Origin of the sequence: Thalassobaculum sp. (assembly GCF_040219615.1) — a bacterium.
Taxonomy (GTDB): domain Bacteria; phylum Pseudomonadota; class Alphaproteobacteria; order Thalassobaculales; family Thalassobaculaceae; genus Thalassobaculum_A.
Window position 1 is genome coordinate 1 of sequence record NZ_JAVJSE010000026.1, and the last position, 55,538, is coordinate 55,538.

General features: G+C 71.1%; 53 protein-coding genes (1 of these 53 running past the window's edge). 14 read left to right on the plus strand and 39 right to left on the minus strand.

What is annotated here, in order from left to right:
• Positions 1–414: 414 nt before the first annotated feature.
• The 11 genes from RIC31_RS14205 to RIC31_RS14255 form a co-directional block, all read right to left on the minus strand.
• The gene (locus RIC31_RS14205; protein ID WP_350108613.1) at positions 415–1,533 is read right to left on the minus strand and encodes an NAD(P)/FAD-dependent oxidoreductase; all 1,119 of its coding nucleotides are present in this window, start codon (positions 1,531–1,533) and stop codon (positions 415–417) included.
• On the minus strand, positions 1,530–1,886 hold the full coding sequence (locus RIC31_RS14210) for a Spx/MgsR family RNA polymerase-binding regulatory protein (protein ID WP_350108617.1): 357 nt from the start codon (positions 1,884–1,886) through the stop codon (positions 1,530–1,532). The genes RIC31_RS14205 and RIC31_RS14210 overlap by 4 nt, the downstream gene beginning before the upstream one ends.
• Positions 1,883–3,013 carry a M14 family metallopeptidase gene (locus RIC31_RS14215; protein WP_350108622.1) on the minus strand — a complete coding sequence of 377 codons (1,131 nt, stop codon included), beginning with the start codon at positions 3,011–3,013 and terminating at the stop codon, positions 1,883–1,885. Before RIC31_RS14215 ends, RIC31_RS14210 begins: the two co-directional genes overlap by 4 nt.
• Before the next feature lie 216 nt (positions 3,014–3,229).
• Entirely contained in the window at positions 3,230–4,636 is a 1,407-nt protein-coding gene (locus RIC31_RS14220) for a metallophosphoesterase family protein (RefSeq protein ID WP_350108625.1), read from the minus strand.
• Entirely contained in the window at positions 4,633–5,022 is a 390-nt protein-coding gene (locus RIC31_RS14225) for a hypothetical protein (protein WP_350108628.1), read from the minus strand. Before RIC31_RS14225 ends, RIC31_RS14220 begins: the two co-directional genes overlap by 4 nt.
• Positions 5,023–5,075: 53 nt before the next feature.
• Positions 5,076–5,984 (minus strand): DMT family transporter, encoded by a 909-nt coding sequence (locus RIC31_RS14230; RefSeq protein WP_350108631.1) that lies wholly within the window; start codon positions 5,982–5,984, stop codon positions 5,076–5,078.
• A gap of 196 nt (positions 5,985–6,180) precedes the next feature.
• Positions 6,181–7,692, minus strand: a complete 1,512-nt coding sequence (locus RIC31_RS14235; protein WP_350108634.1) for a 3-hydroxyacyl-CoA dehydrogenase — start codon at positions 7,690–7,692, stop codon at positions 6,181–6,183.
• A gap of 172 nt (positions 7,693–7,864) precedes the next feature.
• Positions 7,865–9,073 (minus strand): 3-oxoadipyl-CoA thiolase, encoded by a 1,209-nt coding sequence (gene pcaF / locus RIC31_RS14240; protein ID WP_350108637.1) that lies wholly within the window; start codon positions 9,071–9,073, stop codon positions 7,865–7,867.
• A 161-nt stretch (positions 9,074–9,234) separates the two neighbouring features.
• Positions 9,235–10,236 carry a zinc-dependent alcohol dehydrogenase family protein gene (locus RIC31_RS14245; protein ID WP_350108640.1) on the minus strand — a complete coding sequence of 334 codons (1,002 nt, stop codon included), beginning with the start codon at positions 10,234–10,236 and terminating at the stop codon, positions 9,235–9,237.
• On the minus strand, positions 10,233–11,081 hold the full coding sequence (locus RIC31_RS14250) for a DMT family transporter (RefSeq protein WP_350108643.1): 849 nt from the start codon (positions 11,079–11,081) through the stop codon (positions 10,233–10,235). Before RIC31_RS14250 ends, RIC31_RS14245 begins: the two co-directional genes overlap by 4 nt.
• A 295-nt stretch (positions 11,082–11,376) precedes the next feature.
• Positions 11,377–12,258, minus strand: coding sequence for a beta-keto acid cleavage family enzyme (locus RIC31_RS14255; RefSeq protein ID WP_350108646.1), 882 nt, complete (start codon positions 12,256–12,258; stop codon positions 11,377–11,379).
• 221 nt (positions 12,259–12,479) lie between these two features.
• Here RIC31_RS14255 and RIC31_RS14260 point away from each other — a divergent pair, with 221 nt between their 5' ends.
• Both RIC31_RS14260 and RIC31_RS14265 read left to right on the plus strand, forming a co-directional pair.
• Positions 12,480–13,646: a TAXI family TRAP transporter solute-binding subunit gene (locus tag RIC31_RS14260; protein ID WP_350108649.1), complete on the plus strand. Its 1,167-nt coding sequence runs from the start codon at positions 12,480–12,482 to the stop codon at positions 13,644–13,646.
• A gap of 28 nt (positions 13,647–13,674) precedes the next feature.
• Complete coding sequence (locus RIC31_RS14265; protein ID WP_350108652.1) at positions 13,675–15,666, plus strand: TRAP transporter permease; 1,992 nt, start codon at positions 13,675–13,677, stop codon at positions 15,664–15,666.
• Positions 15,667–15,690: 24 nt separating this feature from the next.
• Here RIC31_RS14265 and RIC31_RS14270 read toward each other — a convergent pair whose 3' ends face one another.
• Positions 15,691–16,044: a nuclear transport factor 2 family protein gene (locus RIC31_RS14270; protein WP_350108655.1), complete on the minus strand. Its 354-nt coding sequence runs from the start codon at positions 16,042–16,044 to the stop codon at positions 15,691–15,693.
• Positions 16,045–16,453: 409 nt separating this feature from the next.
• Between RIC31_RS14270 and ggt the strand changes: the two genes are divergently transcribed.
• Complete coding sequence (ggt, locus tag RIC31_RS14275; protein ID WP_350108658.1) at positions 16,454–18,037, plus strand: gamma-glutamyltransferase; 1,584 nt, start codon at positions 16,454–16,456, stop codon at positions 18,035–18,037.
• 11 nt (positions 18,038–18,048) lie between these two features.
• A complete protein-coding gene (locus RIC31_RS14280) occupies positions 18,049–19,011 on the plus strand; it encodes a Gfo/Idh/MocA family protein (protein ID WP_350108661.1) in 963 nt (320 codons plus the stop codon).
• Positions 19,012–19,182: 171 nt separating this feature from the next.
• On the opposite strand, the gene RIC31_RS14285 is transcribed toward RIC31_RS14280, so the two are convergent.
• From RIC31_RS14285 to RIC31_RS14315, 7 genes are all read right to left on the minus strand, one after another.
• Complete coding sequence (locus RIC31_RS14285) at positions 19,183–19,578, minus strand: hypothetical protein (RefSeq protein ID WP_350108664.1); 396 nt, start codon at positions 19,576–19,578, stop codon at positions 19,183–19,185.
• The gene (locus tag RIC31_RS14290; RefSeq protein WP_350108666.1) at positions 19,568–19,825 is read right to left on the minus strand and encodes a hypothetical protein; all 258 of its coding nucleotides are present in this window, start codon (positions 19,823–19,825) and stop codon (positions 19,568–19,570) included. Before RIC31_RS14290 ends, RIC31_RS14285 begins: the two co-directional genes overlap by 11 nt.
• Positions 19,826–20,105: 280 nt before the next feature.
• A complete protein-coding gene (locus tag RIC31_RS14295; protein WP_350108669.1) occupies positions 20,106–20,690 on the minus strand; it encodes a histidine phosphatase family protein in 585 nt (194 codons plus the stop codon).
• Positions 20,690–21,385, minus strand: coding sequence for a CBS domain-containing protein (locus RIC31_RS14300; protein ID WP_350108672.1), 696 nt, complete (start codon positions 21,383–21,385; stop codon positions 20,690–20,692). Before RIC31_RS14300 ends, RIC31_RS14295 begins: the two co-directional genes overlap by 1 nt.
• 88 nt (positions 21,386–21,473) lie before the next feature.
• A complete protein-coding gene (locus tag RIC31_RS14305; RefSeq protein WP_350108675.1) occupies positions 21,474–23,606 on the minus strand; it encodes an acetate--CoA ligase family protein in 2,133 nt (710 codons plus the stop codon).
• A 2-nt stretch (positions 23,607–23,608) separates the two neighbouring features.
• Positions 23,609–24,658, minus strand: coding sequence for a cyclase family protein (locus RIC31_RS14310; RefSeq protein WP_350108678.1), 1,050 nt, complete (start codon positions 24,656–24,658; stop codon positions 23,609–23,611).
• Positions 24,659–24,759: 101 nt separating this feature from the next.
• On the minus strand, positions 24,760–25,302 hold the full coding sequence (locus RIC31_RS14315) for a PAS domain-containing protein (RefSeq protein ID WP_350108681.1): 543 nt from the start codon (positions 25,300–25,302) through the stop codon (positions 24,760–24,762).
• Positions 25,303–25,539: 237 nt separating this feature from the next.
• Between RIC31_RS14315 and RIC31_RS14320 the strand changes: the two genes are divergently transcribed.
• From RIC31_RS14320 to RIC31_RS14330, 3 genes are all read left to right on the plus strand, one after another.
• The gene (locus tag RIC31_RS14320; protein ID WP_350108684.1) at positions 25,540–26,427 is read left to right on the plus strand and encodes a DMT family transporter; all 888 of its coding nucleotides are present in this window, start codon (positions 25,540–25,542) and stop codon (positions 26,425–26,427) included.
• The gene (locus RIC31_RS14325) at positions 26,424–27,311 is read left to right on the plus strand and encodes a DMT family transporter (RefSeq protein ID WP_350108687.1); all 888 of its coding nucleotides are present in this window, start codon (positions 26,424–26,426) and stop codon (positions 27,309–27,311) included. Before RIC31_RS14320 ends, RIC31_RS14325 begins: the two co-directional genes overlap by 4 nt.
• Positions 27,312–27,426: 115 nt before the next feature.
• On the plus strand, positions 27,427–28,485 hold the full coding sequence (locus RIC31_RS14330; RefSeq protein ID WP_350108690.1) for an alcohol dehydrogenase: 1,059 nt from the start codon (positions 27,427–27,429) through the stop codon (positions 28,483–28,485).
• Positions 28,486–28,533: 48 nt separating this feature from the next.
• Here RIC31_RS14330 and RIC31_RS14335 read toward each other — a convergent pair whose 3' ends face one another.
• From RIC31_RS14335 to RIC31_RS14360, 6 genes are all read right to left on the minus strand, one after another.
• Positions 28,534–29,208, minus strand: a complete 675-nt coding sequence (locus tag RIC31_RS14335; RefSeq protein ID WP_350108693.1) for an OmpW/AlkL family protein — start codon at positions 29,206–29,208, stop codon at positions 28,534–28,536.
• Positions 29,209–29,346: 138 nt separating this feature from the next.
• Positions 29,347–30,933: an AMP-binding protein gene (locus RIC31_RS14340; RefSeq protein ID WP_350108696.1), complete on the minus strand. Its 1,587-nt coding sequence runs from the start codon at positions 30,931–30,933 to the stop codon at positions 29,347–29,349.
• Positions 30,930–31,706, minus strand: a complete 777-nt coding sequence (locus RIC31_RS14345) for a MaoC family dehydratase (protein WP_350108699.1) — start codon at positions 31,704–31,706, stop codon at positions 30,930–30,932. The genes RIC31_RS14340 and RIC31_RS14345 overlap by 4 nt, the downstream gene beginning before the upstream one ends.
• 14 nt (positions 31,707–31,720) lie before the next feature.
• Complete coding sequence (locus RIC31_RS14350; protein WP_350108702.1) at positions 31,721–32,512, minus strand: SDR family NAD(P)-dependent oxidoreductase; 792 nt, start codon at positions 32,510–32,512, stop codon at positions 31,721–31,723.
• Between the two features lie 17 nt (positions 32,513–32,529).
• Positions 32,530–34,854, minus strand: coding sequence for a molybdopterin guanine dinucleotide-containing S/N-oxide reductase (locus RIC31_RS14355; protein WP_350108704.1), 2,325 nt, complete (start codon positions 34,852–34,854; stop codon positions 32,530–32,532).
• Positions 34,851–37,622, minus strand: coding sequence for a 2-oxoglutarate dehydrogenase E1 component (locus tag RIC31_RS14360; RefSeq protein WP_350108707.1), 2,772 nt, complete (start codon positions 37,620–37,622; stop codon positions 34,851–34,853). Before RIC31_RS14360 ends, RIC31_RS14355 begins: the two co-directional genes overlap by 4 nt.
• A gap of 134 nt (positions 37,623–37,756) precedes the next feature.
• On the opposite strand from RIC31_RS14360, the gene RIC31_RS14365 reads away from it, so the two are divergent.
• Entirely contained in the window at positions 37,757–38,296 is a 540-nt protein-coding gene (locus RIC31_RS14365) for a thiamine pyrophosphate-binding protein (protein ID WP_350108710.1), read from the plus strand.
• Positions 38,293–38,889 (plus strand): thiamine pyrophosphate-dependent enzyme, encoded by a 597-nt coding sequence (locus RIC31_RS14370; protein ID WP_350108713.1) that lies wholly within the window; start codon positions 38,293–38,295, stop codon positions 38,887–38,889. The genes RIC31_RS14365 and RIC31_RS14370 overlap by 4 nt, the downstream gene beginning before the upstream one ends.
• A 40-nt stretch (positions 38,890–38,929) precedes the next feature.
• On the opposite strand, the gene RIC31_RS14375 is transcribed toward RIC31_RS14370, so the two are convergent.
• The 5 genes from RIC31_RS14375 to RIC31_RS14395 form a co-directional block, all read right to left on the minus strand.
• Entirely contained in the window at positions 38,930–39,280 is a 351-nt protein-coding gene (locus tag RIC31_RS14375) for a DUF6481 family protein (protein WP_350108716.1), read from the minus strand.
• Between the two features lie 167 nt (positions 39,281–39,447).
• Entirely contained in the window at positions 39,448–40,806 is a 1,359-nt protein-coding gene (locus RIC31_RS14380) for an NAD(P)/FAD-dependent oxidoreductase (RefSeq protein WP_350108720.1), read from the minus strand.
• Positions 40,807–40,894: 88 nt separating this feature from the next.
• Entirely contained in the window at positions 40,895–41,266 is a 372-nt protein-coding gene (locus RIC31_RS14385; RefSeq protein WP_350108723.1) for a hypothetical protein, read from the minus strand.
• A 100-nt stretch (positions 41,267–41,366) separates the two neighbouring features.
• Complete coding sequence (locus RIC31_RS14390; protein WP_350108726.1) at positions 41,367–42,257, minus strand: DUF3179 domain-containing protein; 891 nt, start codon at positions 42,255–42,257, stop codon at positions 41,367–41,369.
• Between the two features lie 226 nt (positions 42,258–42,483).
• The gene (locus RIC31_RS14395; RefSeq protein WP_350108729.1) at positions 42,484–42,798 is read right to left on the minus strand and encodes a hypothetical protein; all 315 of its coding nucleotides are present in this window, start codon (positions 42,796–42,798) and stop codon (positions 42,484–42,486) included.
• A gap of 210 nt (positions 42,799–43,008) precedes the next feature.
• On the opposite strand from RIC31_RS14395, the gene RIC31_RS14400 reads away from it, so the two are divergent.
• Positions 43,009–43,437, plus strand: coding sequence for a hypothetical protein (locus tag RIC31_RS14400; protein ID WP_350108732.1), 429 nt, complete (start codon positions 43,009–43,011; stop codon positions 43,435–43,437).
• A 153-nt stretch (positions 43,438–43,590) separates the two neighbouring features.
• The gene (locus RIC31_RS14405) at positions 43,591–44,082 is read left to right on the plus strand and encodes a tetratricopeptide repeat protein (RefSeq protein WP_350108735.1); all 492 of its coding nucleotides are present in this window, start codon (positions 43,591–43,593) and stop codon (positions 44,080–44,082) included.
• Between the two features lie 7 nt (positions 44,083–44,089).
• Here RIC31_RS14405 and RIC31_RS14410 read toward each other — a convergent pair whose 3' ends face one another.
• The 4 genes from RIC31_RS14410 to RIC31_RS14425 form a co-directional block, all read right to left on the minus strand.
• Entirely contained in the window at positions 44,090–44,578 is a 489-nt protein-coding gene (locus RIC31_RS14410) for a thermonuclease family protein (RefSeq protein ID WP_350108738.1), read from the minus strand.
• A gap of 77 nt (positions 44,579–44,655) precedes the next feature.
• Positions 44,656–45,489, minus strand: a complete 834-nt coding sequence (locus RIC31_RS14415) for an aldo/keto reductase (RefSeq protein ID WP_350108741.1) — start codon at positions 45,487–45,489, stop codon at positions 44,656–44,658.
• Positions 45,486–46,235, minus strand: coding sequence for an enoyl-CoA hydratase/isomerase family protein (locus RIC31_RS14420; RefSeq protein WP_350108744.1), 750 nt, complete (start codon positions 46,233–46,235; stop codon positions 45,486–45,488). Before RIC31_RS14420 ends, RIC31_RS14415 begins: the two co-directional genes overlap by 4 nt.
• Complete coding sequence (locus RIC31_RS14425) at positions 46,232–47,299, minus strand: isocitrate/isopropylmalate dehydrogenase family protein (RefSeq protein ID WP_350108747.1); 1,068 nt, start codon at positions 47,297–47,299, stop codon at positions 46,232–46,234. Before RIC31_RS14425 ends, RIC31_RS14420 begins: the two co-directional genes overlap by 4 nt.
• Before the next feature lie 193 nt (positions 47,300–47,492).
• Here RIC31_RS14425 and RIC31_RS14430 point away from each other — a divergent pair, with 193 nt between their 5' ends.
• Positions 47,493–49,499, plus strand: a complete 2,007-nt coding sequence (locus tag RIC31_RS14430) for a PhoX family protein (protein ID WP_350108750.1) — start codon at positions 47,493–47,495, stop codon at positions 49,497–49,499.
• Positions 49,500–49,557: 58 nt separating this feature from the next.
• Here RIC31_RS14430 and RIC31_RS14435 read toward each other — a convergent pair whose 3' ends face one another.
• On the minus strand, positions 49,558–50,346 hold the full coding sequence (locus tag RIC31_RS14435; RefSeq protein ID WP_350108753.1) for a metal ABC transporter permease: 789 nt from the start codon (positions 50,344–50,346) through the stop codon (positions 49,558–49,560).
• A gap of 6 nt (positions 50,347–50,352) precedes the next feature.
• Positions 50,353–51,165 carry an ATP-binding cassette domain-containing protein gene (locus tag RIC31_RS14440; RefSeq protein ID WP_350108756.1) on the minus strand — a complete coding sequence of 271 codons (813 nt, stop codon included), beginning with the start codon at positions 51,163–51,165 and terminating at the stop codon, positions 50,353–50,355.
• A gap of 77 nt (positions 51,166–51,242) precedes the next feature.
• Between RIC31_RS14440 and RIC31_RS14445 the strand changes: the two genes are divergently transcribed.
• Positions 51,243–52,265 carry a zinc ABC transporter substrate-binding protein gene (locus tag RIC31_RS14445; RefSeq protein WP_350108759.1) on the plus strand — a complete coding sequence of 341 codons (1,023 nt, stop codon included), beginning with the start codon at positions 51,243–51,245 and terminating at the stop codon, positions 52,263–52,265.
• Here the strand turns inward: RIC31_RS14445 and RIC31_RS14450 are convergent, their stop codons facing one another.
• Complete coding sequence (locus tag RIC31_RS14450; RefSeq protein ID WP_350108762.1) at positions 52,266–53,114, minus strand: alpha/beta fold hydrolase; 849 nt, start codon at positions 53,112–53,114, stop codon at positions 52,266–52,268. It lies immediately after the preceding gene.
• A gap of 217 nt (positions 53,115–53,331) precedes the next feature.
• Here RIC31_RS14450 and RIC31_RS14455 point away from each other — a divergent pair, with 217 nt between their 5' ends.
• Positions 53,332–53,580: a DUF1127 domain-containing protein gene (locus tag RIC31_RS14455; protein WP_350108765.1), complete on the plus strand. Its 249-nt coding sequence runs from the start codon at positions 53,332–53,334 to the stop codon at positions 53,578–53,580.
• Here the strand turns inward: RIC31_RS14455 and RIC31_RS14460 are convergent.
• Together RIC31_RS14460 and RIC31_RS14465 are read right to left on the minus strand one after the other, a co-directional pair.
• Positions 53,528–54,826: an MFS transporter gene (locus tag RIC31_RS14460; RefSeq protein ID WP_350108768.1), complete on the minus strand. Its 1,299-nt coding sequence runs from the start codon at positions 54,824–54,826 to the stop codon at positions 53,528–53,530. The genes RIC31_RS14455 and RIC31_RS14460 overlap by 53 nt on opposite strands.
• A gap of 10 nt (positions 54,827–54,836) precedes the next feature.
• Positions 54,837–55,538: the 3' portion of an aspartate aminotransferase family protein gene (locus RIC31_RS14465; protein ID WP_350108772.1), read on the minus strand. The gene runs 687 nt beyond the window's last position; only the last 702 of its 1,389 coding nucleotides appear in the window; its start codon lies beyond the right edge, outside the window; its stop codon occupies positions 54,837–54,839.

Consider the following 55,538-nt stretch of genomic DNA (forward strand, 5'->3'; position numbering starts at 1 on the left):
GGTGGGTTCCGGAGCCGGACGCTCGCGCGTCCCCTCCGGAATGACGAAGTCGGGGAGGATTCGGCCGTCTTTCCTCCCGCCTCCAACCCCCATTTCGTCATCCCGGAGGGGCTGCGCGAGCAGCCGGCTCCGGGATCCACGACGTGATGGGCACCGCCAAATACCTCAAGCAGCTGAGGTTTTCGCGATGTGTGAACACCGTAGGTCGCTCGGTAGGTTCCGGATCGGTCCGCTCCGCTGGCGCGGATCGCCCCGTCCGGAATGACGACGGGGGAAGCGGTGCCGGCGAAGCTCCCCTTCTTCTCGTCATTCCGGACCGGACCGCCGGAGGCGGGACGGATCCCGGACCCACCCGCCGGATCGGTCCGGACCGCCGGAGGCGGGACGGATCCCGGACCCACCCGCCGCCTCGGCTCAGGCCGCCTCGGTCTCCCGGAACCGCTCCGGCGAGAACGCGGCAAAGCGGTCGTTGAAGCCCGCGCCCAGGATCTCCGGCGCCAGGTCGAGGGCGTGGGCGGCGGCCAGGGTCACGCCGCTGTGGCAGGTCACCACATAGGCGCCGGGGCAGCTCTCGGACTCGGCGTAGATCGGGAAGCCGTCGGGCGACATGATCCTGAGCGCCGCCCAGCTCCGCACGATGCGCGCCCGGCCGAGCGCCGGCAGCACCCGGCGCGCCCGGGCCGCCAGCCGCGCCACGGTGGCGAAATCAAGCGTCGTGTCGTATCCGGGCCTGTCCTTGCTGGCCCCGATCATGACCGTGCCCTCCTCGGTCTGGCGCAGCCGGGTCAGCGGGTGCGCCAGCAGCGGGCCCAGCCGCTCGGTCACCAGGATGTGGCCGCGGTCCGGCGCTGTCGGCACGTCGAGCCCGACCATCGGCCCGAGCCGGCCGTTGCCGAGTCCGGCGGCCAGCACCACCTTGCCGGCGCGGACGATGCCGCGGGCGGTGTGGACGGCATAGCCGTCGCCGTCGCGCTCGATCCGCTCGACCTTGTGGTCCAGGCGGTAGTCGACGCGATGGCGGGCCAGCCCGGCATGCAGTCCGCGCAGCAGGAACAGCGGGTTCACATGGCCGTCATGCGGGCAGAAGGTGGCGCCAACCACCTCCGGCCCGACGGCGGGCTCCAACTCGCGCACCTCGTCGCCGGTAATGATCCGGGCGTCGTTGGCACCCACGCCCGGCTGGTTGTGCATGCGCCTGATCTCGAGCTCGGCGGCATCGTGCTCGGCCTGGTCCAGGAACGGCTCGATACCGCCCGGCTGGCGCAGGCCGACGTCGACGCCCTCTTCCGATCCGACCGCCGCCGCAAGATCCGGCCAGCGGGTCGCGCTGTTGCGGGTCCAGGCGGCGTATTCCGGCATGCCGTCGCCCTTGCCCTGCACCCAGACCAGCCCGAAATTGCCGCGCGACGCCCGGATCGCGTCGTCGCCCTCGTCCAGCACCGCGACCCGCGCGCCGGCCCGGCCGAGCCCCCAGGCGACCGCCGAGCCGACCAGCCCGCCGCCGATCATCGCGACGTCGAACGGCCCGGTCATGCGAGTTCCTCCAGCCTGGCCTGCTCGGCCTTGCCGAAGCCGACCACCACGCTGCCGTCGCCGCCGACGAATACCGGCCGCTTAATGATCGCCGGGTTGGCGACCAGCAGGTCGACCGTGCCCGCCGGATCCTCGGCCTTGGCCTTCGCCGCGTCGTCCAGCCCGCGCCAGGTAGTGCCACGGCGGTTCACCAGGACGTCGGCGCCGACCGCGTCGAGCCAGGCCTTCACATCGCCGGCCGACACCCCATCGGCCCGCACGTCCCTGAAGGCATGGGCGACCGAACGGCTGTCGAGCCAGGCCCGCGCCTTCCTGCAGGTGTCGCAGTTCTTCAGACCCCAGACGGTGATCACAGCCCGGCCTCCCAGTCGTCGATCATCAGCAGCATCGCCTCCAGGCAGTGGCCGGCCAGCAGCTTGCTGCGCTCCGGCGACCAGCCGACCTCGGGCATCGGGTTGTTCGCGGTGTCCTTGAACGGCATCTCCAGGGTCATCGCCGCGCAGCGGAACCGGTCGGCGATGTGCCCGGTCGAGGTGGTGAGGTTGCCCTGCCCCGGCGCCGGCTTGGGATAGCCATGTGCGGTCTGGAAGTCCGGGGTCAGCCGCGCCAGCTCGTCCTTGTAGCGGACCAGCCGCGCCAGATGCGCCTCCGACGGGTTCGGGATGCCCTCGTAGCCGGCGATGAAGTTGTAGGGCAGCGCCTCGTCGCCGTGCACGTCCAGGCACATGGCGACGCCGGTCGCTTCCATGCGCCGGACCACGTGGAACACCTCGGGGCTGTTCGCCAGGCTCGGCTCGCGCCACTCGCGGTTCAGGTTGGCGCCGGCGGCGTTGGTCCGCAGGTGGCCGCGGTAGACCCCGTCCGGGTTCATGTTCGGCACCACGCGCAGGGTCGCCCTGGCCATGATCGCCCGCGCCACCGGGTCGTAGGGGTCGCACAGCCGGTCGACCAGGCCCTCCATGAACCAGCCGCACATCGACTCGCCGGGATGCTGGCGGGCGATGATCCACAGCGGCTTGTCGCCCGAGCCGAAGCTCAGCATGTCCAGGTCGCGGCCGTCGAGCGTAGCGCCCAGGCGCTCCAGCCGCGCCGTCCCGCCGGCCTGGGCGCGCGCCGCCAGGTCCTCGTGCCGCTCCAGCGAGTACGGGGCGAAATAGGCGAACCAGACGACGTCGGCGTCCGGGGTGTGGCGGATCGTCAGGACGCCGCCGTCATAGCCGGTGTCGACCCGCCGCCAGGTCTGCCGATCGGTCGAGGCGACGGCGCGGTAGCCCTCCCAGCCCTTGGGATAGCTGGAGGCGCCGGCGTTCTCGATCGCCAGGGTCAGCGGCACGTCGCGCACGCCCGACACCCGGAAATGGAACCACTGGAAGAAGTCGGCGGCCCCGTCCTTGACGATCCGCAGACGCACCGCGTCCGGGCTGTCGGCGGCGATAACCTCGATGTTGCCGGAATCGAACCGGCTGGAAACCTGGATCACGATCACTCCTGGGCAGGCGGAGCCGAGACGGTAACCGGGCCGGCGGCGGGAGAAAAGCAGGCAAGCGACCGTCGGTTGGTGGGTTCCGGCTCGCCCGCGCCTCCGGCGCGCGCGTCCGGAATGACGAAGGACGGGGACGGTCGCGTTTTTTCTGTCGTCATTCCGGACCGGACCGCCATCGGCGGTACGGAGCCGGAACCCACGAGGCGACGGGCGTTACACCGGCTCCTGCGGCGCCAGCACCGTCGTCACCCGCAGCCCCCGCCCGAGGAACCGCCGGTCGTCCGGTCCGCCGTCGCCATGGCCGACGGTCCAGCGCGGCAGCGCCGGCAGCATCTCCGGGCCGCTCGCCGAGGCGCCCTCCAGGGTCGACCACGGGCCGTCGTCGCCCTGTCGCCACAGCACCCCGCCCGGCCCCATGCCGCCATGCAGGGCCAGGGTCAGGTCGAAGGGTTGCCCGGGGGTCAGGGCCGGCCCGTGCCAGTAATGCGGGCTGCGGCCCGGGTTGGGGCTCAGGCTGATGCTGACCGTCAGCCGCTGGTCCGGCCCGCTGATCCCGATCCACAGCGGCGCGATCGCCGCGCCGTCGCCGCGGGCGCTCACCAGGGTCTGGCGGGCGGCCGCGTCCTGGGCTGCGATCCCGGTGAACCGCCAGGCCCGCAGGGCGGCCGGCACCGGGCCGGCGGCGGCCGGCTCGCCGTCCGGCGCCGGCTGCTCGCCGGCCGCCAGTTCCATCCAGCCGGCCGCCGGCGGCAGGGTGGGTGGCCAGGACAGCGCCTCGCGCACGGTGCCCTCGATGTCCAGCACCCGGTACCGCATGCCCTGCCCGTCGATCGCCGCGGTCAGGCAATGCAGATACTCGACCCCCTCGGGCATCCGGTGGGCGGTGCCGGCGCCGGCGGTGCAGACCTGCAGGATGCCGTCATGGACCTGCACGTCGAACGCCAGGATGTGGCTGCACAGATAGGCGAACACGCCGTGCCGCTTCAGCGCGTCCCAGAAAGGAGCGGCATGCGGCGGACCGATGTCGCGCTGGAAGGCGCCGGCAAAGCCGTTCACCGGGAACACCGGGTGATGGCCGATCACCAGCTTGACCCGGGCGTCGGCATGGGCCGCCAGGGTGGCGTCCAGCCACTCGGTCTCGACATGGCCCTCGCCGCCGAGCCCGTACCACAGGGTGTGCACGAACACCATCAGCAGGTCGCCGCGCCGCACCCAGTAGCTGAGGCCCTCCTGCCCGGGCGGGCCGTTGCGCGGCAGATGCGCCATGACCTCGGCGAACACCCGCTCGCTGATCGGATCGTAGGTGGTGTGGTTGGCGGTGGTGTGGAACAGCGGGATCCGCGACCGGTCGAGCCAGGCCATCTCGACCTCGAACCAGTGCCGCCACTGGTCGCGCAACGCCGCCTCGTCGCGGGTCAGGCCGGTGATCTCGTCGCCCGGGAAGACGATGAACTCGGGCTGCGGGTCGAGCCGGCGGACCACCGCGTTGACGGCGGCGAATGTGCCCTCGTGCAGGGCGCCCGGCAGGCCGGAGCAGGCGTCTCCATACAGCACGAAACGATGGCCCGGGCCGCGCGGCGTGACGGCCGGCAGCGACTTCGACGAGGTGCCGGCGGTCATCGCCTGTCGTCCGGGTCCGCTGCCTGATCCTGGTTCAGCCGGTCCTCGACCGTCCGGCGTGCCGCCTCGGCCGCCGCCGTATTGCGGTCGGCCACGCGCCGCTTGCCGCGGCGATGCCAGCGCCACAGCTCGACGATGTACATCACGAAGCCGAAGACCACGCCCGCCACGATGTTGGCGGCGATGGTCTCGTCGTCCAGCGACTGGGCCTCGCGGAAGATCCCGAACACCTGGATCACGCACAGCATCACGGCGAAGAACGCGCCGTTGGCGACGGCACGCACCACCGGCACCTGCCACAGGCTCGGCTTGTCGGGCTCGGCCGGCACCGGGTCGGCGGAGTCGGGGTCGCGATTCGGGTCGCGCGGGTCCTCGGGATCGCTCATGCCGGCAGTCTAGTGGCGTCTCGCCGACGCCGGAACCCCTCAGCGCTCCCGCTTTACCGGGCGAACAGCAGCAGCACGACGATGCCGCCTGCCACCAGCGACATGCCGACCAGTTCGCGCGCCGTCGAGCGCTCGCGGAACACCAGGGTCGAGACCAGGATCGCGAACACGAACTCGATCTGGCCCATCGCCTTCACGTATGAGGCGCGCTCGATGGTCATGGCGGTGAACCAGCCGCCGGAGCCGATGGCGCTGGTCAGGCCGACGAACACGCAGGCTTTCCAGGCCCGACCGATAGCGACCAGTTCCCCGGCCCGGGTCGCCAGCACATAGCCGCCGAGCAGCAGGATCTGCATCGAGACGACGGTGACCAGGGTCATCGAGGCGGTGGTCAGGAAGTCCGGGTCGCCGAACGACAGGCTGGCGCGCCGCAGGGTCAGCGAGGCCAGCGCGAAGAACAGCCCCGACAGCACGCCGATCCCGGCCGCCCGGTTCAGCCCGGATCGGATCAGCGCCATGCCCGACACGCCCTGCTTGGCCAGGCTGATCAGCACCACGCCGGCGACGCTGATCACGATGGCGATCCAGCCGGCGGCGTCGATCTGCTCGCCGAACAGGCTGGCGCCGACCAGCGCGGTCAGGAACGCCTCGGTGCGGGCGTAGGAGGTGCCGACCGCGAAGTTGCGCAGCGAGAACAGGTGGACCAGCAGCACCGTCGCGACGATCTGCGAGCCGGCGGTGCCCAGGCACCACAGGAAGAACTCGAGATCCGGCGTCGGCAGCGGGGCCGCCCGGCCGGAGGTGGCGACCAGCAGATAGCCGACCACGAAGGGCAGGCCGAACAGGAACCGCACCCAGGTCGCCGACCACGACGACATGGTGCCCGCCAGGTGCTTCTGCCCGGCGGTGCGCGCGGTCTGCGCCGCGGCCGCCATGATCGACAACCAGACCCACAAGGCCATCTGCATTCCTCCCGCCCCCCGTCAGGGCGCAGCGATCATGGCGGGCTGGGCCGCCCGGTCAAAGCGCGGAAATGCGGGAACGGGTTTGCGTCCTTCGAGGCGCGCCGCAATGCGGCACGCACCTCAGGATGATGACCGTGGGCGGGTCCTGCCCCTCCTCATGCTGAGGCGCCGCGCATCGCGCGGCCACGAAGCACTACCCCGGCGTGTGCACCGGCAGCCCCAGCAGCGCCCGGCGGCGCAGCCAGAGCGACGGGCGGTAGCGCGGGTCGCGGGTCGCCTCGTGGATCGCCGAGACGATCGCGTGGGTGTGGGTCACGCCCATCTCCTCGGCGATCTCCAGCGGACCCAGCGGGTAGTTCAGGCCGAGCTTCATGGCGGTGTCGATGTCGGCCGGAGTCGCCAGCCCGATCTGCGCCATTTCGCAGCCCAGGTTGGCGATCATCGCCCGCATGCGCTGCAGCACGAAGCCGGGCGAGTCGGCGATCACGGTCGGCGCCACCCCGGCCTTGGCGAACGCCGCCGCCACCGCGTCGCGGGCCGCCGGGCCGGCACCGGGCGCGGTCATCAGGGTGACCCGCCTGGAGGTGTCGCCGGTGGTGTCGATCGCCACCAGCCGGGTCGGGTCGGTCACCGTGCGGGCACAGAAGCCGGTGGCGTCCTCGCCGTACAGCGCCGCCACGATCGGGACCTGCCCGTCGTCGCCGCGCACCGCCAGGCCGACCCGGTCGAGCATCTCCAGCAGGTCGCGGTCGTCCGGGGTCGCCACATGGACCGCGGTCGCCGGGGCGGCATCAGACGCGTGGTCGGCGCTCGGCGGGTCGACCATGACGCCCTTGTCGTCGTAGCGGTAGTGGCCCTGCCCGGTCTTCCGCCCGAACCGGCCGGCGTCGTACAGCGCGCGGTGCTGCGGCGTGGTGCGCAGCCGGGGATCGTTCAGGAACTGCTCGAACACGATCATCGAGACCGGGTAGTTCACGTCGATCCCGGTCAGGTCCATCAGCTGGAACGGGCCCATGCGGAAATGCCCGCAGTCGCGCATCACCGCGTCGACCTGGGCCGGCGTCGCCACCCCCTCGTGCTGGATCGCGAGACCTTCGGTGGTGAAGGCGCGCCCGCCCATGTTGACCAGGAAGCCGGGCGAGTCCTTGACCACCACCGGGGTCCGCCCGAAACGGCTGCCGATCGTCACCAGCGCGTCGATCACCGCCGGGTCGGTGGCCGGGCCCTGGATGACCTCGACCAGCCGCATCAGCGGGACCGGGTTGAAGAAGTGCAGCCCGGCGACCCGCCCCGGATGGGCGCAGCCGCGGGCCAGCGAACCGATCGGCAGCGACGAGGTGTTCGACGCGATGATCGCGTCCGGCGCCAGCACCGCCTCCAGCTTCCCGAACAGTTCGCGCTTGACCTCGATGTCCTCGAACACCGCCTCGACCACCAGCCCGGCCGGCGCCAGGTCGGCGATGTCGCCGGCCACCGTCAGGGCCGCGCGCATGCCGGCGGCGGCGGCGGCCTCCAGCGTGCCCTTCTCGACCAGCCGGTCGAGCCGGGCCAGCACCGCGTCGCGGCCGGCCGCCGCCCCGCCCTCGCGGGCGTCGTAGGCGACCACGCGCAAGCCGCCCTGCAGGGCCACCTGGATGATGCCCTGCCCCATGGCGCCGCAGCCGACGACGCCGACCACGAGGTCGCTGGCATTCGGGTCGATCATGATGCGGTTTCTCCTATGCTCGGATGGCGGCGGGTGGGTTCCGGAGCCGTCCCGGATCAAGTCCGGGCCCCTCCGGAATGACGGAGCAAAAAGGTCGTCATCCCGGAGAGACCGCGACAGCGGGCGGCTCCGGGACCCACCGGCCGCCGCGTCGCCCGGGATCGAGCCAGGGTCACACCCGCTCGATCACCATCGCCATGCCCTGGCCGACGCCGATGCACATGGTGCACAGCGCGTAGCGGCCGCCGGTCTCGTGCAGGGTCTCGGCGGCGGTCAGCACCAGCCTCGCACCGCTGGCGCCGAGCGGGTGGCCGAGCGCGATGGCGCCGCCGTTCGGGTTGACCCGCGGGTCGTCGTCGGCGACCCCAAGCTCGCGCAGGCTGGCCAGCACCTGGCTGGCGAACGCCTCGTTCAGCTCGATCACGTCCATCTGGTCGATGGTCAGGCCGGCGATCGCCAGCGCCTTCTTCGACGCCGGGGCCGGGCCGATGCCCATGATCCGCGGGTCGACGCCGGCCGCCGCCGCGGCGATCACCCGGGCCCGCGGGGTCAGGCCGTGCCGCTTCGCCGCCGCCTCGCTGGCGACGATCAGGGCGGCCGCCCCGTCGTTCACGCCGCTGGCGTTGCCGGCGGTCACCGACCCGCCCTCCTTGCGGAACGGCGTGCCGAGCTTGGCCAGCGCCTCCAGGGTGGTTTCCGGGCGCGGATGCTCGTCCCGGTCGACCACGGTCACCTGGCCCTTGCGGCCGGGGATCTCGACCGCGACGATCTCGCGCGCCAGCCGGCCGCGCTCCATCGCCGCCTTGCACTTCTGCTGGCTGCGGAAGGCGAATTCGTCCTGGTCCTCGCGCCGGACCTGGAACTTCTCGGCGACGTTCTCGCCGGTCTCCGGCATAGAGTCGGTGCCGTAGCGCTTCTCCATCTCCGGGTTCACGAAGCGCCAGCCGATGGTGGTGTCGTAGACCTCGGCGGTGCGGGCGAAGGCGGTGCCGGCCTTGGCCATCACGAACGGCGCGCGGGTCATGTGCTCGACCCCGCCGGCGATCGCCAGGCTGCCCTCGCCGGTCTTGATCATGCGGGCGGCGTCGTTCACCGCCTCCAGCCCGGAGGCGCACAGCCGGTTGACCGTGCAGCCCGGAATGCTCGACGGCAGGCCGGCCAGCAGCAGCGCCATGCGGGCGACGTTGCGGTTGTCCTCGCCGGCCTGGTTGACGCAGCCGTAGTAGACCTCGTCCACGGCCTCCCAGTCGACGCCGCCGTTGCGCGCCATCAGCGCCTTCAGGGGATGGGCGGCGAGATCGTCGGCGCGCACCTGCGCCAGCGCGCCGCCGTAGCGCCCGATCGGCGTGCGGACCGCGTCGCACACGAAAGCCTCGGCCATGGCGTCCTCCGGATCTGGATGTCTGTCGCGGCGGCGGAAATGCGCGCCCCGTTGCGCCGGACGGTGCCACGCGGCCGGACGGGGGTCAATTCCGTGAAGCGGCACTTCATTCCGAAATCCGGGTTCACCGCCGACCGCCGGCGCCCGGCGGCGAGATCGCCCTACCCGGCGATCACGATCTTCCCGAAATGCCCGGCCGCCTCCATCGCCTTGTAGGCGGCCCTGGCGTCCGCGAACGGCACGCTGTGGTCGATCACCGGCCTGATCGCGTGCAGTTCCAGGGCCTTGTTCATCTCCCGGAACATCCGGCGCGAGCCGACATAGACGCCCTGCAGGGTGATCGACTTCCGCATGATCGCGGTCGGGTCGATGGTGCCGCCGGTCAGCACGCCGATCAGCGCGATCCGGCCGGCCACCCGGGTCGCCTCGACCGAGCGCGCCAGGGTGCCGGGACCGCCGACCTCGACCGTCACGTCGACGCCGCGGCCGCCGGTCAGGTCGAGCACCGCCTTCTGCCAGTCGGGGTTGGCCCGGTAGTTCACTGTCTCGGCGGCACCCATGGCCCGCGCCCGCTCGAGCTTCTCGTCGCTCGACGACGTCAGGATCACCTTCGCGCCCATCGCCGTGGCGAACTGCAGGGCAAAGATCGACACCCCGCCGGTGCCGAGCAGCAGCACGGTGTCGCCGGCCTTCAGCCGGCCGACCTCGACCAACGCGTTCCATGCGGTCAGCGCCGCGCAGGGCAGGGTCGCGGCCTCGGCCATGGACAGGTGGGCCGGCGCCGGCACCACGCCGTCCGCCTTCAGCACCACCTCCTCGGCCAGCACGCCGTCCAGCGCGCCGCCGAGCGCGCTCGCCATCGCCTCGGGCGAGCAGGCGCCGTCGGTCCAGTCCTGGAAGAAGCACGACGCCACCCGGTCGCCGACCGCGATGCCGGTCACGCCGGCCCCGACGGCGGTAGCCGTGCCGGCGCCGTCGGAGTTCGGGATGCGCGGCAGCGGGATGCCGCGGGCCGCCGCGTGCTTCACCGTCATCAGGTCGCGGTAGTTGATTGCGCTGGCCTCGATCCGCACCCGGACCTCGCCCGGCCCGGGATCGGCCACGTCGCGCTCGGCGAGGGTCAGGGCGTCGATGCCGTCGTTGACGATCTGCCAGGCCTTCATGATGGGGTCCTCCGGATTTCGCTCGGCTGTGCCGCCTGCCCGGTCGCCTCCAGGGCGCCGGCGGCCAGGATCAGAACGCAGCCCGTCGCCTCCCGCAAGCCGAACGGCTCGTCGGCCAGCAGGGCGGCCGAGGCGGCGGCCGCCACCACCTCCAGCAGCATCAGCAGGGCGAGCCGGCCCGGATCCAGCCGGGCGGCGCCCCAAAGCAGCGCCCAGGTCACCGGCGCCAGCCACAGCAGCGACACCGCCGCGATCACCGCGAGGCCGGGGACAGACGGCCAGGGCGACGGCTCGCCGCCGGCCAGCACCGCGGCGGCCGCGACCGGCACCGCCGCCAGGAAGGCCAGCGCGGTCAGCGCCCGGCCGTCGACCCGGCCGTAGCGCGCCGCGGTCGCCGAGCCGGCGAACACCAGCCCGGCGCTGAGCCCGAGCCAGTCGCCCAGCGCCCGCGGCACCGGCGGCCAGGCCTCGGCCAGCAGCACCAGCGCGCCCGCCAGCCCGAGGACGATCGCCAGGACCCGCCGGCGGCCGACCGGTTCCGCCAGCACCAGCCGCCCGAGCACGGTTCCCCAGATCGGTGCCAGATAGAACAGCAGCGTGACCCGGACCACCTCGCCGGTCTGCAGCGCGCCGTTCCAGGCGACGATCGCCAGGGCGAACAGCCCCGCCGCGACCGCCAGCGGAATTCCGCCCTCGCGCAACCGGCCACGCCGGACCCACAGCACCGGCAGCAGCACCGCCGCGGCGGCGCCGTACAGCCACAGGTTCAGGGCGGCCGGGCCGAGCCCGGTCGCGTCGAGCGCCCGCAGCGGCAGCCACCACAGTCCCCAGAACACGGCGGCCACGGCGACGACCGCCGCCGGAGAGGCTCCCCGGATCATCGCTGGGCCGAGAACCGGCCACGCCGGCCGGAAGCGTGCGACCCCCTGCCCGACCGGTCCGCCCCCTCCTCGTCGTCATCCCGGAACGGGCTGCCGCAGGCGGCACGCATCCGGGACCCACCGGCCGCCGCGATGCCTGCCACTGCCCATGCCCGTCGCTCCGTGGGTCCCGGCTCGGCCACGCCGATGGCGGCGCGTCCGTCCGGGATGACGACATGGGAAGGAGAGAAGTGCACCCGCAGATTGACCAAAGTCGGGCTCAGAGCCGGAAGATCTCGCGCGCCTCGGCCGGCGTCGCGACCTTCGAGCCGAGCGCCTCGACGATGGTCACCGCGCGTTCGACCAGCGCGGCGTTGGACGGCGCGAGCACGCCGCGGTCGAGATACAGGTTGTCCTCGAGCCCGACCCGGACATGGCCGCCGAGGATCACCGCCTGGGCGGCCATCGGGAACTGCATGCGGCTGATCCCGAAGCCCGACCACAGCGCGCCCGGCGGCAGCAGGCTGGACAGATAGGCCATGCTCTGACCGGTCGCCGGGGCTCCCCACGGGATGCCGAGGCAGAGCTGGAACAGCGGCGTTCCCTCGATCAGCCCGTCCTCCACCATCTTGGTCGCCAGCCTCGCATGCCCGGCATCGAACACCTCGAGTTCGGGCTTCACCCCGGCGTCGCGGATCCGGGTCGCCATCTCGCGCAGATGGGCCGGGGTGTTCATGAAGACATGCTCGCCGAAATTCATGGTGGCGATGTCGAGGGTGCAGACCTCGGTGCGCAACTCGTCGACATGCTGGACCCGGACCGCCGGCGTGGTCAGCGTCGATCCGGCCGCCGGCGACAGCGGCTCGTTGTCGCCGGGGATGTAGCGCCCCCCGGCGCCGGTCGTCAGGTTCAGCACCAGCTGCGAGCCGTCGTCGCGGATCCGCTGCACCACCTCGCGGTACAGGGCGGGGTCCATCGAGGCCCTGGTGGTCTGCGGATCGCGGACGTGGATGTGGGCGACCGCGGCGCCGGCCCGCTCGGCCTCCAGGGCCGAGGTCGCGATCTGCTCCGGGGTCACCGGGATCGCCGGATTCAGGTGGGCGTTGTCGAAGCCACCGGTCACGGCGCAGGTTATGACGGTCTTGTCGTTGATGCCGGCCATGACGCGCTCCCAGGGCGAAGGACGATGGCGGCGACTTTGGCACGCCGGTGACGGAAGCGTCGAGACGGGTGACGCATATTCCGGTAAGCGGAAAACGTGCCGCCTATTTTGGAATTTTTTGCGCCCGAGCGACTTGCCGCGCTGCCGGACGCCCCCCATACTCCCGCTTTCGACAAGCGGGGCGTAACCCGCGGACAAGCAGGCTTACGAGGAGGAACGTCATGGAGACGAGGATGGGCGCGCGCCTGACAGGTGCGCTGATGGGAGCGGCCACCCTGCTGCTCGCCGCCGGCACCCTCAGTGCCGCCGAAGTCAAGCTGCCGGCCACGATGGCCTGGACCGCCTACGATACCGGCTCGGCCGGGCACGCGCACGCGGTCGCCATGGGCAAGGCCTTCAAGGAGAAGTACGGGGTCAACCTGCGGGTCCTGCCCGGCAAGAACGACGTGTCGCGCCTGCGGCCGCTGCAGGCCGGCAAGGTCGAGGCCGTCGCGAACGGCGTCGGCACCTACTTCGCCCAGGAAGGCGTGTTCGGCTTCGACAAGCCCGACTGGGGGCCGCAGCCGATCCGCATCGTCATGTCGTCCACCGGCGGTGCCGGCCTGATGGTCGGCGTGGCCGGCGATATCGGCGTCAAGGAGTACAAGGACCTCAAGGGCAAGCGCGTCGCCTGGGTCAAGGCCGCCCCGGCCCTGAACCACAACGTCACCGCCTTCCTGGCGTTCGCCGGGCTGACCTGGGACGACGTTGTGAAGGTCGAGTTCGCCGGCTTCGGCGCGTCCTGGGAGGGCATGACCAACAACCAGGTCGATGCCGCCTTCGCGATCTCCAACTCCGGCGCGACCAAGGCGGTCGCCGCCAGCCCGCGCGGCCTGCTCTGGCCGCCGCTGCCGTTCTCCGATGCAGCCGGCTGGGCGCGCCTGAAGGACCTGGCGCCGTACATGAACCAGCACAAGGTCAGCGCCGGCACCAACGTCGACAAGGCCTCGCCGATCGAGGGCATGGCCTACCCGTACCCGATCCTGACGGTCCGGACCGACGCCGCCGACGACCTGATCTACAACATCACCAAGGCGGTGGTGGAAAGCTACGACGGCTACAAGGACGGCGCCCCGGGGGCCGCCGGCTGGGATCTGAAGAACCAGGCCTTCGAGTGGGCGGTTCCGTACCACGACGGCGCCGTCAAGTACTTCAAGGAGATCGGCGTCTGGACCGACGCCATGCAGAAGCACAATGACGGTCTGGTGAAGCGCCAGGGGATCCTGCAGGACGCCTGGGCCAGCTTCACCAAGGACGCCCCGTCCGACGAGGCGGCGTTCCTGGAAGGCTGGGGCAAGGCCCGGGTCGCCGCGCTCAAGGGCGCGGGCATGAAGCCCGTCATCGAATAGCCGTCGTCCAGGAACCGGAGATCGACGGATGAGCGTGCCCGACACGGGCTCGCGGATCGAGGTCGCGGTGGCGGAGACTCTCCGCCACCGCGTCTTGCCGCGTGGCTGGAATGCGATCGTGGTGACGATGGTCGTCGCGGCGGTCGCGCTGTCGATCTACCAGCTCTTCAACCTGGGGGCCTCGGTCGGCTTCGTCATCCTGGACCTGTCCTACCTGGACATGCTGGTGGCGCTGCTGCTGCCGATCGTGTTCCTGGTGTTCCCGATGCGGGCCGCCGACAAGGAGCTGGCATCGCCGCCGCTCTACGACGTCGCGCTGTTCGTGCTGAGCTTCGCGCTCGGCTGCTACTTCGCCTGGTTCGCGGTGCCGGCGGTCGAGGGCGGCTGGGAGTATCTCGCGCCCGACCACGCCCGCTGGGCCAGCTTCGTGCTCTGGATCCTGATGATCGAGGGTGCCCGGCGCGCCGCCGGCCTCGCGCTGACGATCATCGTCCTGCTGTTCTCGTTCTACCCGCCGATCGCCGACCTGATGCCGGGCCCGCTCAACGGCGCGCAGCAGCCGCTGTGGGAGATCGGGCAGTACTACGCGTTCTCGGCCGAAGCGGTGTTCGGCATTCCGATGCGCGCCTTCGGCAAGCTGGTGATCGGCTTCGTGATCTTCGGGATCGCGCTGCAGCACACCGGTGCCGGCCGGTTCTTCATCGATCTCGCCTTCGCCCTGCTCGGCCATGTGCGCGGCGGCGGCGCCAAGGTCGCGATCTTCTCGAGCGGCCTGCTCGGCTCGATGAGCGGCTCGGTCATCACCAACGTGCTGACCACCGGCACCCTGACGATCCCGGCCATGCGCCGCACCGGCTTCGACCGCCAGACCGCCGCCGCGGTCGAGGCCTGCGCGTCGACCGGCGGCGTGCTGATGCCGCCGGTGATGGGGGCCACCGCCTTCGTCATGGCTTCGTTCATCGAGGTTCCCTACGTCGACATCGCGATCGCCGCGGTGATCCCGTCGATCCTCTACTATCTCGGCCTGTTCCTGCAGATCGACGCCTATGCCGCCCGCAAGGGCCTGAAGGGCCTGCCGCGCGACGAGCTGCCGCGCCTCCTCAACGTGTTCAAGGAGGGCTGGCACTACATCTTCTCGCTCGCCCTGCTGGTCTGGATGCTGCTTTACCTGAAGCAGGAGGCGATGGCGCCGTTCTATGCCACCGCGGTGCTGCTGGCGACCAACCAGATCTTCGGCAAGCGGATGAACCTCAAGGGCGTCGTCCACTTCTTCTTCGAGACCGGCAAGGTGCTGGCCGAACTGGTCGCCATCCTCGGCGCGATCGGGCTGATCGTCGGTGCGCTGTCGGCCACCGGCCTGACCGGGTCGCTGGCGACCGACCTGATCCTGCTGGCGGGCGGCTCGGTGTTCGCGCTGCTGCTGATGGGGGCCGCCACCAGCTTCATCCTCGGCATGGGCATGACGGTCACCGCCGCCTACGTGTTCCTGGCGATCGTGCTGGCACCCTCGCTGGTCACCGCCGGGCTGGACCCGATGGCGGTGCACCTGTTCATTCTCTACTGGGGGATGCTGTCCTTCATCACCCCGCCGGTGGCGCTCGGCGCGTTCGCCGCCGCCACGATCTCCGGCTCCGACCCGATGCGCGCCGGCTTCACCGCCATGCGGATCGGGTCGATCATCTACTTCATCCCGTTCTTCTTCGTGATGGAGCCGGCGCTGATCCTGCGCGGCGAGACCGTCGACATCCTGATCGTGCTGGCCAGCGCCCTGGTCGGCGTCGCCCTGATCGCCGGGGCCACCCAATCCTATCTGATCGGATTCGGACGGCTCGGCAGCGGGCCCACCGGCTGGGCCGCCAAGACGATGATCTTTCTCGGCGGCCTGATGTTCGCGTTCCCCGGCAGCGAGGATCTCGGAATCGGCCACTGGGAAGGCGTGGCCGCCGGCGCGGTGGTCGCGGCTCTCGGCCTGGCCACCGCCCGGCTCGGCAGAGCCGCGGCCGGCGTCGCCGTCGACTGAACGGCGCGCCGGCGACCGGTCCGGTCAGCTCTTGCGCTGGACGGCGGCGGCGAAGCTGTGGGTGACGATCTTGCCGTCGCGGATGACCAGGGTCTCCGCCCCGAGATGGAACTTCATGCTCGCCGATTCAGCCTGCCACATCAGGAAGGCGGTCTCGCCGATCACATCCTGGCGCACCGCCACGAAGTTGGTGCCGGCCGGCATCGTCTCGGTCGTCAGGGTCACGAAGAATCGCCGGATGGCCTCCTTGCCCTGCAGCGGGCCGTCCGGCGAGAACAGGACCGATCCGTCGGAATAGTCCTCCATGATCCCGTCCACGTCGCTGCGCGAGACGCAGGTCATGTGGTGGCTCAGGACGTCCAGGATTGCATGGTTCATGTGGTTCCCTCTGGTACTGCCACTCGCTGATGCGCCCTGTCTTGCCCCAACCGGAAGGGCCGGTCGAGCCGGAATCGCCCGACGGCGCCGTTACCGTCCTGCAACGCCGGACATCGGCCGGTGGGCGGGGTTTCGGCGCCCTGAACGCAACCGCTGGTGCGTCAACCCCGTGCGAACCGCAGATATGCGATTCCCAACGCCCGGACGGTGGATGCACGATGTTGCCCGAATACACCGACCGGGTCGCCGGCGTTGCGCGAACGCAACACCGCTCATGCCGCCCCGGTCCGCGGCGTCCGCCGTGGCAGGCTCCGATCCGCCGTGGAACGAGTGCCTTGGCGCCACCCGGCTTGCGGCAACCCGCGGGGCTCGCTATCACGCTCCATCATCCTTGGGAGGACAGGACTCCATGCGCGATCTGCATCGCCCCGGCCGCTCGCCGGTCTACGCGCCGAACGCCGCCATCGCCACCTCGCACCCGCTGGCCACCCAGGCCGGGCTGGAGGTCCTGAAGTCCGGCGGCACCGCGGCCGACGCGGCAGTCGCCGCCTGCGCCGTGCTGTGCGTGGTCGAGCCGGCGATGACCGGCATCGGCGGCGACTGCTTCGCCCTGATCGCGCCGAAGGGCTCGGGCGACATCGTCGCGCTGAACGGCTCCGGCCGGGCCCCCGGGGCCGCCGAACTCGGCTGGTACCTGGAGCGCGGGATCAAGGAGATCGGCCTGACCGCCGATCCGCACGCCGTCACCGTCCCCGGCGCCATCGCCGCCTGGAGCCTGCTGCTGGAGCGGTTCGGCAGGAAGGGCCTGGGCGAGTTGCTGCAGCCCGCCATCCGCTATGCCGAGGACGGCTTCCCGGTCGCGCCGCGGGTCGGTTCCGACTGGGAGGAGGATACCCCGCGACTGGCTCAGCACGCGGTCAGCCGCGAGGTGATGCTGGTGAACGGCAAGGCGCCGGCGATCGGCAGCCGGCAGCGGCAGCCGAAGCTCGGCGCCACCCTGCGACGGATCGCCGAGCAGGGCCGCGACGGCTTCTACACCGGGCCGGTCGCCGAAGACATCGTCGGCGAGCTGCGCAAGCTCGGCGGCCTGCACAGCCTCGAGGACTTCGCGAACGCCACCGCCGACTGGGTCGACCCGATCAAGTCGACCTACCGGGGCCACGACATCTACGAGTGCCCGCCGAACGGCCAGGGCATCTGCGCGCTGATGATCCTGAACATGCTGTCCGGCTACGACGTCGCCGGGCTGTCGGAGGTGCAGCGCGTGCACCTGCTCGCCGAGGCCACCAAGCTCGGCTACGCCCAGCGCGACCGCTACGTCTCCGATCCGCGCAAGGTCGAGGTCCCGGTCGACTGGCTGCTGTCGGACGTCCACACCAAAGGCCTGCGGGCGATGATCGACCCGCAGCGCGCCGGCGCCTTCCGGCCGAGCGACTTCCCGGTCCACAAGGACACCATCTACCTGTCCTGCGTCGACGCCGACGGCACCGCGGTCAGCTTCATCAACTCGCTGTTCTCCGGCTTCGGCAGCTGCATCATGGCGCCGGAATCCGGCGTGATGCTGCACAACCGCGGCCGCTCCTTCCGGCTCGAGGAAGGCCACGTCAACGCCATCGCGCCGAGCAAGCGGCCGATGCACACCATCATCCCCGGCATGGTGGTGAAGGACGGCATGGCGGTAGCGCCGTTCGGCGTGATGGGCGGCCAGTACCAGTCGACCGGACACGCCGGCTTCCTCAGCAACGTCCTGGACCGCGGCATGGACGTGCAGGAGGCGATGGACGAGCCGCGCAGCTTCGCGCTGGACGGCAAGCTGCAGGTCGAGAACACCTTCTCGCGCGAGACCCTGGCCGCCCTGGAGGCCAAGGGCCACGTACTCGAGCCGATGGCGAAGCCGCTGGGCGGCAGCCAGGCGGTCTGGATCGACCGAGCGAACGGCTGCCTGGTCGCCGGCTCCGACCCGCGCAAGGACGGCTGCGCGATGGGCTACTGAGGACCATGGCGATGGCCCACAAGACCGCGATCATCGGCCTCGGCATCATGGGCCGACGGCTGCTCGACAACCTGGTGTTCCACAAGGGCTTCGAGCCGGTGGCGCTGTGGGATCCGTCGCCGGACTCCTGCGCCAGGGCGCGCGAGGTGGCGCCGGGCGTGCCGGTGGTGGACAGCGCCGAGGCGGCGATCGCCGCCGCCGACGTGATCTACCTCGCCTGCCCGCCGGCCCCGCGCAAGGCCTACGCCCTGGCGGCGGCCGGCGCCGGCAAGGCGGTGTTCCTGGAGAAGCCGCTCGGCGTCGACATTCCGGAGAGCGAGGACCTGGTGAAGCGGCTGGCGGCGTCCGGCGCGCCGGCGGCGGTGAACTTCACCCAGGCCTCCTCGGTCGGCTTCGAGGTGCTGCGCAACGCCATCGCCGCCGGCGAGACCGGCGACCTCGCCGGCATCGACATCGTGGTCACCTACCCGGCCTGGCCACGGGCCTGGCAGGTCGATGCCGACTGGCTGCGCTTCAGGGCCGAGGGCGGCTACACCCGCGAGGTGATCTCGCACTTCCTGTTCCTGTCCGAGCGGTTCCTCGGCCCGCTGACCCTGAAATGGGCGCGCCCGAGCTATCCGGCCGACCCGGCCCTGTGCGAGAGCGAGATCCTGGCCCGCCTGGAAACCGCCGACGGCAAGCCGGTCAGCGTGCTCGGCACGGTCGGCGGCGCCCAGCCGGACCGCCAGGAGGTGACGGTGAAGGCGGCCAGGACCAGCTTCCGCTTCACCGAGTTCTACCAGCTCTGGCGCTCGGCCGGCGCCGAGTGGACCGCCGCCTACGAATTCCCGGCCGATCCGCGCCGCTCGTCGCTGCAGCGCCAGCTCGACGAGCTCGACAAGTGCGTGCGTGGCGAGTCACACCTGCTGGCGACACCCGAGGAGGCGCTGCGCGTGCAGGTGCTGATCGAGGGCATGCTGGCCGGCAAGGGCTGACGGCGGCGGCGAACGCCCGTCGCTTCGTGGGTCCCGGAGCCGCCCGCTCGCGCGGGCCCTCCGGGATGACGGAGATTAGGGGCGGCGCCTTCCGTTTGTTTCCGTCATTCCGGAGGGGCCGCGACAGCGGCCGGCTCCGAAAACCACCCGCCGCCCCAGCGTCGACGACCACTACCCCGCCACCCGGTCCGGCATCACGAAGCCGGCTCGCGCCCGGTCCGAGGCAAGGCGCTGCTCGCTGTACCAACGCCCGAGCGCGCCCTTCACCCCCGCGAACAGGTCGGGATTGCGGGCCTGGAAGCGGTCCCAGGTCTCGTCGGCCGGGCCGTCGGCCATGCGCTCGTTAATGACCATCAGGAAGGCGTAGGTCACGGTCTCGTGGTACAGGCCGGGCTTGCCGATATGGCCGGCGAAGGCCTGGAGCCGCTCAGCGTAGCGTTGCATGGCCGCCGGCAGGTTCATGCGCCCGAGATAGATCCAGGCGAGCCGCACATGATCGGTGTGCCGGAACGCCGAAGGCGGCAGGCTCAGGGTCTCGAAGGCCTCGACGAACCGGTCATCGGTCATCGGAACCCTCCGTCAGCCGGTGGCTGTCCGCCGCCGTCAGGTCCAGGCCGTACACATCCCGGAGTTGCCCGATCCGCTCCAGGGTCTCCGGCCCGAACGGCGCCTTGCCCTCGAAGGCGTGCAGCATCACCCCCTCGATCAGGTCGCCCAGGCTGACGTCGCGCAGTTCGGCGACCCCCTTCATCACCTTCAGCAGCCGGCGCTCCAGGCGGACGCCGGTCTGCACGCGGTCGACGGTCTTCGGCATGGAAAATCTCGATGTTGTCCTGGTACATTTGTACCAACCAACTGATGAATTGCAACCGACCCTTCGTGGCTGCGCGTCGCACAGCGCCCCAAGGCGACAGAGGGATCGAGATTCTCGGCCCTCCCTCAGTCGCCCTGAGAGCGTGTGAATGTATCCCGGCACGGTCTGCGTCGCGTCAGGAAGCCTGCCGGCCAGGAGCGGCGGCGAAGGCGATGCGGCGCATCGGCGAGAAGTCGCGACACCGCCAGCGGGCTTCCTGACGCGACCCGCAGGGCCGGCCTCAGTCGATCGCCTGCCAGCCGTGGATGACCTGCCGCGACGCCGTATCGAAGGCGAAGCAGTTGCCGCCGCCGGTGCCCGGCTGGTCGAAGCCGCGGCTGATCGGCTGCCCAAGCAGATGCGCCAGTAGCAGCGCGCCGACGGCGCCGTGCGAAACGACGGCGACGTCTCCTGCAGTTTCGCTGATCACCGCCTCGACTGCGGCCAGGACCCGGCGCTGCTCGTCGACCGCCCGGGCCCACCCCCGCACCGACGCTTCCGGCTGGGCGAAGAACCGGTCGGCGGTCGCCTCGAACTCGATCGGCGGCAGGTAGCCGGTGGCGGAGCGGTCGTTCTCGCCGAGATCGGGCCGCACCCGCACCGGCAGGCCGGTCGCGGCCGACAGGATCTCCGCCCCGTCCAGCGCCTTGCGCTCGGCGCTGGCATATAGCGCTGCCAGTCCGGTGACCCACGGCCGCCCGCAGCATCGCGCCATGCGCTCGCGGCCGCGCGGCGACAGCGGCCATTCGGTGATCGGCACCGACGGGTCGATGACGACGTCCGGATGGGTGATGAAGTAGAAGGTCCGCACGGACTGCCGGGTCATCAGAGCCCGGGCAGCGGCATGACCCTGGTGGTGTCCCGGACCGCCGTGACGCCCGGCACCTCGCGGATCAGCACGTTCAGCGCGTGCTTCCGATCCTCCGAGGCGATCAACCCGGAGACTTCGGCCCTGTGATCCTGCACGCTGATCGACAGGAACGCCGTATCGACCCAGGACGCCTGCTTGAGGCGGCTCATGATCTCGTCCTGGATCTCGTTGTCCGGGCGCTTGACGTCGGCGGCGGGCGACCCGCCGAGCGCGACCATCTGCACGATGTCGGCGCGCGTGACCATTCCGATCAGCTTGCCGTCCTCGACGACCGGCACGCGCTTGATCCCCCGGCGCCGCATGATGTCGGCGACCTGCGCGGTGGTCGCGTCCGGTCCGACGCTGACCACATGACGGGTCATGACGTCCGCGGCGGTCCGGCCGTGGGCCTTGGTGTAGTCGCGTGCCAGTTCGTCGGAACTCTCGAACAGCTTCAGCCACCAGGACTGCCGCGGCACCGTCCCGACGTCCTCCCGGACCACCAGGTCGCCCTCGCTGACGATCCCCAGGAGGTGGAACTTCTCGTCGACCACCGGGACCGCGCTTATCATGTTCAGCATCATGATCATCGCGATCTTGTCGACGGTCGTCTTCGGGGCGACGACGATCAGGTCCGTCGACATCACGTCCCGCGCCAGCATCCGGTCCATGCGAAGGCCTCCTCCCGAAACGGCACCCGTCCCGGACACTGTATGACGAACCGGCCGGTCGTCCCCTTGATACAGCGCAATCCGGTGCTCAGTGCGCTCCGGACGCCGGCACGATCAGCGCGTCGAGCGCCACCACGCCCTGCCCGACGGGCAGCACCCGCACCGGGTTCAGGTCGACGCTGTCGATGCGGTCGGCCTCGGCGGCGGCGAACACCGACACCTTTGCCAGCAGCTCGGCCAGCGCCTCGATGTCGGCCGGCGGCGCGCCGCGCACGCCCGCGAACACCTTGGCGCCCTTGAGCGAGGCGATCATCCGCCGGGCCTCGGCGATGCCGAACGGCGCCAGCCGGAACGCCACGTCCTCCAGCACCTCGACCAGCACGCCGCCGAGCCCGACCATCACCACCGGGCCGAAGGTCGGGTCGCGCTGCACGCCGATCACCGCCTCGACGCCGACCGGTGCCATGGCCGCGACGATCACCCCGTCGATGCGCGCCTCCGGGGCGGCCGAGGCAACCCGGTCGACCAGGGTCGCATGGGCCGCCCGCACCGCGTCGGCGCCCTCGACCCCGACGATCACGCCGCCGACCTCGGTCTTGTGCTGGATGTCGGCCGACGCGATCTTCAGCACCACCCGCCCGCCGATGGCCGCCGCGGCGGCAGCCGCGTCGTCGGCGTCGCGGGCCAGCCGGCGGGCGACGAACGGGACGCCCCAGGCCTCCAGCAGGTCGGTGGCCTCGTGCTCGGCCAGCATCCGCGGCGGCACCGGCGGGGCGCCGGCCGGGGCCGGCGGCAACGCCGGCTCGGCCGGCCGCGCGAAGAACCGGCCGAACCGGGTCAGCGCCGCCGCGGCCGCCACCGCCCGGGTCGGGTCCTCGTACACCGGATAGCCGGCGTCCTCGTATTTCCGGACGATCTCCGGCGACGCCACCAGCGACAGGATCATCACCCGGTCCGGGAAGCTGGCCTTCGCTTCAGTCAGGATCTCGATCAGCGGCTCGGCGATGGTCCGGGCGCCGGCGACCACCGTGAAGAACGCCACGACCACATCGTAGCCGCCCTTCTCCAGCATCAGGGTCAGGTTCTTGCCGACCAGCGACAGGTCGTTGAAGGCCTGGGCGGTGATGTCGACCGGGTTGCGCACGGCGGCGAAGGGCAGCAGCGCCTTCAGCTCCTCCTGGGCGTCCGCCGGCATCTCCGGCACCGCCAGACCCTGGTCCTCGGCGGCGTCGGCCATCTGCACGCCGACCCCGCCGGAGATCGTCACGATGCCCAGCCGGTCGCCGTCCGGGAACAGCCCGCGCGACGCGGCCTGGGCGGCGTCCAGCAGCTGGTCGGTGGAGTCGACCCGCATCACCCCGTACTGGGCGAACAAGCCGTCATAGACCCGGTCGGAGCCGGCGAGTGCCGCGGTGTGCGAGGCGGCCGCAGCGGCCCCGACCTGCGAGCGGCCGACCTTCATGAAGATCACCGGCTTCTGTGCAGCCGCCGCCTCGGCCAGTGCCGAGCGCAGCGCCTCGCCGTCGCGGATTCCCTCGGCATAGGCGACGATCACCCGGGTGGTCTCGTCGCGCACCAGGTAGCCGATGGCGTCGGCCAGGTCGACGTCGGCCTCGTTGCCGGTGGTGATCAGGATGCCGGTGTCGACCCCGCGCGCGCGCAGCAGCGCGAAGGCGTGGCTGCCATAGGCGCCGGACTGGCTGGCCACCGCCACCGGGCCGGGCCGCGGCGTCTCGCGCTCGACCGAGGTCGAGAAGGTCGCGATCCAGCCGTTGTGGGCATTGAACACGCCGAGACAGTTCGGTCCCAGGACCCGGATGCCGCCGGCCCGGGCGATCGCGCGGATGCGATCCTGGGCGATCCGACCGTCCTCGCCGATCTCGGCGAACCCGGAGGAGAACACCACGGCGGCCTTGGCGCCCTTGGCGGCACAGGCCTCCAGGGTCTCCGGCACCGCCGCCGCCGGCACCGCGACGATCACCGCGTCCGGCGCCTCCGGCAACGCCTCGACCGAGGCGAAGGCCGGCAGGCCCTGGATCACCTCGCGCTTCGGGTTGACCGGCCAGATCGGGCCCTGGAAGCCGGACCGCAGCATGTAGCCGAGCGGACGGCCGCCGATCCGGGTGGGATCGTCGGACGCGCCAATCACGGCGATCGAGCGCGGGCTGACCAGGGCGCGCAGGGTCTCGACGTCGGGACGGCCGTGCAGGTGTTCTGGCATTCTCAGACCGTGGCGATGGCGTTGGCGGGAGAGCCGACCACACCCGGGAGGTGCAGCGGCGGGGCGGTCAGCAGGAAGCGCGAGCGACCGTTGGCGTGCAGCCAGTCGGCCAGCTCGGTCAGGTACCAGATCTCGCCGAGATGGATGCCGAGCTTGAACAGGCACAGCTCGTGAAGCGGCATCATCGCCCGCCTCGGGCCGTTGCCGCGGTCGCGGCCGGGCACGTGCTCGACCGCGTAGTTGTCGGCCACCAGCACCGCGAGGCCGCTCTCGCGGATCCAGTCCTGCAGCTCCGGGTCGCCGCCGTCGAGCGCCGGGTAGGCGTTATGCAGGGCCTCCGGGTCGGGGTTGCCGGCCTTCTCCACCAGCATCTTGGAGAAGCCGGTGTGCAGGCAGACCATGTCGCCCTGCTCCACCACGATGCCGTCGGCCTGCATGATCCGGTCGAGGGTGGCGAAGTCGACGATCGTGCGGTCGTCGCCGAGATGGCGGTGAAGGTCGATCATGACGCCGCGGCCCTGGACCGCCGCCCGGGCCATGTTCTCGATGCCGAGCGCCTTGGCGCGAACGCCCTCGAACCGCATGAGGGGATCGGCGGCGTCATTGCGCGGCTGGGCGGCCACCAGGTGCTCCAGCCCGGTCCAGCCGTTGTAGTAGACGATCTCCGGGATGCCGTCGCCGTTGGCGTCGAACAGCGACCCGACATGGGCGAAGCTGTCCCACTGCGACGAATACTGCAGGCACAGCAGCACCGCGTCGTCCGACACCACGTCGGTCAGCTCCGGATTGTCCTCGGCCAGCGGGAAGTTGTAGTTCGAGAGGCCGTTGCGCTCGGTCGAGAACCGGCGCGGCGGGAACCGGCGCGGGTTCAGGTCGCGTCCGCCCGGCAGGTCGAGCGGCAGCGACAGACAGAACCGGATGCCCTCGCGAACCTCCTTGGCGGCCGCGACCACCCGCTCGGGGGTCAGCAGGTTCAGCCGGCCGCGCTGGTCGTCGGGTCCGAAATCGCCCCAGTTCGAGCCCTCCGGCCGGTTCTCCCACCGTGCCGCCATCGCCGACCTCCCATATGTGAGCTGCGCCGCCGTGAACCGGCGGTCGCCTTTGGATGAGCGCGAGGATTGTCGCGGCACGGCGCCGGCCATGCAAGCGCCGCTCACACCTCGGCGCAGGGGATCCGGACGATGTCCTCGGGCACCAGCGGCATCCGGTACGCGCTCGCCGTCGAGATCCTGTAGAGGCTCATCCCCAGGACGTAGTCGACGGTCTCGTCGTCGGACGCGAGCGGGACCAGCAGCCGCTCCGCCGTGCGGGTCTCCAGCGCCGACAGCCGTTCCACCGCCGAACCGTAGTGCAGCAGCGGCACCGAGACGATCTGCTTCCAGCGGCGCAGCACGGTCGGATGATCGACCTCGCCCAGGATCGTGCGCAGCGTCTCGCCCTTGATGCTGCGCCCCCAGGCGTCGTTGACCTCCTCGCCGGACAGACGGCACACGAAGTCGTCGATGCCGGGCTCGTAGCGGTACAGCCAGACATGCTGCAGCAGCCGCGGGATGGCCAGGGGGTCGAAGTCGCGGTGGAGCGGCACCATGGTGCCGTGCCGCGCCGTCTGCCAGGCCGCCAGGAATTCGAAGATCCGCGGGTCGGCCCCGGCAAGCCGGGCCTGCACCGACGAACGGGGCGGGGCCGCCTCCGTCACCTGTACCTCCGAACGGCATGGCCGGTCCGACCGCCCGACATCACCCCTCCCGCATGCTTCCGCCCACCGGCCGCTCTCGCGACGGCCGAGAGTGCAATGGTAGACTCGAGTGACGGATGCGGCCAGCGTCGCGCCTCCCGACCTCGGCCGGCCCCGTCCGACCTCGAACGCCGAACGAACCCGCTACTCCGCCGGCATGCGCCGTGGTATGAGCCGGCGCCTGTCCGGAGAACCTCAATGGCCGCCGCCGTCGCCCTCGCGGGTCCGAGCCGCGGGATCGTGCTGATCCTGCTGGCCCACGTCGCGTTCACCACCATGGACACCACCAACAAGTGGCTGGCCGGCAACTATCCGGTCGGGCAGATCGTCTGGGCGTTCTACCTCGGCTTCGCCGCCGCCGCGCTGGCCCGGGCGGCCGCCAACGGCGGGATCCCGGCGGCCCTGGCGACCCGGTACCGGGCCCTGCATCTGCTGCGCGCGGCGCTGCTGCCGGTCAACATGGGCTGCGTGGTGCTGGCGCTCGGCCTGCTGCCGATGGCCGAGGTGATGGCGGTCGGCATCTCCTACCCGCTGATGATCACGGTGCTGTCGGCGCTGATCCTGAAGGAGCAGGTCGGGCCGCGGCGCTGGGCGGCGGTGGCGGTCGGCTTCCTGGGCGTCCTGGTGATCCTGCGGCCGGGAGCCGCGGTGTTCCAGCCGGCCTGCCTGCTGATCCTGGCGGCGGCCGCGCTGTTCGCGGTCTACCAGATCCTGACCAAGATCCTCGGCCGCACCGACGGGCCGGTCAGCCTGACCCTCTACACCGCCCTGGTCGGCGCGGCGCTGACCAGCCTGGTGGCGCCGTTCGACCTGCGGGCGCCGGACGCGACCGGCTGGGCGCTGCTGGCCCTGACCGCGGCCGCCGGAACGATCGGCCACAGCCTGGTGATACAGGCGCTGGAGACGACGCCGGCCAGCGTGCTGCAGCCGTTCAACTTCGTGCAGCTGGTCTGGGCGACCCTGGCCGGCTACCTGGTGTTCGGCGAGGTGCCGGACAGCTACACCGTGGCCGGTGCGTCGATCGTGGTGGGCAGCGGGCTGTATGTCTGGTGGCGCGAGCGGGTGCGGGCCGGGGCCGCCGCGTGAGCCGGCCCGCAGCGGACCTCTCCGCGCCGGGCCGCGGCATCGTCCTGATCCTGCTGGCCAACCTGCTGTTCGCCGGCATGGACGCGGTGTCGAAGACGCTGATCCTCGACTATCCGGTCGGGCAGATCCTGTGGGTGCGCTATGCGTTCTTCGCCGGCTTCGCGACCGTGCTGTCGCTGCGCAGCGGCGGCCCGCTTGCCGGGTTCCGGGCCCGCCGGCCGGTGCTCAACGTGGTTCGCGCGGTCCTGCTGCTGGCCGAGATCGCCTGCTTCGTGCTCGCCTTCCGCTACCTGCCGCTGGCCGACACCCACGCGATCGCGGCGGTGTACCCGCTGATCATCACCGCGCTGTCGGCCCTGGTGCTGGGCGAATTCGTCGGGCCGCGGCGCTGGGCGGCGGTCGGCATCGGCTTCGTCGGGATCCTGGTGATCCTGCGCCCCGGGCTGTCGGTTTTCGACCCGGCGGCGCTGCTCCCGCTGCTCGGGGCGACCCTGTTCGCGGTCTACCAGATCATGACCAAGATCGTCGCCCGGACCGACGGCATGGTCACCATCCTGCTGTACACCGGCTGGGTCGGGTTCGCGGCGACCTCGCTGGTCGGGCCGCTGCAATGGACGCCGCCGGACCTGCAGGGCTGGATCCTGCTGCCGGTGGCGGGGGCGCTCGGCGTGGTCGGCCACCTGATCCTGATCAAGGCGCTGGAGCTGGCCCCGGCAAGCGTGCTGCAGCCGTTCAACTACACCCTGCTGCTGTGGGCGACGACCGTCGGCTTCCTGGTGTTCGGCGACCTGCCGGACGAGATCACGGCGGCCGGTGCCGCGATCGTGGTCGGCTCCGGGCTCTACACCTGGTGGCGCGAGCGGGTGCGAGCGCGCCGGGGCTGACGGCCCTCGACACGGCTCGGGCGGCTGGGCTTAAATCCGGAACGGCATTTCACGCGCCGCAGCGGGTGCCCCCGCATCTGGTCGGCGCCCCAGAAAATCCAAGGGAGACGAGAGAATGCGCAGCTATTCGCTGATGGAACCCGGCAAGCCGTTCGAGACGGTCGACAAGCCGGATCCGGTGCCGACCGGCACCGAGGTGCTGCTCAAGGTCACCCGCGCCGGCGTCTGCCATTCCGACATCCACATCTCCGACGGCTACTTCGACCTCGGCGGCGGCAAGGTGCTGAACATCGTCGACCGCGGCCAGAAGTTCCCGATCACCCTCGGCCACGAGGTGCTCGGCGAGGTCGTGGCGCTCGGGCCCGACGCCAAGGGTGTTTCGATCGGCCAGACCATGCTGGTGCATCCCTGGCTCGGCTGCGGCGAGTGCTCGGCCTGCAAGGCCGAGCAGGAGAACCTGTGTCCGACCATGCGCTCGATCGGCATCTTCCGGGACGGCGGCTATGCCACCCACTGCATGGTGCCGAACCCGAAATACCTGGTCGACATCGGCGACGTCGACCCGACCGTCGCCACCCCCTACTCGTGCTCGGGCGTGACCGTGTATTCGGCGCTCAAGAAGGCGCTGCCGATCCGGGACGACGAATGGCTCGCGATCATGGGCGCCGGTGGCCTCGGCCTGTCGGCGGTGACCATCGCCAAGGCCATGGGCGTGAAGAACGTCATCTCCGTCGACATCGACGATTCCCATCTGGAGGCCGCCAAGGAGATGGGCGCCTCGGCGGTGCTGAACACCAAGACCGCGGGCAACGCCGTGGCAGAGCTGCAGAAGATCGCCGGCGGCGAGCTGCGCGCCGTGGTCGACACGGTCGGCGGCGAGGCGACGTCCGGCCTGGGCATCGCCGCCGTCCGCAAGGGCGGGCGCTACGTGATCGTCGGCCTGTACGGCGGCCAGATGACCATCTCGCTGCCGACCATCCCGATGCGGGCGCTGTCGATCATGGGCTCCTATGTCGGCTCGCTCGGCGAGTTGAAGGAGCTGATGGAACTGGTGAAGACCGGCAAGGTGAAGCCGATCCCGATCGAGACCCGCCCGGTCGACACCGCCTACCAGACCCTGCAGGACCTGAAGGCCGGCAAGATCGTCGGCCGCGTGGTGCTGACCAACGACTGACCGGGAAGCGGGCCGCCGCCGGAGCGATCCGGCGGCGGCCGCGCCGTCCTAGAACCGGTAGCCGACGCCGATTCCGAACACCACCGGGTCGATCCCGACATCGGCGGTGCGCGTGGTGCCGCCGGTCCTGAACTCGGCATCGACGTTGATGTCGATGTACTTGACGTCGACGTTCACGAACCAGTTCTCCGCGACGTCGATATCGACGCCGGCCTGCACCGCCCACCCCAGGGAATTGCCGAGGTCGACGGTGGTCGGCCCGCCGAGCGCGTTCTCCAGCGAGGCGGTCGCGTTCTCCCCGTAGGTGATGGTGTAGTTGATACCGGCGCCGACATAGGGCCGGACCTTTCCCTTCGGCAGGAAATGCCACTGCAGCAGCAGGGTCGGCGGCAGCAGCCAGGTGTCGGCCGCCTTGCCGAGGCCGGCGACCGCGCCCTGGCCGTCGATGTCGTGCGGCGACGTCGCGAGGATCAGCTCGAGGCCGAGGTTCTCGGTCGCCATGTAGGTGATGTCGAGTTCGGGCACATAGGCCCGCTGCGCCTCCAGCGAGCCTCCGGTGAGGTCCGGCGAGATGCCGCCGCTGTCGCTGGTCGGCATCACGCCGATCCCGCGCAGGCGGACCAGCCAGTCGCCCTGGTCGACGGCCAGCGCAGGTGTCGTGGTCAGGGCGAACGCGGCAAGGCTCGCGGCGAGCCCGAGCCGCCGGACGATCGAGTTGTTCATCTGGTTTCCCCGTGGAAGATCCTGACCACCCGCCCGGGCAGTCGCGCGGATCATGTGCCGGCGGCCGTGTCTTCAGGCATGAGGTGGATCAAATCGGCGGCCGAGCCTCCTGCGACGGGGGGTCGCAGCCGGGCCCGGCTACCGGCCCAGCGCCTTGCGCGCCAGCGCCCGCAGCTCACCCCGGCGGGTCTTCACCCCGTTCGCGCCGGCCGCCGCCGGAAACCCGTCCAGCGCCACCACCCTGACCGGCGCCTTGAACCCCGCCAGCCCGGACTTGCAGTGCGCGATTACCGCCGCCTCGTCGAGCGCGGCACCCGGCTCCAGCACCACGAACGCGACCGGCCGGCTGCCCTTGCGGGCCGCCGCCTCGACCACCTGGGCCGCGGCGATCCCCGGCAGTTCCAGGATCCGGGCCTCGATCTCCAGCGGATTGACCAGGAAGCCGGACAGCCGCAGAAAGTCGTCGGCCCGGCCGAGGAAGCTGAAGCCGCCGTCGCCGTCGAGCCGGCCCAGGTCGCCGGTCTTCAGCCAGCGGTCCGCGGTGAACGCGGCCTCGGTCGCCGCCTCGTCGCCGTCATAGCCCAGCATCAGGTTGGGGGAGCGGATCTGCAGCGCCCCCGGCTCGCCGACCGGCATCGCCTCGCCGGTCGCCGGATCGACGATCCGCGCGGCCCCGTTCATGTTCACCGGGGTTCCGCCGCCGACCGGGCGACGCTCCGGCGGCTCGTCCGCCTTGCGGAACGCGAACAGCGCGAACGACTCGGACATCCCGAAGCCGGCCCGCAGCGGCAGCCCGCGGGCTGCCGCGACAGCGGCGAAATCCGGCAGGGCGGCATTGAAGGCGGCATAGGCGACGCTGCGCAGATGCGGGAACGGCCGCTCGCCAAGCCCGAGCGCATCTGCCCCCTGCAGCAGCCGGTGCAGCAGGTCGTCCGAGCCGGCCATGTGCGTCACCCGGTTGCTCTCGACCAGCCGGGCCGCCACCACCGGGTCGAAGCCCGTCGGCACCACCATGTCGGCGCCGGTCGCCAGGCAGCCCAGCAGCTGGGTGTAGCCGAACGCCCCGCAGAACGGCAGGGCGTGGAACACCACCGACCCCGGGTCCGGGTAGCCGGTCACGCGGGCGACGTCGAAGCCGTGGGCGACCGCCAGCTTCTGAGCGTGCAGCACCAGCTTGGGCCGGGCGGTCGTGCCGGAGGTCGCGAACATCACGATCGGCGCGTCCTCCGGGCTCGGCGCCAGGTGCCAGGGTGCCGCCGTCTCCAGCGCCGCGTAGGTCACGGTCGCCGCCCCCGGCAGCGGCGACCGGCCGGGCTCGCCGACCTGGATCAGGTGGCGCAGGCCGTCGAGCGCCGCCGGATCCGCCTCGGCCAGCACCGCGAGGTGGTCGACGTCGTCGCCCTGCGGGGCCAGCACCAGCGTCTTGGCGTTCGATCGCGAGACGATGTCCGCCAGTTCGACCGCCCGGAACCGCGGGTTGATCGCCACCGTGACCGCCCCGAGCCGGGCGCAGGCGAGGTGCAGCACCAGCCAGGGGAGTCCGTTCGGGAGCCAGAACGCCACCCGGTGCCCGAAGCCGACCCCGAGCCCGGCCAGCCCGCCGGCGACATGCCGCACCCGGTCGTGCAGTGCCGCCCAGGACAGCGTCCCGGTCTCGGTCCGGATCGCCGGGGCGTTTCCCCGCCGGGCGGCCGCCCGTTCGAGCAGCAGGTCCAGGCTGGTCATCGGGCGCCCTGGACCGCCATCTGGGCGGTCGCCTTGCCGTCCCGGTTCCGGGTCTCGAGATAGACCGGCCGACCGTCGCCGTCGCGCCGCCCGAGCAGCGTCATGGGCTCGTCCCAGAACACCGGCCGCCGGAACCGGCAGGTCACCGACAGCGGGGCCTCCGGCCCGAGCGCGCCGACCATCCAGGTCATAGTCTGCAGTCCCTGTGCCAGCGGGGCCCGGAAGCCGAGGCCCATGGCGAACGCCGGGTCGAAGTGGATCAGGTTGCCGACCTCGCGCGAGAAGGTGGTGACGCGCTCCGGCGTCATCGCCTGCTCGGCCAAGGCCTCCAGCGGCTCCGGCTCGCCCTTGGCGTCGCCGCCCCCGCCGCGCTCCGCCATCGCCGCCGGATCCGGCAGCAGCCCGACATGGGTCATGGCGACGGCCACCGCACCGGAGGCGCGCACCACCTCGAAGCGCTGGGTGACCAGGCGGCCCTTGCGCGCCGGCTCGACCGACTCCGTCACGCCGCGGAACCGGATCTCCTCGCCGAGGGCGGCGTGCTCCGATACCTGCATCCGCTGCTCGACATGGACGTAGCCGTTAGGCTGCTGGCGGACCAGCTTCATGCCGCGAAAGCCGTCATTGCCCCACAGCGTCGGCTCGGCGATGCCGTCCCAGACGGCGGGGTCGACGCCGGCCGCCCGAAGCCAGCGCGCCTGGTCGGCGGCCGCCCGCACGATGGTCCGCTCGGGGAACACGAAGCCGGTCTCGAGCGAGGCGTTCTCCCGCATGCCGGCCTCCGGTGTCAGTCGTCGATGATGGCGGCGTCGTTCGGGCTGCCGAAGGCGGTATAGCCGCCGTCGACGGTCACCACGGTGCCGGTGATCATACGCGCCAACGGCGACGCCAGGAACAGCATGGCGCTGGCGACATCGTCCGGCGACAGCAGCGCCCCCATCGGGGTGCGCCGGCGGATCACCTTGGCGTCCAGCTTGCCCTGCTCGATCAGCCCTTCGACCAGCGGGGTGCGGATGTATCCCGGCGCGATCGCGTTGACCCGGATGCCGTCCTGCCCCCAGTCGCAGGCCAGCGCCTTGGTCAGGCCGACGACGCCGTGCTTGGCCGCGGTGTAGGCGTTGCGGCGCGGCAGCGCATGGGTGCCGGCGATCGAGGAGATGTTCAGGATCACGCCATGGCGGTGGCGGATCATCTCGACCGCCGCGCGCTTGGCCATCAGGAAGGTGCCGGTCAGATGCACGTCGATCAGCCGCTGCCAGTGGTCGCGGGTCTGCTCGACCGTCGGCACGAAGGTGTCGGGCAGGCCGGCACAGTTCACCAGCACGTCGAGCCGGCCGAACGCCTCGACGGTGGCATGGACCATGCGGTCGACCGCGGCCTCGTTGGAGACGTCGCCGCCGATGCCGCGGTGCCCGCCGCCAAGCTCGGAGGCCCTGCCGGTCGCGGTGTCCTCCTTCAGGTCGGCGACCATCACATGGGCGCCGCGCTGCGCGAACGCCCGCGCCGCCGCCCAGCCGATGCCGCTGGCGCCGCCGGTGATCAGCACCGCCTGGCCGTGGAAATCCGTGTCGTCGCGCATGCCCGTCCCCTGCCCGTTCAGCGCTCGACGATCTCAGGCGGCCGGTGCGCGGTGACCGGCGGGATCGCGCCGTCGACGCGGGCGACCTCGACCAGGCAGGAATGCGCCGTCGGGCCCTGGCCGAGCCGCGAGGTGCCGCGGTCGCGGGTCAGCACGTTCGGGTTGCCGTGCTTGTCGAGCCCTGCCGCCTTGCCCGGCTCGTCCGGGTCGAACCAGGCGCCGGTCGACAACTGCACGATCCCCGGCATCACCACGTCCGAGACGATGACGCCGGCAAGACAGGACCCGCGGTCGTTCCACACCCGCACCACGTCGCCCGACTTGATGCCGCGGGCGGCGGCGTCGTCCGGGTGGATGGTCATCGGCTCGCGGTCGGCCACCTTGGAGCCCATGCTGACGGACCCGGGATCGAGCTGGCTGTGCAGCCGGGTGCGCGGCTGGTTCGACATCAGGTGCAGCGGATAGGTCTCGGACAGCTTGCCGCCGAGCCACTCGTCGGGCTCGCGCCACACCGGGTGGCCCGGGCAGTCGTCGTAGCCGAAGCTCTCGACGGTCTCGGAGAAGATCTCGATCCGGCCCGACGGCGTGGACAGCGGGTTGCCCTCCGGATCGGCCCGGAAGCCCTCCAGCAGGATGGTCGGCTTCTCCGGGTCGGGAAGCTCGAAGGTCTCCTGCTCCCAGAAGGTCTCGAAGTCGGGAAGCTCGAAGCCGGCCTCGGCGGCGCGCTGGCGCGACTGGTCCCAGAGATGGCGGATCCAGTCCATCTCGTCGCGGCCCTCGGTGTAGCGTTCGGCGAAGCCCAGCTTGCCGGCCAGGCCGCTGAAGATCTCGAAGTCCGGGCGGCTGTCGCCGACCCGAGGGATCGCCTGCTTCATGGCGACGCTCAGCGGCTCCCAGTGGGTGATCGCGAGGTCGTTGCGCTCCAGCGCCGTGGTCGACGGGAACACGATGTCGGCGTGCCGCGCCATCGCGGTCCACCAGATCTCGTTGACGATCACGGTCTCCGGGCGCCGGAACGCCTCGACCAGCTTGTGCAGGTCCTGGTGGTGGTGGAACGGGTTGCCGCCGGCCCAGTAGACCAGCCGGATGTCCGGGTAGGTCAGGTCCCGGCCGTCGAACTGGAACGGCCTGCCCGGGTTCAGCAGCATGTCGGAGATGCGGGCGACCGGGATCACGTCGGTCACCGGGTTGTCGCCCTGCGGCACCGACGGCCAGTGGAAGAACTTCACCGGGTTGCCGACGCCGTTCTCGGAGCTGTAGCCGACCCCGAAGCCGCCGCCCGGCGTGCCGATCTGGCCCAGCATCGCCGCCAGCACGACAGTCAGCCAGACCGGCTGCTCGCCGTATTCGGCGCGCTGCATCGACCAGGTGGCGTTGATCATGGTGCGGCTGGACGCCATGCGGCGGGCCAGGTCGCGGATCGTGTCGGCCGGGACGCCGGAGATCGCCGCCGCCCAGTCCGGGGTCTTCGGCTGGCCGTCGCTCTCGCCCATGACGTAGGCGCGGAACCGCTCGAAGCCGACGGTGTAGCGCTCCAGGAAAGCGGAATCGTGCCGGCCCTCGGCGATCAGGGTATGGGCCAGCGCCAGCATCAGCGCGGCATCCGAGCCCGGGCGCACCGGGATCCACTCGGCGTCGAGATCCGGCGGCATGTCGATGCGGATCGGGCTGAGATAGACGATCTCGCAGCCGTTGTCGGCGCAGGCCTTGAGGCCATGGTAGCAGGTGTGCCGGCCGACCCCGCCCGAGGTCACCTGGGCGTTCTTCACCGGCATGCCGCCGAACGACAACAGCAGCTCGCAATGCTCGGCCAGCACCGGCCAGGTGGTGTGGTGGTCGAGCAGCGGCTTCATCGGGCCGACGACGTGCGGCAGGATCTGCTGGGCGGCGGCGTAGGAATAGGTGCCCTCGTGCCGGACGTAGCCGCCGAGCTGGTTGAAGAACCGGTGGATGTGCGAGTTGGCGTGGTGAAACCGCCCGGCGCTCGCCCAGCCGTAGGAGCCGGCATAGAAGGCGGTGTTGCCGTGCGCGGCCTTGATCCGGTCGAGCTCCGAGGCCGCCATCTCCAGCGCCTCGTCCCACGGCACCGCCACGAACGACTCGCGGCCGCGCCCCGACCGGTCGCTGTCCTTGCGCTTCTCCAGCCAGCCCTTGCGGATCATCGGCCGGGCGATCCGGCTCTCATGGGTGACCGCGTCGACGATGCCGGGGCCGATGATCGCCGGTGCCGGATCCTTGGCGTAGTCGTGGACCGCGATCAGCCGGTCGCCCTCGACCTCGGCGTAGTAGGTCCCCCAGTGGGTCGCGGTCGGGACCAGGCGGCGCTGGACGGCGGTGCTCATGAGGCTCTCCTGCGACGGGCGGCGGCCGGCGCCAGTGCGGCATCCAGAATCGCCGCGTGCTCGGCCCTGTGCCAGACGCCCCAGCCGACGGCCGGCGAGGCCGAGGCGGGACGCCCGCAATAGGTGGCATGGCTCTCGGAGCCGCGCAAGGAAGCCAGCAGCGGTGCCGCGAACCGCCAGGCCCCCATGTTCTCGGGCTCTTCCTGGGCCCAGACCAGCTCGGCCCCGGGGTGCCTCGCCAGCACCGCCGCGAGCTCGGATTCCGGGAACGGGTAAAGCTCCTCGATCCGGACCAGCGCGACGTCGTCGATGCCGCGCTCGCGGCGGGCCGCCGCCAGTTCGAAGTACAGCTTGCCGGCGACCAGCACCACCCGGCGGGCGCCGGCCGTCAGCTCGGGGTCGTCGATCACCGGCCGGAACGCCATGCCGGGGCCGAACTCCTCGATGCCGGACACCGCCTCGGCGTGCCGCAGGCCGGACTTCGGGGTCAACGCGACCAGCGGCACCCGGTACGGCCGCAGCAGCTGCCGGCGCAGCGCATGGAACAGGTTGGCGGGCGAGCCGCAGGCCAGCACCGAAATGTTGCCGCCGGCCGCCAGCTGCAGGAACCGCTCCGGCCGTGCCGAGGAATGCTCGGGCCCGCCGCCTTCCATGCCGTGCGGCAGCAGCAGGACCAGGCCGGACTGCCGCAGCCACTTGTCGTCGCCGGCGGCGATGAACTGGTCGATCACTGCCTGCGCGCCGTTCACGAAGTCGCCGAACTGCGCCTCCCAGGCGACCAGCGTGTCCGGGTCGGTGATGCTGATCCCGTACTCGAAGCCGAGGCAGGCCTCCTCGGTCAGCGGACTGTCGGCCACGGTCAACCGGCCCGGCGCGTGGGCCAGGGCGGCCAGCGGCGTGTGCTCCTCGCCGGTGGACTGGTCGAACACCACGGCGTGGCGCTGCGAGAAGGTGCCGCGCCGGCTGTCCTGGCCGGTCAGCCGCACCCCGTAGCCGTCGTCCAGCAGGCTGGCGAAGGCCAGGGCCTCGGCGGTGGAGAATCCGATCCCGGCGCCGCGCTCCAGGCTGTCGCTGCGCTCGCCCCATTGCCGGGCGATCTTGGCGTTCAGGTCGAAGCCGTCCGGGACCCGGACGGTGGCCGCGCCGAGCGACCGCAGCCGGTCGAGCTCGATACCGGTCGCCGGCACCTTGCCCTCGCAGCGCGGCCGCAGGGCGGACCAGCGCCGGGCGAGCCGGTCCGGCTGGTTCGGCCGGTAGCCCTTGGCGGCGGCATGGGCCTCGTCGAGTGCCGCCCAGTGCCGCGCGACCATGGCGTCGAGGGTCGCCCGGTCGACGGTGCCGTCGGCCACACAGGCTTCGGCATAGGCCTGCGGCGAGGTCGTCCAGCCGGCGATCCGGCCGTAGCGCACCGGCTCGGTGAACATCGGCTCCTCGAGCTCGTTGTGCCCGCGCCGGCGGTAGCCGACGACGTCGACCACGATGTCGCGCCGGAACTTCGCCCGGTACGCGGCGGCGATCCGGCCGGCCCGCACCACCTGGTCGACGGCGTCGACCTGGACGTGCAGCACCGGCGCGCCGATCGCCTTGGCGGCATCGCTCGGGTGGCGGGACGACCGGCCGTGCTCCGGCTTCACGGTGAAGGCGAGCTGGTTGTTGGCGATCACATGGATCGAGCCGCCGACCTGGTAGGCCGGCAGGGTCGCCAGCTGCAGCATCTCGGCGATCACGCCCTGGCCGGAGAACGCGCCGTCGGTGTGCAGCAGCAGCGGCAGCACCCTGCCCTCGGGATCCGGCTCGCCGCCTGCCCGCAGCAGGTCCTGCTTGATCCGCGCCTTGCCGAGGCTGACCGCGGCGACCAGCTCCACATGGCTGGGATTGGACGGCATGACGATGCGCAGCGGCCGGCCGCCGAAGCTGCGCTCGGTCGAGATCCCCAGGTGATAGGGCACGTCGGACGACGCCCCGGTGCCGTCCGGCACCTGCGGGGTCCCCAGCAGCTCCGAGAACGCCGAGGTGAAGGACTTGCCGACGACCCGGGTGATCAGGGTCAGCCGGCCGCGGTGCATCGGCGCCATCACCACGTCGGTGACCCCGGCGGCCGCGGCGTCGGCCAGCATGGCCTCCCACATCGGCACCTCGGCCTCCAGGCCCTCGAGGCCGAACCGCTTGTTGGTCGGGAAGCGCTTGTTCATGAACTGCTCGACCGCGTCGGCGGCCAGCAGCCCGTCGAGCCGGGCCAGCCGCTCCTCGCGGCGCGGCGCGGCGAAGCGGTCGCCCTCGATCGCCGCGATCAGCCAGTCGCGGGCCGCCGGATCCTCCAGATGCGCGACCTCGGCGGTGAAGGCCCCGCCCCAGGCCGAGCGCAGCCGGTCGAGCACCGCCCCGGGTGTCGCCGCCAAGGTGCCGGCGGGCAGGGTCACCGCAACCGGAGCCCCCAGGTCCTCGGCGGTCAGGCCGTGCGTCGCCGGGTCGAGCTCGCGATGGCCGGGCGGCCGGCGCAGGCCGAGCGGGTCGAGTTCGGCCGCGAGGTGCCCGTGGGTTCGCCACGCCGCGATCAGCCGCTCGGTCGCGACGCTGCGGCGGACCAGGTCGGCATCGCCCGGTCCGGCCTCGACGCGCGGGCTGTGGGCCCGGCGCACCACGCCGCGGGCGTCCGGCCAGGTCGCGAACACCGGCCAGAGGCTCGGGTCGACCGACAGCGGATCATCCAGGAAGCGGGCGTACAGGTCTTCGAGATAGGCGGCGTCGGCGGCCGGAAGGGTCTGCATCGGTTTTCGGCGGGACAGGTGATCCAGGAGGGAGGACGGATACTACGCATATTGTATGCAAGGCGTCTTTACAAACCGCCACCCTGGAACCTAGCTTCGACCCTCCCCCTTCGAGGCACGGAGAGCCCCGGGAAATGGACGAGCATTGGAGCGTGGCCGCCCACCGCCACTTCACGGCGGCCGGCGTCCGGCAGGTGGCCTATGTGCCGGATGCCGGGCTGACCAGGCTGATCGAGCGCTGCCGCGAGGACAACGCCATCGAGACCGTGATGTGCGCCACCGAGGAGGAAGGCATCGGCCTCGCCGCCGGCGCCTGGCTCGGCGGCCAGAAGGCGGCGGTGCTGATGCAGTCGAGCGGCGTCGGCAACACCATCAACGCGATCGCCTCGCTGATCGCCTCGGCGCATTTCCCGATGTTCACGGTCGTCACCATGCGCGGCCAGTGGGGCGAGGGAAATCCCTGGCAGGTGCCGATGGGCCAGGCCGTCAGGCCGGTACTGGAGGCGGTCGGCGTCAAGGTGTTCCAGGCCGACAGCGCCGACGACGTGGCCCCGATGATCGAGGCCGGCCTGCGGATGGCGTTCAGCACCGACCAGGCGGTCGCGGTCCTGGTGTCGCAGCGGGTGATCGGCTCCAAGGTCTGGGTCGCCGACAAGACGGAGGGCGGGCAATGAGCGGGATCGTCTTGCAGCGGCGCGAGGTTCTGAAGGCCGCGCTCGCCGACCGTGGCGACACCCTGTTCGTCACCGGGCTGGGTTCTGCCACCTGGGACCTCGCCTCGCTCGGCGACCGGCCGGAGAACTTCTATCTCTGGGGTGCGATGGGCAACGCCGCGATGATCGGTCTCGGCCTGGCGATCGCCCAGCCCGAGCGGCGGGTGGTGGTGATCACCGGCGACGGCGAGATGCTGATGGGGCTGACCTCGTTCACCACCATCGGGGCGCGCCGGCCGGCCAACCTGGCGGTCTGCGTGCTCGACAACGAACGCTACACGGAGACCGGCCGGCAACCGACGGCGACCGGGCTCGGTACCGACCTCGCCGGGGTCGCGGCGGCCTGCGGCTTCCCGAAGGCCGTCACGATCAGGACCGCGGCCGAGGCCGCCGGGCTCGGCGACCTGCTGCTGCGCACGCCCGGGCCGGTGATGGCCGTCGTCAAGGTGGTCGACGAGGCGCTGCCGATGGCGGTCCCGCCGCGCGACGGCGGCTACGTGAAGACCCGGTTCCGGATCGGCGTGCTCGGAGAGAAGGCGGCGACGCTGCCGTAGCGGCAGCGTCCCCGGTCATCGTTGGCGGTCGGCAGAGCCGTTACCGCTGGCGGGCCTTACGCGCGGCATAGCGGGCGTCGCGCGCGGCCTTCTGCTGGATCTTCTCGGCCTCGAGCGCGAGCACACGCTCCTGCTCCGCAGCCAGCTTCTCCGCCTCCTTGGCGATCCGCTCGGCGGCCTTGCGCTCGGCCTCGGCCGCCCGCGCAGCCTTGCGCTCGGCCTGACGGGCCTCACGGGCGGCGGCGATGGCCTGCCGTTCCCGCTGACGTTCCTCGAAAGCCGGGTCGCCAGGCTGCGCGATCGCGCGGACCCGGCCGAGAGCGGCTTGCTTCGCACCGGCAGCGCTGCTCAGGCGCGCGGTGAAACTGTCGTCCTTGTAGGCGTGCTTCAATCTGCGTCCAATCTGTAAGAGGGACGGCGCGCACATGTTTCCAGCGGGTCACGGAGGTGGCCCGCTGGCGCAACCGCTGGAGCACGGGAGGCTCACGGAGGCGTTGTAGCACGAACTGTCCCAAACCGGCCAGTTCGTCGTCAGCGATTGCTGCCCGGACGCGTCGCTCAGCCCTTCAGGTCCTGGGCGTCCTTCCAGCGGTTCATCGGCAGCCACAGCGAGAACGCCAGCGAGGCCAGCCCCGGCAGCAGCACCGGATCCGGGCGGGTCACCGGCACCGGCAGGCCTTCGTTGGAGCCGCCGCCGAGCCACAGCGCGACCTGCCGGCCGAGCGCGGTGGTCATTGCCATGCCCCGACCGTTGCAGGCGATCGCCGACCAGGCGTTCGGCCCGAGTTCCATCAGCCGCGGCATGAAGTCGCGGGCCGCCGCCAGCCGGCCTTGCCAGGCATAGGCGACCCGCAGCGGCGGCAGCTGCGGCAGCAACCGCTGCAGCCGGCCGATGTGATGGGTACGGCCGCGTTCGGCCGATCCGAGGGGATTGGCGAGCAGTCCGCCGGTCACCAGCCGGTTGTCCCAGGTCCAGCGGAAGGCGATCAGGTCCTTGCGGGTATCGGCCGAGCAGCGGTCGTTCGGCAGTACCGACTTGCGCAGTTCGGGGTCCAGCGGCTTGGTGGCGACCTGGAACAGGGTGATCGGGAACTGCGTCCCTTCGGCGGCCGGGGACAGCCCGCCGCCGGTGGCGTTGGTGGTCAGCAGCACCCGGTCGGCGATCAGCACGCCGTGCTCGGTCTCGATCCGCCAGACGTCGCCGACCCGCTCCAGCCGGCGCGCCCGGCTGTCGCTGAACACCGTCGCCCCGTGCCGGATCGCGGCATGCGCCAGCCCACGGACGTAGCCGAGCGGATTGAGGTGCCCCCCGGTCGGGTCGAGAAAGGCGCCGTGATACTGGTCGGACCCCGTCTCGTACACCGCCTCGTCGCGCGACAGCCGCTGCACCGGCCGGCCGAGCGCCTTCCACTGTTCGATCCTGTCGTCGAGCCAGGCCGCCTTCGCCGGCGTGTGGAGCGGCTGCATCCAGCCGGTCTGCCGCGCCTCGCAGTCGATTTCGTGGCGGCGGATCAGCTCGAACACCAGATCCCCGCCCTCGCCGAGCATCCGGCACAGCAGGGTTCCACGCTCGTCCCCGAAAGTCGCCTTCACGTCGCGCGGGTCGAGCCCGGTCAGCAGGTTGGGCACCGCGAACCCGGTGTTGCGACCGGAGGCCCCGAAGCCGGGCTCGTCGGCCTCCAGCACCGTCACCTCATGCCCGGCCTCGGCGAGATGCAGGGCCGTCGAGAACCCGAGATACCCGCCACCGATGACCGCCAGCTTGCCCCGAACCTCGCCCTCAAGGCGTCGGGTCTGCGGTCCGGCCGGGGCCGTCGCATGCCAGAACGATGACTCGAAGCTGACCGAGGGATGCGGCGCAGCGGCGAGCCGCTCCCAGAGGGTCGGGCGGTAGCCGGAATGGACGGGCTGGCTCATTGTGGGCTCGGCGGGAGTTTCGGACGCCGGAGTTTAATGCGCGCCGTCCGCGACCGACAGCCGGTTTCGGGCACCGATCCGCCGGCAGTCAATCGCCGACGGGTACCGGCGCCTTGGAGCGCGGCGTCACCGCGTTGGCCAGGAACGGATTGCTGCGTCGGACCAGCGGAACCAGGTCGGTGTCCGGACCGACCGTGTCGGTAACCACCCGCTGCGCCCAGTGCGCCCGCATGGTCTCGGCCAGCGCCATCTGGCTCTGGGCGTATCTGACAATGCCGTCCTGACGCTCAACCGCGGCGCGCAAAGCCTCGCGCGCCAGCGGGTCGCGGACCAGGTCCGGATGCGCCGTCGCCAGTTTGGAGACAGCCTGTCTCGCCGCCTGTGCCGCATCGCACTGCGTCGCGTAGATGGCGTCGAGCGCCTCCCAAAGGATCCGGTTGGCTTCCGGTACCGTCGCCATGGTCTGCCCCTTTGCGCCTCGCCCGACTCTAGAAGCCCCTGGCGCCGGGGCACAAGAAACAATTTCAGAAGAATGCAAAGTTGCCGGGCAAAACACCCCGCTATTCGACGACGATTTCCTCGTCCGGATTGAAGGCCTTGAATACAAATGCGAATTCCACCGTGTAGGGAATATCGATCAGCGCATCCCCGTGGCGTCGGCGCACCACGACATTGCCGACGTCCCGGCCTTCGGCGATGTGCTTGGCGTCGAGCGCCGAGCTTTGGCCCGGCGTCCACTCGATCTCGATGTCGTCGACTCTGATCGAGCCGCGCGCCTTCACCAGCGCCAGGCTCCAGGCATGCCCCGCGACCGCAACCACCCGGGCCAGCGGCGGCAGGCCTTCGGGCAGCGGGCCGTCATACGAATACGGAGTCGGCATGCTGTCATACCCGGTATACGGGTTTCGCCCGTAGGGCCGGGAGTCGGCGTCGGCGGGGACCAGCACCCGGCCTCCCGGGTGCCGCTCCGCGAACCGCTGCATCGCTTCCAGACGGGCTGGAAGCTGCCGCAACCGGACGCCCGCCATGAGGCCGACGATGGCCCTGCCCTCGTACTGCTGCCACCAGCTCTCGGTCCGGCGGTCATACATCACGAGGTCGGAGTGGCGCAGCAGCCCGGTCGACCCGAACTCGACGCTCTCGCCGCCGACCCGGCGCTCGAACACCAGCGCCGCGTTGCACAACGGGCAGTAGGTGACGACGATCGGGACCCCGGCGACGCTGTCGTTGACGATCTGGTGCCAGATCAGGATGCGGAGCGGATAGGCTCGTGCCTCGCCGCCGACCGCCACCGACACCACCGGCTCGATCCCCGGCACGCCGGCATCGGCGATCGTCGCGAAACGCGGGTCGTCGATGGAGGGAATGCCGTCCCGATCGGGTCCGCCCGGCCGGATCTCCGCCAGCGGCACCGCCGACCGGGTGAAATCGGTGTTCGGCCAGGCCTGCATCCACCGGTGCACGGGATCGGCCCGGACAGAGACCGCCCAGGCGGAGACCGCGGCGAAAGCCAGGCCGGCGAGAAGGATTCGCGGAAACCACATACAGGCGACAGTGACCCAGCCCGTCGATCGCTTGAACTCACGATCCGGTCACCCACCGGCGGTCTGGATCACGCTCGCGCGAGCGCCCGGCAGTATTCGGTCGTACTCGGATTGGTTGGCGGGAACGCCGGAGTCAGGCGGCGCCCAGCTTGGTCGAACGGGCCCGGATGTCGCGAAGCCGCGGGTCCGGCGCCATGTCGTTGAGCCCGTCGTTGTACTCGCCGAACTGGTGCAGCAGCTCGGCGCTCTCGATGGCCGTCGACTTGACCTTGCGGGTCTCGCGCGGGTTCAGCATCCGGAACGCCTTGTCCGCCTGCCGGTAGTCATGCGCCGCCAGCGTCTGCGCGGCCTTCAGGACGGCGGCATGAACGAAGCCCGTCCCCACCGTACGATCGACCGCATCGGCGAGGATCTCCAAGGCCTTCTTCTCAATCTTCGCGTCCAGCATGGTCGTCTCACACGCTCGGGACAAACGCCGCCTTTTGTACCAATCTTTAAGTAAGATCGTTGATTCGGCCGATTCGTTCAAGCCCGATCGGCGAATACGAGGCCAAAAATTGCTACGATGGGCAACGCATGAATCGAATGAAAAGTCCGTGTAATCCGGTTTCGGGTCGTTTCACGCCGTTGCCGGACCATCGGTTCGGCGATAGCTTGCATGCAGATGGGAACATTCTGGGTTCTGACAGCGTTGGGCGGTCTGGTGTGGCTGGCGGTGCGCCTGACCCGTCGGCAGATCGCGCTCAGCGCCATGACCGACGCGCTGTCACCGGCCGAGCGCAATCTGGTGACGGTCGACAGCGCCACCGGCAAAGTGCTCGACGTCAGCAGCGAACTCGGCGAGGTCGAGACCGGCTGGCACCCGGTGCGGTTTCCGGAGGGCTGGGAATCGCGTGGGTCCGGGTTCCCGCCCGAGCGCGTGAACTTCGACAGAACCCTCGGCGGCCGTCGGACATGGTGCGAGACCAGATGCCGGGACGTCTGGCGGGTCGAGCGTCCGGAGTCCAGGAGCCCGATATTCTGGTTCAAGGACCGCCGGGACGCCGTCGAATTCTCCCTGCACTGGTTCCCGTTCAAATGCAGCTGACCGGCTTCCGGCGCTGAGTTCCCCCGCTCGACCCAAAAGCCGCACCAAGTGCGCATTTTGATTTGAATAGGCGCACGTAGTGCGCGTATCGTGACAATCCCATGACGCCCCCTGCGACCATTGCCGGGTCGCGGCCTTGATAGGGAGAGTCGGATGCGCTGGATCCTGGTTCCCGCAATCGCGGCATTGCTGGCCGGTGGCCCGCCGGCGGCCCACGGCTCGTCGGTCCCGCCGGGCGACGACCCGACGATCAACCAGCCGCTCACCGCCATGGAACTCGCCGAGTGGCGGATCGACCGCGCCGTCGACCGGTACGGGAATGGCGAGTTCGCCGCCGCCGACCGGCTGCTCGACCAGGTGGTCGAGGTTCCGGAGATCCCGGACCTGCTGCGGGCCCTGGCCTTGTTCAACCGCGGCGCCGCCCGCCTGCAGCTCGCCCGATACTCGGAAGCGATCCTCGACTTCGACGCCGCCGAGGCCCTGTCCTTCCCGCGTCCGGCGCAGATCCACCTCGCACGCGGGATCGCCTGGGAGAATCTCCGAATGCTCGACCGCGCCGCCGCGAACTACGTCGACGCGCTTTCGGCCGATCCGACCGACCCGTCGGTCCGGGCGAAGGTGCGGGCGTTCTTCTACAAGCCGTAAGCGACGCTCACGGATTCTGCTTACGCCATTCCGCCGGGTCCACGAACTTCAGGGACCAGATGCCGGCCCGCTCGCCGCGGGCGAGCCGTTCCATCGACGCGAAGTCCGGCTGCTCGTCGGCCCGCGCCACCGCCCACCCGGTGCGCACCATGCGGCTGTTGAGGTTCATGTCGCCGGCGTAGCACACGGCCAGCAGATGGCCCTCGTCGTTGCGCCGGTCGCCGACGCAGGTCACCGTGCGTCGGCCGACCAACTCGGTCAGGGCGTCGAGTGCCTGGATGCCGCATTCGAACGGCCGGCCGTATTCGTTCTCGCAGTACTGGTCCTGCTCGGGGGCGTCGATGCCGTAGAGCCGCACGGTCTCGCGGCCGATCTGCAGCATGTCGCCGGACAGGACCCGTGGCCGTCCCTTGACCTCGGCGGAGGCAGGCGGCGCGACGGACAAGATGCCGGCGGCTAAGACGAATACGGCGACGAACACGCGCACTGGCCGCATGACTGTTCTCCGATCCCCCCGGGCCTTTGTGGATTGCCGGGGCGCCCGCGTCAATCCCGCGGGCCGGAACGGACGGCTCAGAGAATTTCCAGCGGTTGCTTGGCCGACGGGGGCGGAAACGCCGCATCCAGCGCGGCCCGGTCCTCGGCGGTCAGCCGGATGTCCAGTGCTGCGCGGTTCTGGCGGACGTGATCCAGACGCGCCGCCTTCGGGATCGCGATGACCCCCTCGCGGTCCAGCACCCAGGCCAGCGCCACCTGCATCTCGGTCGAGCCGTGCCGGCGCGCCACCTCGGCGAGGGCGTCGTTGCCGGCGATCCGCCCCTGCTCGAGCGGCGAATAGGCCATCACCGGCATCGACCGGGCCCGGCACCACGGCAGGAGGTCGAACTCGACGCCGCGGCGATCCAGGTTGTACAGCACCTGGTCGGTGGCGCAGAAGTCGCCGCCGGCATGCCCGAACAGGTCCTGCATCTCCGCGGTGTCGAAATTGCTGACGCCCCAGTGCCGGATCTTGCCGTCCCGCCGCAGTTCGTCGAAGGCGGCGAGGGTCTCGTCGAGCGGATAGGAGCCCGGCCAGTGCAGGAGATACAGGTCGATGACCTCGACCTCCATCCGGGCCAGGCTGGCCTCGCAGGCCTCGACCGTTCCGTTCCGGCTGGCGTTGAAGGGCAGCACCTTGCTGACCAGGAACACCTGGTCCCGGCGTCCCCGGACGGCATCGGCGACCACTTCCTCGGCACCGCCGCTGGCATACATCTCGGCGGTGTCGACAAGGGTCATGCCGAGATCGATGCCGCAGCGCAGGGCGTCGGCCTCGGCCGCCCGGTCGGCGCCGCGCTCGCCCATGTGCCAGGTTCCGAGGCCGAGGGCCGGCACCGCCTCTCCGCCGGGCAACGTCACGGTTCTCATCGGCTTCCTCCTTCGGCCTTGCGTGCCTGAAGCGCCGCCACATAGGCGGTGATCCGCGCCTTCAACCCCGGCCGCGCCGCTGATGCGACCAGATTGGCCATGTCGGCCGCGCGGGTGTCCGGCACCGTCAGGGTGTTGATCCGGGCAACCGTCTCGCGGTCGACGGCGAGCGCCGCCGCCAGCGCGTCCAGTTCGGCCTCGACCGCGTCGGCCGCGACGCCCCGCGAGACCAGGCCCAGCGCCGAGGCCTCGTCGAGCTCGATCCGGCGGCCGGTGCCCACGAGATCGCGGGTCGCGTCCGAACCGACCCGCAGGGCCAGCCGGCGCGTGCCGAGCGCCAGCCCGAAGCCGGCACCCGGGAACGCGAACCGGGTGCCTGCCAGGGCCCAGCGATGCTGGCAGGCCGCCAGCAGGTCGGCGCCGGCGCCGGTGGTGGCGCCATGCGCGATCGCGACCGTCGGCACCGGCGCATGATGGACGGCCTGCAGCAGGGTCTCGATCCGCACCACCCGCAGCAGCAGGTCGCCGTCCGAGAGACTGTCCAGGTCGGACAGGTCGAAGCCGGTGCAGAAGTGCCGGCCGGCGCCGCGCAGGACGATCAGCCGGGCGCCCTCCGAGCCGGCCCGGTCGATGCCGTCCAGCAGGGCCTCGACCAGATCCGGGCCGAGGGCGTTCCCGCGCTCCGGCCGCGACAGGGTCAACTGGACGATCCCGCAGGCCGTCCGGGTTTCGACCGGAGCGGTCATGCAGGCCGTCCGAGTGCGGTGGCGATCGCCGTAGCCGCCTCCCGCGTGGTCGCAGTGCCGCCGAGATCGGTGGTACGACCTGCCGCGACGCCGAGTGCAGCGTCGACCGCCGACTCCAGCCGGACGGCGGCGTCGACCGCCGCCTCGTCGCCGTCACGCCGGCCCAACCAGCCGATCAGCATTGCCGTCGACAGCACCAGGGCCGCCGGGTTGGCGACGTTGCGGCCGGCCAGGGTCGGTGCCGAGCCGTGCGAGGCCTGGGCGATCGCGCAGACGTCGCCGGCGTTCAACGAACCGGCGACGCCGAGGCCGCCGGCCAGTTCCGCCGCCAGGTTCGACAGGATGTCGCCGAACATGTTGGAGGTGACGACGACGTCGAACCGTTCCGGCTCGCGCACCAGCAGCGAGGCCATGGCGTCCACCAGCACCTCCTCGATCTCCAGCCCGGCCTGGTCGCGCGCCGCCGCCTGCACGGCGTTGCGGAACAGCCCGTCGGTGACCTTCAGGACGTTGCTCTTGGTCACGATCGCCAGCTTGCCGCGCCGCCCGGCCGCCAGCGCGGCGGCGGCCCGGCCGATGCGCTCGGAGCCCTGGCGGGTGATCTTGCGCATGGCGATCGCCAGGTCCGGAGTCGGCATGAACTCGCCGGGGCCCAGATGCATGGTCCGGTCGGCGTAGAACCCCTCGGTATTCTCGCGCACGATCACCAGGTCCATGGTCGGCGCCAGCGACGGTACCCCGGCGCGGGTACGCGACGGCCGGATATTGGCATACAGGTCGAGGCGGCGGCGGAACTCGGCGGATGGATTGAGGCCGCCCTGGGCCGGCGGCGGGTAGTCGGCGGTCGACACCGGCCCCAGGATCACGCCGTCGGCGGCGGTCGCCCGGCCGAAGGTGGCCTCGCTGACGGTGATCCCGTCGGTGCGCAGCGCCTCCATCCCGATGACGCCCCGCTCGACAGAGAGGCCGATCGGATGCACCCGTTCCAGGGCTTCGAGCACGCTCTCCACCGCGTCGGCGATCTCGGGCCCGATTCCATCGCCCGGCAGCAGCAGCAGCTTCATTCTTCCTCCCCTGCGCGCGGCATCGTCGGCGGCAGCCGGCCCAGCGCGATTTCAAGCCGACGTAACACAACGGCAACCGGACCGACATGGCATCCCGGTATTGCAGGCTCCAGCGCATCAGGCCGCACGGAAGCCGGGACCGCCCCGATGACTGCGGCCTGACACCCCGCGCCGTGATCAGGGAGAGACTGCCATGCAACGCCTCGACATGCAGCATCAGCTCGACGAATTCGACAACCGCGCCGCCGCCATGGAAGCAGCCGACGATGTCGGCAGCAACCCGAGCGACACCGAGACCATCGGCGACCTGGTCGCCCGCCGCCTCGGTCGCCGGGACATCCTGCGCGGCGCGCTGGTCGCCGGCGCCCTGGCCGCGGCCGGCGGGACTGCCGGCCTCTTCGGCGCGCCGAAGGCCGCGGCCGCGGCGAAGGGCCGATACGTCTTCGACGAGATCAGCCACGGTGTCGACGAGACCCATCACGTCGCGACCGGCTACGATGCCGACGTCCTGCTGCGCTGGGGCGACCCGCTGTTCGCCGACGCCCCGGCCTTCGACCCGGCCGCCCAGACCGAGGCCGCGCAGCTGAGGCAGTTCGGCTACAACAACGACTTCGTCGGCTTCCACCGGCTGTCCGCCGACCGCGCCGTGCTCTGCGTGAACCACGAGTACACCAACGAGGAGCTGATGTTCCCGGGCCTCGGCCGGCAGGACAAGAAGGACTTCGCCGACATGACGCCGGAGTTCGTCGCCGTCGAGATGGCGGCCCATGGCGGCACGATCGTCGAGATCGCCAGGCGGGACGGCAAGTGGGCGGTCGACACCGGCGGCAAGCTGAACCGCCGGATCACCGCCAAGACGCCGATGACACTGACCGGCCCGGCCGCCGGCGACGACCGCCTGAAGACCTCGGCCGACGCCACCGGCACCAAGGTGCTCGGCACCCTCAACAACTGCGCCGGCGGCATGACGCCCTGGGGCACCTACCTGATGGCCGAGGAGAACTTCAACGGCTACTTCTGGGGCGGCAAGGAAGCCGCTGCGGCGCATCCCCATGCCGCGAGCCTGAAGCGCTACGGCATCCCGGGCGGCTGGTACAGCTGGGGCCGGCTGGACGCGCGCTTCGACATCGCCAAGGAGCCGAACGAGGTGTTTCGCCATGGCTGGGTGGTCGAGGTCGACATCATGGACCCGGCCTCGACCCCGAAGAAGCGCACGGCGATGGGCCGCTTCAAGCACGAAGGGTCCGAGACGATCGTGAACAAGGACGGCCGGGTGGTGATCTACTCCGGCGACGACGAGCGCTTCGACTACGTCTACAAGTTCGTCACCAACGGCACCTACAACCCGAACGACCGGGCCGCGAACATGGACCTGCTGGATGACGGCACGCTCTATGTCGCCAGGTTCGACGCCGACGGCGGGGTGGCGTGGATGCCGCTGGTGCACGGCCAGGGCCCGCTGACCGCGGACAACGGCTTCGAGAGCCAGGCCGACGTGCTGATCGACACCCGGCTTGCCGCCGACAAGCTCGGCGCCACCCCGATGGACCGCCCTGAGGACGTTGATCCGAATCCGGTGACCAACAAGGTCTACGTGATGCTGACCAACAACTCCAAGCGCAAGGCCGACGCAGTCGACGGCCCGAACCCGCGTGCCGAGAACCTGTGGGGCCAGGTGCTGGAGATCACCCCGGCGGACGGCGACCACGCAGCGACCACGGGCAGCTGGGACCTGGTGGTGCAGGCCGGCAACCCGGCCGACCCCGAGGTCAAGGCGATGTGGAACCCGGCGACCACCGAAAACGGCTGGTTCGCCTGCCCGGACAACTGCACGATCGACGCCGAGGGCCGGCTGTGGGTGACCACCGACCAGGGCAGCGGCTGGAAGAAGGCGTCCGGCACCGCCGACGGGGTGTGGGCGCTGGAGACCGAGGGCGAGGGCCGCGGCACCGGCAAGATGTTCTTCCGGGTCCCGGTCGGTGCCGAAATGTGCGGGCCGTGCTTCACCGACGACACCGAGACCCTGTTCGTCGCGGTCCAGCACGTGGCGTCCGACGGCACCAAGGACTGGGCACCGTTCGGCCGCGAGTCGACCTACGACGACCCGGCGACGCGCTGGCCGGACTTCGATCCGAAGCTGCCGCCGCGCCCGTCGGTGGTGATGATCACCAGGAAGGGCGGCGGCAAGATCGCGGTCTGAGCGATCCGGCCGATTGTCCGACGCGAACGGCGGGGTGGCCTCCGGGCCGCCCCGCGCCCTATCCCCGGGCCGGCAGTGCCAGCGATCCCACGAACATCACCAGTGCGGCCACCACCACCGAGGGTCCGGACGGGGTGTCGAAGCCGATCGACAGCAGCAGGCCGCCGACCACCGCCAGCGCGCCGATGCCGGCCGCCGCCAGTGCCATGCCCTCCGGCGAGCGGGCGCCGCGCCGGGCGGCTGCGGCCGGGATGATCAGCAGAGCGGTGATCAGCAGCACGCCGACGATCTTCAAGGCGAGCGCAATGGTGGCGGCAATCAGCAGCGCGAACACCACATGCACCCAGGGTGGCGCCGCCCCCTCGACCCGGGCCAGGTCCGGGTCGACCGTGACCGCCAGCAGTGGCCGCCATACTGCCGCGAGCCCGGCCAGGACCGCCGCGGCACCGCCCCATATCCACAACAGGTCGCGCCCCGACACCGCCAGGATGTCGCCGAACAGGTAGGCCATCAGGTCGAGCCGCACGGTCTCCATGAAGGCGATCGCGACCAGCCCGATCGACAGCGCGCCATGCGCCAGGATGCCCAGCAGCGTGTCGCTGCCGAGCAGGCGCTGGCCCTGCAGCGCCGCCAGCAGCAGCGCCACCGCCACCGCCACCATCAGCACCCCCAGGCCGGGGTCGAGACCGAGGACCAGGCCGAGGGCGACGCCGAGCAGCGAGGCGTGCGCCATGGTGTCGCCGACATAGGCCATGCGCCGCCAGACCACGAAACATCCGAGCGGTCCGGCAACCACCGCCACGCCGAGCCCGGCGACCAGCGCCCGCACCAGGAAATCGTCGACCATGCCGCCTCAGCCGTGATGATGATGGTGGTGATGATGGTGGTGGGGATCGCCTTCACCGGCCGCCACCGGCTCGCCCGACAGGTCGTGGTCGTGATCGTGGCGGTGGCGGTAAAGCGCGAAGGCCCCGGCCTGTGGACCGAACATCCGCCGGAACTCGGCATTGCCGGAGACCTCGTGCGGCGTGCCGGTGCAGCAGACATGGCCGTTGATGCACAACACCCGGTCGGTCGCCGCCATCACCAGGTGCAGGTCGTGGCTGACCATCAGCACGCCGCAGCCACGGCGGTCGCGGATGCCGGCGATCAGTTCATACATCGCCGCTTCGCCGGCGTAGTCGACCGCCTGCACCGGTTCGTCGAGCGCCAGGATGTCCGGCTCCCGCACCAGCGCCCGCGCCAGCAGCACGCGCTGCAGCTCGCCGCCGGACAGGGCGTGAACCGAGGCGTCGACCAGATGCGCGGTGCCGGTCTCGGCCAGCGCCCGCTCGACCGCTGCCCGGTCGGGCCGGGCGGTCAGGCGCATCAGCCGGCCGACCGTCATCGGCAGCACCCGGTCCAGGGGAAAGCGCTGCGGCACGTAGCCCACGGTCACCCGGTCGGCGAGCCGGGCCCGGCCCGCACTCGGCTCGACCAGCCCGAGCACGGCGCGCAGCAGGGTCGACTTGCCGCCGCCGTTCGGGCCGATCACCGTGACGATTTCGCCGCGCCGCAGCGTCAGATCGATGCCGTGCAGGATATCGCGGCCGCCGAGCCGGACGGCGAGACCGACGGCCTGCAGCAGGAGGTCACCCGGCGCATCCGCCGGCAGGCTCTGCATCATCACCATGCCCTGAAGGTAGTTGCAAAACGCAACGTTATACTATTACATAACTCCATTCCGACACCGTGGATAGTGCCATGCAGCAGTTGTCACAAGCCCCAATCTTTGCGGTCGCGTTGTTCGCCGCCGCCGTCCTCGGCACCGGTCCGGCAAGGGCCGCGGAGCCGCCCAGGGTCGTCGCCTCGATCGCGCCGATCGGCAGCCTGGCCGCCGCGGTGATGCGCGACGTCGGCGCCCCGACCGTGCTGCTGCCGGCCGGCGCCTCGCCGCACGCCTACGCACTGCGCCCCTCCGAGGCCCGCGCGCTCGCCTCAGCCGATCTGGTGCTCTGGGTCGGCGAGGCCCTGGAGGCATTCCTCGAGGAGCCGCTGGAGACCCTCGCGCCCAAGGGCACCGTGGTCGAACTGATGGAAACCGACGGGCTGGTCCTGCTCCCGACCCGGACCGGCGGGGTCTGGGAGGCAGGGCACGACGAGCACGGCCATGGGGACCACAAGGAACACGGCAAGACCGAGGGCCACGGCCACAACCATGGACACGACAAGGAACACGGCAAGGCCGAAGCAAGCGACCACGGGAATATCGACGCCCATCTCTGGCTCGATCCCCGCAACGCCAGCGTGATCGTCGAGCGGATCGCGACCGCGCTGGCCGAGCGGGACCCGGACCGTGCTGCGACCTATCGCGCCAACGCACAGGCCGCGAAGGCCGCCCTGGCCGCCCTCGACCGCGAGCTTGCGGTTGCCCTCGCGCCGCTTCGCGATCGGCCCTACGTGGTGTTCCACGACGCCTATCAGTACCTGGAGACCCGCTACGGGCTGAAGCCGCTCGGCGCCGTCACGATCGCGGCGGAGCGCGCCCCAGGCGCCAAGCGGCTGGCCCGCCTGCGCGAAGAGATCCGCGAGCGCGGCGCGGTCTGCGCGTTCCGCGAACCGCAGTTCGCCCCGCGGGTGCTGGACAGCCTCGGCGCCGACACCGGCATCCGCATCGGCGTGCTCGACCCGCTGGGTGCCGGAACCGGGATCTCGCCCGACGACTATCCCCGGCTGATGCGGGCCCTGGCCACCGGTATCGTCGCCTGCCTGACCCCGGCCGGCTGATCAGCCGGCCGCAAGGAACTCCAGCAGGGTCGCGTTGAAGCGTTCCGGATCCTCGTACTGGACCCAGTGGCCGACGCCGTCGAGCATGGCGATCCGGGCATCCGGCTGGATCGACCGCAGCAGGGCGTGGCGCGGCTCGAAGTAGCCGATCGCCGTGACGTCCCGGTCGCCCCAGATCAGGTCGATGCGGGCCCGGATCGACGGCAGGGTCACCGACAGCTTGTCGGTCACCGAGATCGGCCTCGAGCGGATCCGGTTGCGCTCGGTGTTGCGGCGCTGGATCAGCATCGCGAGGTCGTCGACATGGGCCGGGTCGGCCACCATCAGCAGGCCGAGGTTGTGCCGATAGGCGGCGTCCTGCTCGGCCGGGCTCATCTCCGGGGTGATGCGGGTCATGTCCTGGGTCACCCGGCCGCGCGCGCCGAAGCCGGCGGCGCCGACGGCGGTGAAGCTGACCACCCGGTCGCCGAGCCGGGCCGCCACCAGGCTGCCGACCACCGCGCCGAACGAGAAGCAGACCAGCCGCACCCGCTCGCCCTCGTGGGTCACGCGACTCACGCCCTCGGCGACGATGTCGGCCAGGCTCTCCGCGTCATAGGGATGCGGCGGGTCGTCGCTGTCGCCCTGGCCCGGCATGTCGGCGGCGATCACCCGGTATTGCGCCGCCAGCGCGTCGATGTTCCGGATCCAGTGGTTCCAGGATCCGAAGCCGCCGTGCAGCAGCACGACCGGTGCCCCCACGCCCCAGACCCGCCAGACCATGGCGCCGTCGCCGCAAGGGGTGGTGACCCGGAGGGCGCGGGCTTCGAACGCGGCAAGCACGGCCGCCGGGTCGCTGGTCTGGGTCATCGCTGCTCGGAATCGGGTCGAAGGGAGGCGGCAGGACACAACGCAGACGGTCGCATGTCAACGCAGGCCGGCAGCAGGGCCGTCAGTATTGGTGACACAACAGCATCAAACAAAGCCAAATCGACAATATTGCCGATAACGACGGCACCTATCATCTCATCGGCAAGGCGGCCGGGCCTTTCGTGGATCCGGCCGCGACGACAGACAGGAGGCCGCCATGGCCATCGCCGTTCATAACACCGTCGCCGCCAGCGCCGACACGCATACCTCCGCCGGTTCCACCACCCTGCTCGACCGCCTGGTCCAACTGCTGAACGCCGCCGGGGACGGTGTGCGCCGGTCCCGCGCGCAGGATCGGCTCGGACGGCTCGACGACCGCACCCTGAAGGATATCGGGGTGCATCGCAGCGAGCTCAGCTCGATCCTGCATCACGACCTGAACGATCCGACCCGGCGAGCGCGCTGACCTTCACCCTGCCGCGAAGCTCCGGAACCGCCAGGACCAGGACGGCCAGGGCGACCAGCCCCTCGGCGGCGATGACCGTCAGCGCCTGCGAGCCGCCGATGCGGTCCGCCAGCCAGCCGACGTGCAGCACGCCGAGGGGCCCGGCGCCGATACAGACCGACAGCACGCCCATCAGCCGCGAGCGGATCGCCGGCGGCGCCTCGCCGAACATGATGGCGCTCTGCATCGAGGCGAATCCGGCGATTCCGACCCCGCCGACCGTCAGCACGACCAGCGCCACCCAGTAGTTCGTGGTGAGCGAGAACCCCAGCACGCCGGCCATGAACAGGGCGCTGCCGGTCAGGTAGATCGACCGGAACCGCGCCGGCCTCGCCAGGAACGCGATCGCCACGGCGCCCGCGAATGCGCCGACGCCCTCGACCGTCAGCAGCAGGCCGATCCGCACGGCGTCGACCTGGAAGGTCTCGCGCCCGACCACCGGCGCCATCGCGGCATACGGAAACCCGAACAGGTTGACGATCACCGTCACCCCGAGATGCCCGAGCAGGGCGCGGGTCCGCCGCAGATAGGCGAGCCCCTCGCGAATATCGGCGATCAGCGTGAACCGCCGCGGATCCTTCGGGACCGGCGTGAAACGGATCGAGATCGCGACCAGCGCCGACACGCCGTAGAACGCCGAGGCCACCGCGAAGGCCCCGCCGAGCCCGACCGCCGCATACAGCGCCCCGCCGGCCAGCGGCCCGACCATGCGGGTCGCATTGTTGGAGGCGGAATCCATCGACATCGCCGGGCCAAGGCGGTCGACCCCGACGCTCTCGCCCAGGATCGTCCGGCGCACCGGCAGGTCGGTCGACCAGCACAGGCCGTTGACGAAGGCGCCGACCGCGACATGCCAGAGCTCGACACCGCCGCTCGCCACCAGCACCGCCAGCAGCCCGCTGGTGGTCGCCATGGTGGCCTGGGCGACCACCAGGATGGCCTTGCGGTCCAGCCGCTCGGCGACCGCGCCGATGACGCTGCCGAACAGCGCCATGGGCAGCTGCCGCAGCAGGGTCATCAGGGCGACCAGGACCGGCGACTCGGTAAGGGCGTAGGTCCACACCCCGATCGCCAGCAGTTCCAGCCAGCGCATCGCGCCCTGCAGGACTCCCACGCTCCAGAGCTTGCGGAACTCGGCTTCGGCGATCAGGGAAAGCGGGCCGCGCCCCCGACTTCCCGGATCGCCGTCGCCGGCGACGCCGGTCACTGCGGACGGCTCATGCGATGTCGCCCGCCCGGCGCAGCATCGCCAGCGCCTCGCCGAACGCCGCGACCGTCGCGTCGATCTCGGCCGGCCCGTGGGTTGCCGACAGCAGGCCGCCGCACATCGGGTTCAGGTCGACGCCGTTGACCAGCATGGCCAGCCGCAGCTTGCGGATCAGCTCCTTCGGCCGGTCCTTCATCCTGGTGGCCGGGATCGCCAGCGGGTCGAAGGCGAACGGGTCCTCGACCGGACGGTCGGCCTGCACGAACAGGTGGAACAGCGAGAAGTCGCCGTAGACCGCCCACGGCACCCCGCGGTCCTTCAGGGTGGCGTTCAGCCCCTCGCGCAGGGCGGCGCCGGAGGCGTTGGCGCGGTCGCAGGCGCCGGTCTCGGACAGGATCCGCAGCGCGGTCGCGCCGGCCGCCGCCGACACCGGGTTGGCGTTGAAGGTGCCGGGATGGCCGATCTTCACGCGGTTGCGGGACTCCGCGACATCGAAGTCCAGGCCGTCCAGCACGTCGCGACGGCCGCCGACCGCCCCGCCCGGCATGCCGCCGGCCAGGATCTTGGCGAAGGCCGAGAGGTCGGGCCGGATCCCGAACACCTGCTGGGCGCCGCCCGGAGCCAGCCGGAAGCCGGTGACCACCTCGTCCATGATCAGCAGGATGCCGCGCTTCGCGGTCTCGTCGCGCAGGGCCCGCAGGAAATCCGGATC

What these genes read in the sequence shown, in the direction of transcription:
- RIC31_RS14205 (WP_350108613.1), bottom strand. Translation starts at nt 1,533, where the DNA reads ATGACCGGGCCGTTCGACGTCGCGATGATCGGCGGCGGGCTGGTCGGC.
- RIC31_RS14220 (WP_350108625.1), bottom strand. Translation starts at nt 4,636, where the DNA reads ATGACCGCCGGCACCTCGTCGAAGTCGCTGCCGGCCGTCACGCCGCGC.
- RIC31_RS14225 (WP_350108628.1), bottom strand. Translation starts at nt 5,022, where the DNA reads ATGAGCGATCCCGAGGACCCGCGCGACCCGAATCGCGACCCCGACTCC.
- RIC31_RS14230 (WP_350108631.1), bottom strand. Translation starts at nt 5,984, where the DNA reads ATGGCCTTGTGGGTCTGGTTGTCGATCATGGCGGCCGCGGCGCAGACC.
- RIC31_RS14235 (WP_350108634.1), bottom strand. Translation starts at nt 7,692, where the DNA reads ATGATCGACCCGAATGCCAGCGACCTCGTGGTCGGCGTCGTCGGCTGC.
- pcaF (WP_350108637.1), bottom strand. Translation starts at nt 9,073, where the DNA reads ATGGCCGAGGCTTTCGTGTGCGACGCGGTCCGCACGCCGATCGGGCGC.
- RIC31_RS14245 (WP_350108640.1), bottom strand. Translation starts at nt 10,236, where the DNA reads ATGAAGGCCTGGCAGATCGTCAACGACGGCATCGACGCCCTGACCCTC.
- RIC31_RS14255 (WP_350108646.1), bottom strand. Translation starts at nt 12,258, where the DNA reads ATGGCCGGCATCAACGACAAGACCGTCATAACCTGCGCCGTGACCGGT.
- RIC31_RS14260 (WP_350108649.1), top strand. Translation starts at nt 12,480, where the DNA reads ATGGAGACGAGGATGGGCGCGCGCCTGACAGGTGCGCTGATGGGAGCG.
- RIC31_RS14265 (WP_350108652.1), top strand. Translation starts at nt 13,675, where the DNA reads ATGAGCGTGCCCGACACGGGCTCGCGGATCGAGGTCGCGGTGGCGGAG.
- RIC31_RS14270 (WP_350108655.1), bottom strand. Translation starts at nt 16,044, where the DNA reads ATGAACCATGCAATCCTGGACGTCCTGAGCCACCACATGACCTGCGTC.
- ggt (WP_350108658.1), top strand. Translation starts at nt 16,454, where the DNA reads ATGCGCGATCTGCATCGCCCCGGCCGCTCGCCGGTCTACGCGCCGAAC.
- RIC31_RS14280 (WP_350108661.1), top strand. Translation starts at nt 18,049, where the DNA reads ATGGCCCACAAGACCGCGATCATCGGCCTCGGCATCATGGGCCGACGG.
- RIC31_RS14285 (WP_350108664.1), bottom strand. Translation starts at nt 19,578, where the DNA reads ATGACCGATGACCGGTTCGTCGAGGCCTTCGAGACCCTGAGCCTGCCG.
- RIC31_RS14290 (WP_350108666.1), bottom strand. Translation starts at nt 19,825, where the DNA reads ATGCCGAAGACCGTCGACCGCGTGCAGACCGGCGTCCGCCTGGAGCGC.
- RIC31_RS14295 (WP_350108669.1), bottom strand. Translation starts at nt 20,690, where the DNA reads ATGACCCGGCAGTCCGTGCGGACCTTCTACTTCATCACCCATCCGGAC.
- RIC31_RS14300 (WP_350108672.1), bottom strand. Translation starts at nt 21,385, where the DNA reads ATGGACCGGATGCTGGCGCGGGACGTGATGTCGACGGACCTGATCGTC.
- RIC31_RS14305 (WP_350108675.1), bottom strand. Translation starts at nt 23,606, where the DNA reads ATGCCAGAACACCTGCACGGCCGTCCCGACGTCGAGACCCTGCGCGCC.
- RIC31_RS14310 (WP_350108678.1), bottom strand. Translation starts at nt 24,658, where the DNA reads ATGGCGGCACGGTGGGAGAACCGGCCGGAGGGCTCGAACTGGGGCGAT.
- RIC31_RS14320 (WP_350108684.1), top strand. Translation starts at nt 25,540, where the DNA reads ATGGCCGCCGCCGTCGCCCTCGCGGGTCCGAGCCGCGGGATCGTGCTG.
- RIC31_RS14330 (WP_350108690.1), top strand. Translation starts at nt 27,427, where the DNA reads ATGCGCAGCTATTCGCTGATGGAACCCGGCAAGCCGTTCGAGACGGTC.
- RIC31_RS14335 (WP_350108693.1), bottom strand. Translation starts at nt 29,208, where the DNA reads ATGAACAACTCGATCGTCCGGCGGCTCGGGCTCGCCGCGAGCCTTGCC.
- RIC31_RS14340 (WP_350108696.1), bottom strand. Translation starts at nt 30,933, where the DNA reads ATGACCAGCCTGGACCTGCTGCTCGAACGGGCGGCCGCCCGGCGGGGA.
- RIC31_RS14345 (WP_350108699.1), bottom strand. Translation starts at nt 31,706, where the DNA reads ATGCGGGAGAACGCCTCGCTCGAGACCGGCTTCGTGTTCCCCGAGCGG.
- RIC31_RS14350 (WP_350108702.1), bottom strand. Translation starts at nt 32,512, where the DNA reads ATGCGCGACGACACGGATTTCCACGGCCAGGCGGTGCTGATCACCGGC.
- RIC31_RS14355 (WP_350108704.1), bottom strand. Translation starts at nt 34,854, where the DNA reads ATGAGCACCGCCGTCCAGCGCCGCCTGGTCCCGACCGCGACCCACTGG.
- RIC31_RS14360 (WP_350108707.1), bottom strand. Translation starts at nt 37,622, where the DNA reads ATGCAGACCCTTCCGGCCGCCGACGCCGCCTATCTCGAAGACCTGTAC.
- RIC31_RS14365 (WP_350108710.1), top strand. Translation starts at nt 37,757, where the DNA reads ATGGACGAGCATTGGAGCGTGGCCGCCCACCGCCACTTCACGGCGGCC.
- RIC31_RS14370 (WP_350108713.1), top strand. Translation starts at nt 38,293, where the DNA reads ATGAGCGGGATCGTCTTGCAGCGGCGCGAGGTTCTGAAGGCCGCGCTC.
- RIC31_RS14380 (WP_350108720.1), bottom strand. Translation starts at nt 40,806, where the DNA reads ATGAGCCAGCCCGTCCATTCCGGCTACCGCCCGACCCTCTGGGAGCGG.
- RIC31_RS14385 (WP_350108723.1), bottom strand. Translation starts at nt 41,266, where the DNA reads ATGGCGACGGTACCGGAAGCCAACCGGATCCTTTGGGAGGCGCTCGAC.
- RIC31_RS14390 (WP_350108726.1), bottom strand. Translation starts at nt 42,257, where the DNA reads ATGCAGGCCTGGCCGAACACCGATTTCACCCGGTCGGCGGTGCCGCTG.
- RIC31_RS14395 (WP_350108729.1), bottom strand. Translation starts at nt 42,798, where the DNA reads ATGCTGGACGCGAAGATTGAGAAGAAGGCCTTGGAGATCCTCGCCGAT.
- RIC31_RS14400 (WP_350108732.1), top strand. Translation starts at nt 43,009, where the DNA reads ATGCAGATGGGAACATTCTGGGTTCTGACAGCGTTGGGCGGTCTGGTG.
- RIC31_RS14405 (WP_350108735.1), top strand. Translation starts at nt 43,591, where the DNA reads ATGCGCTGGATCCTGGTTCCCGCAATCGCGGCATTGCTGGCCGGTGGC.
- RIC31_RS14410 (WP_350108738.1), bottom strand. Translation starts at nt 44,578, where the DNA reads ATGCGGCCAGTGCGCGTGTTCGTCGCCGTATTCGTCTTAGCCGCCGGC.
- RIC31_RS14415 (WP_350108741.1), bottom strand. Translation starts at nt 45,489, where the DNA reads ATGAGAACCGTGACGTTGCCCGGCGGAGAGGCGGTGCCGGCCCTCGGC.
- RIC31_RS14420 (WP_350108744.1), bottom strand. Translation starts at nt 46,235, where the DNA reads ATGACCGCTCCGGTCGAAACCCGGACGGCCTGCGGGATCGTCCAGTTG.
- RIC31_RS14425 (WP_350108747.1), bottom strand. Translation starts at nt 47,299, where the DNA reads ATGAAGCTGCTGCTGCTGCCGGGCGATGGAATCGGGCCCGAGATCGCC.
- RIC31_RS14430 (WP_350108750.1), top strand. Translation starts at nt 47,493, where the DNA reads ATGCAACGCCTCGACATGCAGCATCAGCTCGACGAATTCGACAACCGC.
- RIC31_RS14435 (WP_350108753.1), bottom strand. Translation starts at nt 50,346, where the DNA reads ATGGTCGACGATTTCCTGGTGCGGGCGCTGGTCGCCGGGCTCGGCGTG.
- RIC31_RS14440 (WP_350108756.1), bottom strand. Translation starts at nt 51,165, where the DNA reads ATGATGCAGAGCCTGCCGGCGGATGCGCCGGGTGACCTCCTGCTGCAG.
- RIC31_RS14445 (WP_350108759.1), top strand. Translation starts at nt 51,243, where the DNA reads ATGCAGCAGTTGTCACAAGCCCCAATCTTTGCGGTCGCGTTGTTCGCC.
- RIC31_RS14450 (WP_350108762.1), bottom strand. Translation starts at nt 53,114, where the DNA reads ATGACCCAGACCAGCGACCCGGCGGCCGTGCTTGCCGCGTTCGAAGCC.
- RIC31_RS14455 (WP_350108765.1), top strand. Translation starts at nt 53,332, where the DNA reads ATGGCCATCGCCGTTCATAACACCGTCGCCGCCAGCGCCGACACGCAT.